We start from the raw sequence: 56142 nt of genomic DNA on the forward strand, positions 1-56142 counted from the left end.
CGCGCGGCCACGGTGCCACCGTTTCCTTCTCCGCGACCAGCCGGGCGATCTCGGCGCGGCTTTCGAACGCCGGATAGATCAGCCCCCTGGCTGCGAGCTGCGTCACCGCGTCGCGATACAGTTCGAGATGATCCGACTGCCGCCGCACCTCGCCGTCCCAGGCGACGCCGAGCCAGGACAGATCCTCGTAGGTCGCCTGTTCGAATTCCGGCCGGCAGCGGGTGCGGTCGATGTCCTCGATCCGCAGCAACAGGCGGCCGCCGCTCGCCCGCGCCAGATCGGCGTTCAGCAACGCCGAATAAGCATGGCCGAGATGCAGATAGCCGTTCGGGCTCGGGGCAAATCGGAAAACGGGTGGCGGCATTGAACCCCTGACGTCATTGCCGGACTTGATCCGGCAATCCATCGGATGAGAGACTCTTCTACGATAGCGGATGGATGCGCGGGTCAAGCCCGCGCATGACGCCGGAAAGCCAAACCACCTGATGACCATCCATCTCGACTCCCAGGCCGACCTCGAGGACGCCATCACCACGCTGGTGAAGCGGGACCCACGGCTGAAACCCGTGCTTCAGGTCGCCGGCATGCCGGCGCTGCGGCGGCGCGAGCCGGGCTTTGCTGGGCTCGCCGCGATCGTCTGCGGTCAGCAGCTTTCGACCGCCTCGGCAGCGGCGATCTGGGGCCGGGTCTCGGCGGCGTTCGCTCCGTTCGAGCACGACGCGATCAAGCGGGCGCGGAGCGACCGGCTCGCGCGGCTCGGCCTATCGACGGCGAAGATCAAGACGCTGAAGGCGCTCGCCAAGGAGCTCGCCGCCGAACGGCTCAACCTCGATGTGCTGGCCGAAGAAGACGCCGACGCCGCCCACGCCACGCTGACCGCGCTGCACGGCATCGGGCCGTGGACCGCCGACATCTATCTGTTGTTCTGCCTCGGCCACGGCGACGCCTGGCCGGCCGGCGACCTCGCGGTGCAGGAGGCGATGCGGATCGGCCTCGGCCTGAAAGCGCGCCCGACCGTGAAACAGATGGCGCCGCTCGCCGAACCCTGGCGCCCGCTGCGCGGCGCCGCCGCGCATCTGTGGTGGGCCTACTACCACGCGGTGAAGCGGCGCGAGGGCGTGATCAGTGACGACAAGGCAGCCAAAGTCGTGGCGAAGAAAGTTACGGCAAAGACGCCTCGCGCTCGGAAATCCCCATCACGCTGAAGGCTCGTCATTGCGAGGAGCGAAGCGACGAAGCAATCCAAGGGCTCGGTGCACGAAGCCCCTGGATTACTTCGCCATCGGCTCGCAATGACTTGAAGGTCTTTTCTGTCAGCGGCGGGCTTGCGGCCAGCCTCTCAGGATGATGTGTCGTGCTCGTGATGATGCTCGTGCGCCTCAGGCGGCTCGGCCGGGATCGTCACCAACCTTCCGTAGCGAACGCCGCGTTCGGCGAAGATGTGGTCGGCGAAGTGCTGCAGCTCGCTGGCATTGCCGTCGAGGATCGTCACTTCCAGGCACTGATCGTGGTCAAGATGCACGTGCATCGTGGCGCGCGACAGATCGTGGTGATGGTGGAAGCTCTGCGTCAGCTTGCGCGGCAGGTCGCGCTTGGAATGATCGTACGTATAGACCATCGCGCCGACGCAATGCCCGCTGGTGGTCTCCGCCGCGGTCTGCTGGATGCCGATCCGCGCCAGGTCGCGGATCGCCTCGGAGCGGTTCTGGTAGCCGCGCGCCGCGATGATCGCGTCGAGCTTTTCCATCAGGTCGTCGTCGAGCGTGATGGTGACGCGTTGCATCGAAAGCCTCTCGGTGGTTACCAGGTTATCAGTATGAAGTTTTATTGACTTTGTCATACTCGCCGGGCACGCTGCGGTCGTGGGCGCTCTGCCGGGACCGCCTGCGATAACAGATTTGGGGTGGGCCCGTCTTGCAGCGATGCAGGACACGAGGGGGTGTGCGTGGCGTGTCTCCGGCGAGAGGCGATGCGCGGCTGTGCGGCCGGCTGTATCGCGCTGAGTTTTGGTCTGGCGATAGCAGCGGCGCGGGCCGAGCAGGCGCTGCCGCAGGTGACGATCGATGCCCCGGCCGAGGCAAGGCCGAAGCCACCGCGGCGCCACGCGCCGGAAGCGACGGCACGGCACGGCCAGGCGATCCCGGCGCCGACACCGGGCGCATCCTCTTCGGCTGCAGCCACGAGCGCGAGCCCAACGCCCGACGCGATGAGCGCGCCGCAGAACCAGGCCGCAAGCAGCCGCGTCATCACCGGCGCCGAGATCAATGCGCTGCCGTTCATGCGGCCCGGCGAGGCGCTGGAAGCCGCCCCCGGGCTGGTGGTCACTCAACATTCCGGCGAAGGCAAAGCCAACCAGTATTTCCTGCGCGGCTTCAATCTCGACCACGGCACCGATCTCGCCATCACCATCGACGGCATGCCGGTGAACATGCCGACCCACGGCCACGGACAGGGCTATGCCGACGTCAACTTCCTGATCCCCGAACTGATCAGCACCATGACGGTGCGCAAGGGACCGTATTTTGCCGACGTCGGCGACTTCGGTTCGGCCGGCGCGCTCGGCATCGAATATCTGCGGGCGATGCCCAAGAACCTCGCCGAGGTGACGGTCGGCAGCTTCGGCTATCGCCGGCTGCTCGGCGCCGCCTCGACGCGGGTCGGCGACGGCACCTGGCTCGCCGCCTTCGAAGCCAACACCTACAACGGCCCGTGGGACGTGCCGGACAACGTCCGCAAGCTCAACGGCGTTCTGCGCTACAGCGAGGGCACTGCGACCGACGGCTTTTCGCTGACCGGCATGGCCTATTCCAACCGCTGGACCTCGACCGACCAGGTCGCGCAGCGCGCGATCGACCAGAACCTGATCAGCCGCTACGGCTCGCTCGATCCGACCGACGGCGGCATCTCCAGCCGCTACAGCCTGTCGGGCCGGTTCGCGAAATCGAGCGACCTCGGCCAGACCGACATCAACGCCTATGTGATCCGCTCGTCGCTGCAGCTCTACAACAACTTCACCTACTTCCTCGACGACCCGGTGAACGGCGACCAGTTCAACCAGCACGATCGCCGCACCGTGCTCGGCCTGAACGGCACGCAGCGCTTCGACTACCGCTTCGCGGGCCTGCCGGTGGAAACGCGGGTCGGGCTGCAGACGCGGTCCGACACCATCAATGTCGGCCTCAACAAGACCTATCAGCGCGACTGGCTGTCGACGGTGCGGGCCGACGATGTCTCCGAGCAGTCGCTCGGACTGTGGACCGACACCACGGTGCGCTGGACCGATTGGCTGCGCACCACCGCCGGCGTGCGGCAGGATTTTTTCACCGGCCGGGTGATCAGCGACACACCGGCAAATTCCGGCAACGCTTCGGCGGCGATGACCAGTCCGAAGGCCGGCATCGTGCTCGGCCCCTGGGTCGGCACTGAGTTCTATGGCAACGCCGGCACCGGGCTGCACAGCAACGATATCCGCGGCGCCACCATCACGGTCGATCCCAACACCGGCGATCCGGTGAATCGTGTGCCGCTGCTGGTGCGCTCGAAGGGTGCCGAGCTTGGTATTCGCAATAAATCGATCCCGGGGCTGACGACATCGCTCGCCGTGTTCGTGCTCGATTTCGACTCCGAGCTGTTGTTCGTCGGCGATGCCGGCACCACCGAACCGAGCCGGCCAAGCCGCCGGATGGGTGTCGAATGGACCAGCCAGTATCGGCCGCTGTCCTGGCTCGGTGTCGATCTCGACGTCGCCTACACCAGAGCGCGGTTCACCGACATCGATCCGGCCGGCGACTTCATCCCCGGCGCACCGGCGTGGGTGGCCAGCGCCGGCATCACGCTCGGCGAGCAGCGCGGCTGGTTCGGTGCGTTGAAGGGCCGCTATTTCGGACCGCGACCGCTGATCGAGGACGACAGCGTGCATTCGCTGTCGTCGCTGATCTTCAACGCCCGCGCCGGCTATCGCTTCGACAACGGCGTGCGGGTGCAGCTCGACGTGCTGAACCTGTTCAACGCGAAGACCAATCAGATCGAATACTACTACCTGTCGCGATTACCCGGCGAACCGCTCGGTGGCGTCAACGATCGCCACGTTCATCCGGTGGAACCGCTGGCAGTGCGGCTGACGCTAGCCGGCACATTCTGACATTCGGTTTCTGATTGCGACCGCGCGCGACGCGTTCGTTTTGTGAACTTCGCTTTGTGAACAAGGGAGCCCAAAACGACGAACGCGCGCCGACGTGTAAACGCCGACGCGCGCCTCGTAACTCGCTGGTTCCCAGGCGCTGCGGGGCGCCTCGGCCGAGCGGCTCACTGCTTGCGCATCGTCCACGGTGAGCGGGTCTCATGCCCACCGCAACGTGCTCAGTCAGCCAACCTCAGCGGGCGTCCCCAGCGAGGTGACAGCGTTTCGAGTGAGACACTGGATCACCTCCTTCCGTTGTTGCCGATGAAGAGAGGATACGAACGATTCTTCAGTTTGTGAAGAGGCGATGACGCAGACTCGGAGACGGAACAGGTTTTCGATCCGCTCGTTGGTTTCGCCTGATAGGGAGGCCAGCATGACCCCAGAGACCAACGAAACCCTCAAGCTGATCGGCAGCGACAAGGTGCAGGGAACCGCGGTGTACGGGCCGGACGGTGAGAAGATCGGCTCAATCGAGCGCGTGATGATCGAGAAGGTCAGTGGCCGGGTGTCTTACGCGGTGCTGTCGTTCGGCGGCTTCCTCGGCATCGGCGACGATCACTACCCGCTGCCCTGGCCGGCGCTGAAATACAACGTCGAGCTCGGCGGCTATCAGGTGATGGTCACCGTCGACCAGCTCGAACGCGCACCGAAATACGGTCCCGGCTCCGAATGGGATTGGCGCGGCGCCCGCAAGGTCGATGATTACTACGGCGTGGCGCTGACATAAGCCCACGGCAACGACACCCGGCTGCAAGCCGCGCGAAGCCAGCGTTCTAAACCACGTCCTCCGGCGCCCGGCCGACGATGATGCCTTCGTTGCCGCGCAGGTCGAGCGTGGCACCGATGCGTTCGCCGGCGCGGTCCAGCATAGTCGACAGCAGTACCTCGCCGTCGAGCCCGATCGCGTCGGACGCCGCCGAGATCGGATCCGGGCCGAGATTGAGCGCCACCAAGACCGACCGCCCTTGATGATGCCGGCGATACAGCAACAGATCACCTTCCGCGGCGAGCGGCTGGTAAGTGCCAAGCGCGAGCTGGGGCAGCGCGCGCCGAAGCCGCAGCAGAGCGCGATAGAGGTTTAGGATCGACTGCGCGTCAGCGCGCAGATTAGCGACGTTGTCCTGGGTGGCGTTCGGGGCCAGCGGCAGCCACGGCCGGGCATCCGAGAACCCGGCGTTGTCCGACGCGTCCCACTGCATCGGTGTGCGGCAGCCATCGCGGCCGACACCGATGCCGGGCACGTTCTTCTCGAACGGATCCTGCACGTCCTCGGGCGCGATCTCGACCTGCTCCATGCCGAGCTCGTCGCCGTAATACATCGTCGGGGTGCCGCGCAGCGTCAGCAACAGCAGCGCGGCGACGCGGGCCTGTGCCGGCCCGACCCGGCTCGCCACCCGCGGCCGATCGTGATTGCCCAGCACCCAGTTCGGCCACGCGCCGGCCGGCAACGCCTGCTCGTAGCGATCGATCAACGCCGCAATCTCCCGGGCGCGCCACGGCGTCGACAGCAGCGCGAAGTTGAAAGGCAGCTGCGCACCCTTCAGCTCCGCTCCGTAATACGCGACCAGCCGCTCCATCGGCAGATAGATCTCACCAATCAGCAGCCGATGATCGAATTCGTCGACGACACGGCGCAGTTCGGCAACCACTTCCAATGTCTCCGGCCGATCCGCGGAGTAAATCGGGATCAGCGCGGCGTGCGGCGGCATGCCGGGGCGGAAATCCGGATTGGGCAGGTTGTCGCGGAATTGGTCGTCCTTGATCAGGTGCCAGATCACGTCGACCCGGAAGCCATCGACGCCCTTCCGCAGCCAGAACCGCATCGCGTCATAGATCGCGGCCCGCACTTCCGGATTACGCCAGTTGAGGTCCGGCTGCTGCTTCAGAAAGGCGTGATAGTAGTATTGGCCGGTGGCGTCGTCGTACTCCCAGCCGCTGCCGCCGAATTCCGACAGCCAATTCGTCGGCGGTCCGCCGTCCGGGGCTGGGTCGCGCCAGATGTACCAATCGCGCTTGGGATTGTGCCGCGACGACCGGCTCTCGACGAACCAGGGATGCTGTTCGGATGAATGGTTCGGCACCAGATCGAGAATGACCTTGAGCCCGCGGGCATGGGCCGTGAGCACCAGCGCGTCGAAATCGTCCATCGTGCCGAAGATTGGATCGATGCCGACATAGTCGGCGACATCGTAGCCGAAGTCCGCCATCGGTGACGGAAAGATCGGAGACAGCCAGATCGCGTCGACGCCGAGATCGGACAGATAGCCGAGCCGATCGATGATCCCGCGCAGATCACCGATGCCGTCGTTGTTGCTGTCCTGAAACGAGCGCGGATAGATCTGGTACAGCACACCCGCCGCCCACCACGACACGCTCGTCACGCTTTCCATTCACGTCTCTCCCCTGTCGGTCTCAGACGCGACAGGGCCCGGCTTTGTTCCGAGCGCTGCCGATTCGGGACAGCTGTCGTTGCACAGTCGTGCGTCAGGGCGGTGAAACAGAATGCGGGGTGCGGAATATCTGGAACGGAGTGTCGAGACCTCCGTTCTCGGTTGGGGTGCAGGAGTGAGCCTTCGCCTGCAAGCCACCAGCGGCATCAAGATGCTCGGCGTCGGCGATGTCGGGGACAACGCGGCAAGCTTCAACACCCTACACCATGCTACCGGTCAACGCATTCGTGAACTGCCGATGCGGCCGGAGACGATCGAACTGTCTTGATCGCAAGTGATTATTTACTGCAAGCAAGCAGGTTCTGCTGCGGCGCGATGCCGCCGGTAACCTGATGCTTGCAGGTCTTGCCGCAGCGCGAAACTATGCCAAGTTGGGAACCGGGTGGGTTGCCAAGAATTGTCGGTCAAAGACTGAAATTCCAAACGAACGCATCACTCTAAAGGAAGGTAGTAATGACCCAGATCTTCAAGGTGTATCAGGACGCGGCCAAGGCGCAGGCGGCGGTGGCGGAGCTGAAGGCCGCTTCGTTCAGCAACGCCGCGATCGTCTCCAGCGACAAGGACGGTACCCTGGTCACGGTCGACCCGCCGTTCGGCAAGGGTGGCCAGGCCGACGCGATCCTCAACCGCCACGGCGCGATCCGCGACGTCTCCGCCCGTCATGGCAGCGGTGCCTCGCTGGCAGATTCCTCCACCCGTCTGACCGGCGCGCCGCGGCTGACCGACTCCCGCACCACTCTGGGCTCGATCTTCCCGGAGCTGACCAGCTCGAACTTCTTCCTGTCATCGATGTTCGGCCCGCTGCTGTCGGCGTCGCAGAAGCCGTGGTCGTCGCTCGCCGCAAGCCAGAAGCCGTGGTCCTCGCTGACCAAGAATCAGGATGCCTGGTCGTCGCTGGCCAGCAATCAGAAGGGTTCGGCCCAGCTGATCAACAATCCGGCGCTGTTCTCGTCGATGCTCGGCCTGCCGGTGCTGGCCGGTCGCTAATCGGCGATCGCTGATCACTTATTGAGTTGTTAGAAGCGCCGGCTTGTCCGGCGCTTCTTTTTTGCGCCGCATCAATTTGAATTAGATTAAAAACAACTTGCAGGGCCAGGTGGGTTCCGGAATCAATTGATGAGTTTCGGGATTACGCATGCGATCGCCACGCACGAGATTTAGCATCCAAGTAACAACGTCGGCGACCACGGCTGACCGGATGCATTTTTTCCGCCCGGCGGCACCCGCTCGGCGACCAGCGCATCCCGTCGGGGCGAGGTGCTCCTGATGCTGGAGCTCAGCCTGCTCGGGATCATAGGACTGGCAGCGGTGTATGGCACTGCGCTGTGGTGGATGGGTCGCCACGACGATGTGCTGTACGGCGATTTCGTCAGCCCGGAAGGAGCCGCGACACTGACGTCAGCGGAGCCGGCTTTACTGCGGCAGCAACCGACCTCGCCCGTGACCAATCATCCCCCGGAAGCTGCGGGTCGGCCGCCAGCGGCGATGCGTGCAGCAATCCCGCCGGTTCGGAGTGGCGGTCGTCCACCGTCTCGGCCATCCGCTGTGCCACAGCGCCCAGCTCCACCGGCACCGATCGTCGAGTCTCAGCCTGTTGGAAATCAGCTCACCACGGCGCAACCGCTGCGACCGTCATCACTGCCGCCGGTCACACCTTCTGCTCAGCATCAATCGCCAAGCAGGCCGATCCCGGCACCTGCGCGCGGCCAGGCGCCTGCGCGCGATGATGTGCTGAACTCACTGCTGGAGACGATCAAGCACGACCTGAGCAACGCGGTCGGCAAGCCCTGAGGCCGACCGCGAAACGCATCGTGCCGCGATCAGTCGTGACGGGACATCACGCGGGCGTTGGCGTGCTGATGCTCGCCTTCATGCCCACTCGCGATTACTACGCCGAACAAGATCAGCACCGTCGACACTGCGGCCGCAGCCAACAGCAGGATGTCGAAAGTCATCATGGTGCTCGTCATCGCCGTCCCCCCCTGCAATGAAGCAGTAACTAAGCTTCGCGCTGATCCCGGAAGGCGGCGTTGACGCCGATCAACTAATGCACACGCCGGCTGCGGGCTGCCGTGCGTGCAGCGCAGAGCAAGACGCCTCAACCGGCCGCAGCGTCCGGAATTGGCGCGCGATAGCGTACCGATCAGCTTGGGTTCCACGCTCGCCGCAGCCACATCGCGGTGCCCCGCGACAACGGTCGATCAAGATCAGAGGGAGGCGTGGGGGACGTTGGAGCGGGCGAAGGGAATCGAACCCTCGTATGCAGCTTGGGAAGCTGCCGTTCTACCATTGAACTACGCCCGCGCCGGGCACCGCTGTGAGGCGGCGACGAACTCTGATCTAGCCGAGACCGGGCGCGCCGCCAAGGGGCGATCACGCGAGCCGCCCGCGCAGGACGCCGCAGCACGGTTGCCGCACCGCACCTGTGGCTCATTAAAGTTGTTAACAACTCCTTTACTTTCCGGATGCCGTCCCGGCTTCCGCTGGTATGCTTCTGACTATGGCGGGGACTGCCTACACCATCTTCGACACCATGATGGGCCGATGCGGGATCGCATGGGGCGGCGGAGGCGTGCTGGCGGTGCAACTCGCCGAGAGCCGCGAGATCGACACCCGCCGCAGGCTGCTGCGGCTTTGCCCGGACGCCCGCGAGAGCCGCGCCGAGGCCCGGATCGAGCCCGTGATCGACGGCTTGTCTGCCGCGCTCCGCGGCGAGCCGTGGGATTTCTCCGACGTTCCGCTCGATCTCGGCGGGATCCCGGGATTCGATTGCCGCGTCTATGCGGCATTGCGAGCGATCCCGCGCGGCGAGACGCTGACCTTCGCCGAGATCGCCAAGCAGCTCCGCTCCTCGGGCGCCGTGCATGCAGTCGGTCAGGCCATCCGCCGCAATCCGTTCACCCTGATCGTGCCCTGCCACCGCGCACTCGCGGCCGCAGGCGACACCAGCGGCATCTGCGCCAATGGCGGCACGATCACCCGGCGGCGCCTGCTGTCGCTCGAAGGCGCGCTCGCCACCAGCGGTCCGAGCCTGCTCGACGTCCTGCTGCCGTTCGCCCCTCCGCGGCAGGCCGACCGCTAGCCGGCGATCGACGCGGCCGGCGGCTTCGGGCCCCAGCGCGTCACCAGCACGCTCAGCGCCGACGTCACACCGAGCAGCACCATCGAGCCTGCGGCGAGCAGATAGAAGCTGCCGGCGCTGCCGTGGTTCTTGATCAGCAGCCAGCCGCCGCCGACCACGAACAGCAGCCGCCCGGTCTGCGCCAGCACCGGCCCCAGCACCCTGGCGGCGCCCTGCGCGGAAAAATACATCGAGATCGACAGCCCGATGAAGGCGTACATCGGCGCCGCGGCGCGGAGATATTGCTCACCGGCGAGCCGTACCGCCGCATCGTCGGTGAACAGGTCGATCCAGAGGTGCGGAAAGATCGCGATCCCGGTGCCGACCACGCCGACGAACAGGAACGACACCAGCCCGGCCGTCCAGGCGATCTGCCGCGCCCGCTTCACCCGGCCGGCCCCGATCGCCATGCCGATCATCGGCACCGAGGCGATGCCGACCGCGAACGCGATCGAGGTCAGCATGAACTCCAGCCGGCCGCCGATGCCGTAGCCGGCCAGCACCGCGGTGCCGAAATGCGCCAGCATGTGGGTGAAGATCGTGATGGTCAGCACCGACTGCAGCGGCGAGAAGCACGACACGGCGCCGACCTTCAAGATGTCGATGAACATGCCGCGCTCGATCCGGAAGCCGTCCAGCCGCGGCTTCACCCCGGCCCGGCCGGAGAAGATCACCCAGGCCATCACCGAAGCGCCGATCGAAAATGCCGTCAGCGTGCCGGCGGCAACGCCGGGCATACCGAACCGCGGGATCGGCCCGAAGCCGAGGCCGAGCGCGCCGCCGAGCACGATCTGCAGCACCGCCGAGCTGAGGATCATCAGCGACGGCAGTTTCATGTTGCCGGTGCCGCGCAGGATCGCCGCGAAGGTGTTCATCAGCCACGGCACCACCGCGCCGGCGAAAAAGATGTGAACGTAGCCGGCGGCCTGGCTCAGCACCGCGCCGCGGCCGCCGAGCAGCGCCAGCGCGCGCTCGCCGAACGTCAACATCCCGACCGTGAACACCAAGCCGAAGCACAGCCCGATCAGCAGCGCGTGCATCGCCAGCACCGCTGCGCGGTCGTCGTCGCCCGAGCCGAGCGCGCGCGCGATCGCCGAGGCAACGCCACCACCCATCGCGCCGCCGGACATGGTCATGGTCAGGATCACGAACGGAAACACCAGCGCCATCGCGGCCAGCGCCTCGGTGCCGAGCCGGCCGATATAGGAGGTCTCGGCGACCGCCACGCAGGTGCCCGCCGTCAGCGCCACCACGTTGGGCCAGGACAGCCGCAGCAGCGTCCGCAGGATGCCATCGTCGAGCAGCGGATTTTTCGGAGGTGGAGGCGTCGCGGCAGGCGGGGCCGGCGCGGCTGGCGCAACCGGCGGCAACTCCGCAACGGCAATATCGGACATGCGTTTCCTCCGGCCCGATCTGATCCGCCGTGCCTCTTTGTCGTTCCTATCATTGATTTGCCGCGGCGCGATGCTCCCGCAACGCATAGGCGCACGCCGATACGTCAGAACGCCGCGGGAAGATGCCGCCGCCCCTCGAGACGGCAATACGAGCGATCGTCGTTCGCCCATCGTTGCATCCGCAGCATCTCGTCGAACGACATGCATTCTGGACGAAACGACGACCGCGACATTCGACGGCGCGATGACAGGTGCAGAACGCGCCTTCACCAATTCGGAATGAGTTGCGCAAATTCGCCGGACAATCAGCTACGCTGATCTTCGGATCGATCGCGTTTCCTAGATGCCGATACCGCAACGCGCGTTATCGAAATCAATCACTTCGCGCCGCATTAACTTCTGCTTGCTACACAAGCATCACGAAATGCCGTCCGCATCGACGTAATGCGGAACGACGAGCGCCACGGCCCGACGTCCGCACGTCGCACCGAACCTTCTGTGCAAGAGGTTCTGCTCCATGACTCATCGCAATCGATCGGAGACCCTGCTGAGCGGTCTCGACACGACCCGCCGCGCCTTCCTGCAATCGTCGGCAGCGTTCATCGGCACGCTGTCGCTCGGCGGTCCGGTCTGGGCGAGCGAACCGCGGCGCTATCCAATCGACACACCGGCGGTGACGACGCAGGAGCGGATGCTCGCTTTTCCGGCGACGGTGACGCCTGGCCTCGACAAAGCCGAACTACACCAGGTCACGCGCTACAAGGAGCTTGGTTACGGCGAGTGGTCCTACGGCTCCGGTCTGCCGATCGAGCGACGGACCGACCTGATGCCGGCTGGCTCCCGCAAGCCGGCGGATGCGGCGCGCAAACGCCTGGTCAAGTTCTTCTCGTTCTCCGACGTCCACATCACCGACAAGGAAGCGCCCAATCAGCTCCTGCTGTTTCAGCACACCGAGCCGGCCGCAGCCAGCAACACCTCGGTCTATTCGCCGGTGATGCTCTACTCGACGCAGGTGCTCGACGCCGCGATCCAAACCGTCAACGACCTCCACCGCCGCGACCGCTTCGATTTCGGCATCGCGCTCGGCGACGCCTGCAACTCGACCTCCTACAACGAGCTGCGCTGGTACATCGACGTGTTCGACGGCAAGCCGATCGTCCCGAGCTCCGGCGCGCATCGCGGCGCCGACAGCATCGACTTCCAGATGCCGTTCCAGGCCGCCGGCCTCGACAAAGACCTGCCGTGGTATCAGGTGCTCGGCAATCACGATCACTTCATGATCGGCTCGTTCCCGGTCGACGGCGATCCGTCGCTGGGTTTCCGCGAGTCCTACACCTCCGACAAAGTGTGGGCGATCGGCGACGTGTTGCGGCCGAACATCGCGACCTTCCCGGCGCTGTTCGACGATCGCAATCTGAGGGCGACGCCGGCGTTCTATCCGGGCGTGATCGACGGCACGAGCCCGTACGGCGCGATCATCCATACCGGCCCCACCGACGATCCGGCGTTCAACAACCAGCCGCCGACGGTCGCGGCCGATCCTGGGCGCCGCTCTCTCGTACGTGCCGAATGGATGGCAGAATTCCTCGACACCGCGACCGAGCCCAAGGGTCACGGCTTCGGCCTGATCGACCGTGCCGCGGCCGGTCCCGACTTCGCCTGCTACAGCTTCATGCCGAAATCCGACCTGCCGCTGAAGGTGATCGTGCTCGACGACACCCGCGACGAGCACGACGGCTCGCACGACATCCACGGCCACGGCTATCTCGACGCCAAGCGCTGGGAATGGCTGAAGGCAGAACTCGCGCGCGGACAGGCCGACAATCAGCTGATGATCATCGCCAACCATATCCCGATTGCGGTGTCACCGATCGGCTCCGAAATGGAATGGTGGCTCGGCGACACCACGGCATCGCCGGACTACAAGAACGCCGTCGATCTGGCGGGACTGGTGAAGACGCTGCACGACACGCCGAACCTGCTGATGTGGATCGCCGGCCATCGCCACCTCAACGTGGTCAAGGCATTTCCATCCCCTGATCCGAGCCGGCCCGAACGAGGCTTCTGGCAGGTCGAAACCTCGTCGCTACGCGATTTCCCACAGCAGTTCCGCACTTTTGAGATCTATCTGAATGCCGACGACACCGTCTCGGTCGAAGCCGTGAACGTCGACGTCGCGGCGGCCGAGGGCACGCCGGCGGCGCAGGCGCGCAAATACGCGATCGCGGCCCAGCAGATCGTCGGGCACGACAAACAGGTCAGCGCTCCGAACCTCGCCACCGCGGCCGGCCGCGGCACGCACCCGATCCCGAGCATGGACCCGACCCGGCCACAGAGCGACGATCCGAAGGCCACCGACCCCACCATCCGGTTCGTCGACCTCAGCACGGCACCGAGGCCGGTCGCGGTGCACGGTTCGAGCAATGTCGAACTGGTGAAGCAACTCACCCCGAAGATGGCCGAGGTGCTGAAGCGGGCGATGGCGGAGCGGAAGTAAGTGCCGCGGCGGTTTGCGGCGCAGCGGACGCTTCGTCGCGCCCTCCAAGCTGGCCGATGCATTTTAGCGGCACCCGCGCTATATTTCGCATATGGACGTCGTACTCAGCGACACCGACGAATGGACCGTGCTGCGCACAGCGGTGCAGCGGCTGACGGCGATCGCGCCGGTCGAGGCGATCATCCTGTTCGGAAGCCGAGCTCGTGGCGACCACACCCCCGACAGCGACTATGACCTGTGCGTGATCCTGAGTGACGACGTGGCACCCGGAGCTTTCACGCCGGTCTCGCTGTGGCAGCAGGTTTCAGACCTGGGCATCCCGATTCAGATCGTGCCCCTCCGGCGGAGCCGCTTCGAAGCTGCACGGAACGACCCGAACAGCGTCAGTTATCAGATCGCGCACGATGGCCGAGTCGTCTTCGAGAAGGCCGTTCCGTCGCTGGCGCCATGAGTTCGAGCGACCCACGAACCTGGCTCGATCTCGCTGCCAGTGACGTGACAGCGGCCCGCCGGTTGCTCACGCCCCCTGCTTCATTGCCACAAGCGGCCTATCTGGCACAGCAAGCGGCCGAGAAGGCGATCAAGGCGCGGCTGATTGCTCTTCACATCGCATTCCCGCGGCACGGGGGCCGAGGGCATGACCTCGTTGCGCTGACGAACTTGATGCCGGAGGACGACTTAGCCCGGTCGCTGTTCGAACAGCTCTCTTCGATCACACCCTGGGCGACGGCGTTCCGCTATCCGTCCGACGACCCCGCCACGGAGGCGCGCCTCACCGCGCAGGAGATCGAGACCAAGCTGCAGCAGGCCGAAGCTGCCATCACGCTGCTGCGTGGTGCGCTCGACCGTCAGCAGCCGTGATCGAACTTACACCTTGAAATGCTTGCTCAGCTTCAGGCCCTGGGCCTGGTAGTTCGAGCCGATGCGCTGGCCGTACATCGCGTCGGGGCGCGACAGCATCTTTTCGTAGATCAGGCGGCCGACGATCTGGCCGTGCTCGAGGATGAACGGCACTTCGCGCGAGCGCACTTCCAGCACCGCGCGGGCGCCCGAGCCGCCGGCGCCTTCGTAGCCGAAGCCGGGATCGAAGAAGCCCGCATAGTGCACACGGAATTCGCCGACCAAAGGATCGAACGGCACCATCTCGGCCGCGTAGTCCGGCGGCACTTGCACGGCTTCCTTCGAGGCCAGGATGTAGAACTCGCCGGGATCGAGGATCAGCGTGCCGTCGGGGCGGGCCGCGATCGGCTCCCAGAACTCGCCGACCGCATAGCCGCCGCGGCGGTCGATATCGACGACGCCGGTGTGGCGCTTGGCGCGATAGCCGACGAAGCCCTCGGAATTCTCGCCCGACAGATCGACGCTGAGAGCGACGCCGCCGGTGAGGTCGGCGTCATCGGCATCGACCAGCCGCTCAGCATCGTGCAGCGTATCGAGTTCGTCCTGCTCCAGCGTGGCCTGGCCGACGCGGAAGCGTACCTGTGACAGCCGCGAGCCTTCGCGCAGCAGCACCGGGAAGGTCTTCGGGCTGATCTCGGCATAGAGCGGGCCGTGATAGCCGGCGCCGATCATGTCGAAGCGGCGGGTGCCGTCCGCGATCACCCGGGTGAACACGTCGAGCCGGCCGGTCGAGCTCTTCGGATTGGCGGCCGCCACGATGTGGCGCGGCATCGCCAGGCTTTCGAGCAGCGGCACGATATAGACGCAGTTGGTCTCCAGCACGGCGCCGTCCGACAGGTCGATCTCGTGCAGCTTCAGCTCGTCGATCCGCTCGGCCACGGTGCAGTCCGGCCCCGGCAGGAAGCTGGCGCGCACCCGATAGGCGATCGGCCCCAGCCGCAGGTCGAGGCTGGCCGGCTGGATCTGGCTCTCGACGAACGGATAGTCCGGCAGGATCAGGCCCGATTCCGTCATCGCCGCGATCATGCGGTCGGGCAGAATTCCGTTGGCGTCGGGCGGCAGGGTGAACGGCACGGTGTCGGTCCTTCGGAGCGCAGCCATGCCCTCCGGGAAACTCAGATACGAGCCTTCACCGCTAGCCGAAGCCCAGCTTGACGGGAAGGGTCCGGAGGATTAACACCCCGACTTATCCCGTGGTGATTTGAGCCGGCCGGCTTGCAGCCACGTTAAACAAGTCGCTAAACAGGCCGGGGACGTTGTGGTCCCGGCCCGAGGGTTGAGCCCCAGGCCGGTTTTTTTGTGCCCGCATCGTCCGATGTGGGTGCGCTGGAGACCACATGTCCGAGTCCAAACCGACCATTCCCGTTCCCGCCACCGCGCATTTCCGCCGCGAAACCCGCCTGGTGCATTCCGGCAGCTTGCGCTCGCAGTTCGGCGAGACCTCCGAGGCGTTGTTCCTGACTCAGGGCTTCGTCTACGAAAGCGCCGAGCAGTGCGAGGCGCGCTTCACCGGCGACGACGCCGGCTTCCAATATTCGCGGTTCTCGAACCCGACCGTGTTCAGCTTCGAACAGCGGATGGCTGAGTTCGAAGGCGCAGAAGCGGCGCGCTCGACCGCCACCGGCATGGCCGCGGTGACGGCCGCGATGCTGGCGCCGCTGCGGGCAGGCGATCACGTCGTCGCCTCCAAGGCGATGTTCGGCTCGTGCCGCTACGTCGTCGAAGACCTGCTGCCGCGCTACGGCATCGAGTCGACGCTGGTCGACGGCCTCGATCTCGACCAATGGCAGCGTGCGGTCCGGCCGAACACCAAGACATTCTTCCTGGAGAGCCCGACCAACCCGACCCTCGACGTGCTCGACATCGGCGCGATCGCGGAGATCGCCCATGCGGCGGGCGCGCGCCTCGTGGTCGACAATGTGTTCGCAACGCCGATCTGGCAAAGCCCGCTGCAGCTTGGTGCCGACGTCGTGGTTTACTCCGCCACCAAGCACATCGACGGACAGGGCCGCTGTCTCGGCGGCGTGGTGCTGTCGTCGCAGGCGTTCATCGAAGAACACATCCAGATGTATCTGCGCCAGACCGGCCCGTCGCTGTCGCCGTTCAACGCCTGGGTGCTGCTGAAGGGCCTGGAAACGCTGGCGGTTCGGGTCGAGAAGCAGACCTCCAATGCGGCCGCGATCGCCGATGCGCTGGCCGGCCACCCGAAGGTGCCGCGCCTGGTATATCCGGGCCGGGCCGATCACCCGCAGGCCGCGACGGTCAAGAAGCAGATGGGCGCCGGCTCGACCCTGGTCGGCTTCGAGGTGAAGGGCGGCAAGGCCGAAGCGTTCCGCTTCCTCAATGCCCTGAAGCTGGTGAAGATCAGCAACAATCTCGGCGACGCCAAGAGCCTCGTCACCCACCCTGCCACGACGACGCATCAGCGGCTGAAGCCGGAAGCGCGCGCCGAACTCGGCATCAGCGAAGGCTTCATCCGGTTGTCGGCCGGCCTCGAACACAGAGACGATCTGATCGAGGACCTGCTCGCAGCGCTCGACAAGGTGTGAGCGGGCCGTCGTCAAGGCCGTGAGTGAGAAGTATCGGGACGACGCATCGCGTCGTCCCGGAACTGCTTCAGAGACGTCGTAACCAGCGGTTACGTGAGCTCGACGAAGTCACTTCGCGGGCGATGACCGTGGTCATCGCCGCGTTCGTTACATCGGCCGGAATGCCGTGACGTCGCTCGGACCGGCGGTGCCGAGTCGGACCTGATCGACCGAGCGGATGATGCCGTCGCCGAGCAGCTGCGCGAAGCAGGCGTAGCCCCAGTCGTTCATGTGCAGCCCGTCGGCGATGACGAACTTGTCGAACGGGATGGCCTGCTGCTCGTGCCATTCCTTCATCACTTCGAAGCGCGGGAAGATGCCGACGCGGCGCAGCTCCGCGAGCCGGCCGAGCGCCTTGATCATCTTGCCGGCGTTCTCGCCGCGCTCGTTGACCCGCGGCACATATTGCGGATCGACCAGCACGATATCGGCGCCGGCGGATTGGATCGCCTTGATGCCATCGTCGACCAGCTTGCCGGTGTCGGCCGGATCGAGGTTGCGCAGGATCGCGTTGGTGCCGACCTGCCAGATCACCAGATCCGGCTGGGCATCCAGCACCGTTGACTTCAGCCGCCGCATCATTTCGGGCGCGTCTTCGCCGCCCTTGCCGCTGTTGACAACGGTGATGTCGGAGGTCGGGTAGTGACGCCGGAGTTGTGCGGCCAGCCGGTTCGGATAGGTGAAAGCCGGCGAGGTCGAACCGTAGCCCTGGGTCGACGACGAGCCGAACGCCACGATCACCACCGGGCGGCGATCGGCCAGCTTGCGCGCCACCCGTGGCAAAGCCCCGATCGACTTGGCGCCGCCCTTCGGCGGCAGGCAGGGCACGCGGCCGAGAATGTCACCGGCCTGCTTGGCCACATCCTTGATCTTGTCGAGCGCGGCCCCGGCGACGGTTTTCTTGCGATCCAGCGTCGAAACATCGACCTCGCCCTCGCCGGGCGTCACAGTCGGCGCCGCCTCGGCGACCGGTTCCGATGGGGTCTGCGCGAAGCTGGCCGGGGAAGAGATCAGGAGCAACGCCGTCGCCAAAAAAGCCGCGACGGCGACCGGTTTCAAAGGGTCGGATACTCTCATTACCGCTGGGTCCTTGCCTCCGCAGGATCGGTCTGCGCAGCCTCGATGACGAAAGCCATCAGCGCGCGCGCCAGGCAGTTGTGCACGCGCAGCGCCAGATCGATCCCCGGTGCCGGGCTGAACAGATCGAACTCGCCGGTCTCATTCCAGTGGCGCATCATGGAGAAGCGGTCGAACAGCGGAACGTCGTGCTCCTGCGCCACCACCCGCATCGCGTCGAGATACGGCGCCGGATTGATCATGGTCTCGGTGCGGGGACTATACTGCAAATTCATCAAGATGATGTCAGAGCCGGCCTGCTTGACCGCATCGATGCCCTGCCCCAGCGCGGTGCGGAATTCGTCCGGATCGATCGAGCGGATCGCGTCGAACGTGCCGGTCTGCCAGATCACCAGCACCGGCTTGCGCTCGGCAACCAGTGCTGCCAGCCCGGTGGCGATGTCGCCGGCGGTCCGTTTCGGCCGCATCTCGACCATCACATTGACGGTGACGCCCGGGAAGCGGTCGCGCAGCAGGGCCTGCAATCGCCCCGGGTACGAGCTGTTTTCGGCCGACAGGATGGTGGACGAGCGGCTGCCGACCACCAGGATATCCAGCTTGTGGGTCGTCTTCAGCGCCGCGGCGACGCCCTTCAGCTTGGCTTCGCTGGCCAGCAGATAGGCTGGCGGAACACAGGTGGGAGCATCCTCGGCGACGGCTGTCCGAGGCGGCAAGCCGACCGCGGTGAGCAGCGCCACCGCGACCATCCATCTCAAGCCGGCCATCGCCACGGCCTTCATGCTGCATCGCCTCCCGCGAGGTCCGCATCCGGTGGTGTCCGGGACCCGGCCTTGCTCGCCACATTCTTGTACCACGAGAACAGCCACGCGGCGGCAGACATGATGCAAATCCCTGTCACGCTGACGAAGAAATGCAGCACCGCGCCGCCCGAGACTTCCGCCAGGATGAAATAGCCGGCGAAAGCGAGAAAGATGCCAATGCAGAAGATCTCCAGCGAGTGCTGGCCGCACAGGATTAACGGCCGCAACCAGGGCGAGTTCAAGGCCGGCCAGTCGCGCGGAATGAACCGCACCGTGAGAGCCGCCAGCGCCAGGAAGTGCGCGAACCGCAGCACGTCGAGGTTGGGCTTGTCGATCGGGTACATCCACTGCTCGAGCCATTTCGGCAGGGTATGGAACAACTGCGGCGTGTACCAGGTGAGCGTGACGTAGAACGCCGCCACCAGATAAGCGGCCGCAAGCCACAGCGTCACTTTCGACGCCAGCACCCGCGACAGCCGCTTCGCCCCGCCCATCGCACACCAGGCGCCGAACACGAACAGCAACTGCCAAGCGTACGGATTAAACACCCATGCGCCGCTCGGATAGGCGGTCAAATGCAGATCGAACTGCCAGGTCGCCGCATAGAGCAGCGTCGCCAGCCCCAGCGTGATGTCGGGCCAGCGCCGCATCAGCCACAGGATCGGCGGCAGGAAAAACATCAGCACGATGTACAGCGGCAGCACGTCCATATTGACCGGGCGAAACCGCAGCAGCAGCGCCTGCACGATGGTGACATCGGGCTGTTTGAGGAAGTCGAGGATGCCCATTTCCTCGGAGTACAGCGGGTTCTGGAAGCTGGTGGCGACGTAGGAGATCTCGGCCAGGAAGATCGTGAACAGGAACACATGCGCGACGTAAATCTGCCAGACCCGCTTGAGGATGCGCGCCGCCGCCACGACGAAGCCGAGCTCGGTCATCGCCTTGCCGTAGACGAAGGCGGCGGTGTAGCCGGAGATGAAGATGAAGATCTCGGTGGCGTCGGAGAAGCCGTAATTCCGCAACGTGAACCAGGTCAGCACGTTGGCCGGCAGATGGTCGATGAAGATCAGCCACAGCGCCAGGCCACGGAACAGATCGAGCCGCAGTTCCCGTTTCGGCACCACCTTGCGCGGCGGCGAGGCAGCCGGCAGCGGTGGTGGCGCAACCGGCTCCGTCGGCGGGCCGCCTGCGGGCGGCGCGCCGGTGACCGGCTCGGCAACGGTGGTGACAGGAGGAGTCATGCGGCTCCGCTATGGCGCGCGATGCGCTCGTCGTTGCTATAGCAGCCGAGCCGCCGGCGGCGAAGCGTCTGGCGAGATCGGCGGACACCCTGACACAGCCCGCAACATCGCTGCGCCCGGCGCGGCCGCTGGCTAGCGCGGAACTTTGTTGAAACCGCGGAGGCACGTGACCACAACCTGAAAGTCGTTCCGAACGACTGGTTTCAACGCTGATTTTCGCTATATTTGGGCCAAGAGCTGGAAATCGAGCATGTACCGCGCCGTCACCCGCCGGATCGAAGTGACCGTTGAGCCCAATTATCTGCCGGAGCGTTCCTCGGCGGAGAACCGCCAGTATTTCTGGTCCTACACCGTGGTGATCACCAATTCGGGCGAGGAAACCGTCAAGCTGCGCACCCGGCATTGGGTGATCACCGACGCTTCCGGCCGGACCCAGGAAGTACGCGGCGAAGGCGTGGTCGGCGAACAGCCGGTCCTCGCGCCGGGTGAGCGGTTCGAATATACCAGCGGCGTCCCCCTCCCGACCGCCTCCGGCTTCATGGCCGGCCGCTATCAGATGGAAACCGAAGCGGGCGAAAAATTCGAGATCGACGTCCCGCCGTTTTCGCTCGATAGCCCGGAAGGGAAGCGGACACTGAACTAATCGGGCGCTCGTCGTCTGGGTTGAGAATGGGTACGCAGGGATGCGCTTCGCCTGTGGCTCAACGCATCCGACGACCTACTCCACGCCCGCTTCCTGCGGCGTGAATTCGTATACCGATGAGCAGAACTCGCAGGTCACCACGACCTTGCCGTCCTTGACCATGTCGGCGCGGTCCTGCGGGGCGAAGCGGGCCAGCATGCGGGAGACGGCATCGCGCGAACACGAGCATTCCGCCTTGATCGGCAGCGACGAGAACACGCGCACGCCGCGTTCGTGAAACAAGCGATACAGCAGCCGCTCGCCGGACAGATCCGGATCGATCAGTTCGACGTCTTCGACGGTCGCGATCAGCGACTGGCCCTCGACCCAGGCGTCGTCCTCATCAACGGTGTGAACCTGGGTGCCTTCCGGCGCGTCACCGGGATGCAGATCGGCCTGGCGCGCGCGCTCCGGTGACTTCGGCAGGAACTGCAGCAGCATGCCGCCGGCGCGCCAGTGATGCCGGCCGCCCTCGCCACCGCGCCATTCCTCGCCGACCGCAAGCCGCACCTTGGTGGGGATCTGCTCGGAGCGCAGGAAGTACTCGTGCGCCGCCTCCTCCAGACCGCCGCCGTTGAGCGCCACAAGGCCCTGATAGCGTCGCATGTCCGGGCCCTGATCGATCGTCATCGCCAGATGGCCGTTGCCGAGCAGCGCGCCCGAGCTGAGACCGGGCTCGAGCTTGGCCTCTTCGTAGCGCGCATAGGCGCGCAGCCGGTCCGGCGCCTGGAAGTCGACAATCAGGAACGACACCGGACCATCGGTCTGGGTCTGCAAAATGAAGCGGCCGTCGAACTTCAGCGACGAGCCGAGCAACGTCGCCAGCACGATCGCTTCGCCGAGCAGCTTAGCGACCGGTACCGGATAGGCGTGCTTGGCGAGCAACTCGTCGAGCGCCGGGCCGAGCTTGGTCAGCCGGCCGCGCAGATCGAGCGGGCCGACTTCGAACGGCAGCACGCTGTCGTCGATCGGCACCGCGGACGGCGCGCGCACGGAGGGCATCTCGGGGGTGGTCGGATTTTGGGCTTGTGAGGTCATGGGCGCTTATCTGGGGGCGAGAGGCGGAGATCGGAAGGGCTGACGGGCGGAAGCGATGAATGGCAGCCCTGTTTTACGGCAGCCTTGCGACGCCGCTTCTTCCTTCTCCTCTTTTGGAGAAGGCGCGGACGCAGCTCACGCCGGATGAGGGGCCGACTGGAGCGCTGTGCCCCGCGGCCCTCTCACCCGGCTTCGCTACGCGAAGCCACCCTCTCCCACGAGGGGAGGGTAAAATTGGGCGCCTCAGAGGGGGGACGGCGGTGAGCGTGTGCTACGCCACCGCGCCGAGGCACCAGGCCAGGATGCCCTTTTGGGCGTGCAGGCGGTTTTCGGCTTCGTCGAACACCACCGACTGCGGGCCGTCGATCACCTCGTCGGTGACCTCTTCGCCGCGATGCGCCGGCAGGCAGTGCATGAAGATCGCGTCCTTGTGGGCGAGCGACATCAGCTTGGCGTTGACCTGATACGGCTTGAGCAAATTGTGGCGATGCTCGCCGTCCTTGTCGCCCATCGACACCCAAGTGTCGGTGACGACGCAATCGGCGCCGCGCACGGCTTCCTCCGGATCGGTGCCGATGGTGATCGCCGCGCCGCTCTGTTTGATCCAGTCGCGCAGCACCTTACTGGGCGAGAGCTGCGGCGGGGTGGCGATGTTGAGCTTGAACTCGAAGCGCTGCGCGGCGTGGGCGAACGACGCCAGCACATTGTTATCGTCGCCGGTCCAGGCGATGGTGCGCCCCTTGATCGGGCCGCGATGCTCCTCGAACGTCATCACGTCGGCCATCACCTGGCACGGATGCGACTTGCGGGTCAGGCCGTTGATCACCGGCACGGTGGCGTTGGCGGCGAGCTCCAGCAGCGCCTCGTGATTGAGGATGCGGATCATGATGATGTCGACGAAGCGCGACAGCACACGCGCGGTGTCGGCGATCGTCTCGCCGCGGCCGAGCTGCATCTCGGCGCCGGTCAGCATGATCGACTCGCCGCCGAGCTGGCGCATGCCGACGTCGAACGACACGCGCGTGCGCGTCGACGGCTTGTCGAAGATCATCGCCAGCGTCTTGCCGGCAAGCGGCTTCTCGCCATCGGCGTTCGCCTTGCGCTTCGCTTTCATGGCGACGGCGGCGGAGAGCATGTTGCGCAGTTCGGAGGTCGGCAGCTCGGTGAGATCGAGGAAGTGCCGCGGCATGTTGTTGCTCATCACACCGCCTCCTTCTGCGCAGCCTGTCCGGCAAGCGTGACGCAGGCGCGCTCCAGTCGCCCGACCGCCTCGTCGAGTTCAGCCTCGTTGACGATCAGCGGCGGCAGCAGGCGCACGACGTTATCGCCGGCGCCGACGCTGAGCAGCTTCTCGGCCCGCAGCGCCGCGATCAGTTCGGGCGACGGCACGACCGCCTTCAGGCCGAGCAGCAATCCCTCGCCGCGGATCTCGCTGACGACGCGCGGATGCCGATCGACGACGCCGGCGAGCTTCTGCTTCAGCAGCAGCGACATCTTCTTGACGTGGTCGAAGAAGCCCGGCTGCAGCATCACATCGAGCACCGCATTGGCGACCGCGACCGCCAGCGGATTGCCACCGAAGGTCGAACCGTGCGCGCCCGGCGCCATGCCCTTCGCGGCTTCGGCAGTCGACAGGCAGGCACCGATCGGAAAGCCGCCGCCGAGCGCTTTGGCCAGCGCCATGATGTCGGGCGCGACGCCGATCCGCTTATAGGCGAACAGCTCGCCGGTGCGGCCCATGCCGGTCTGCACTTCGTCGAACACCAGCAGCAGGCCGTGCGCGTCGCACAGCTCGCGCAGGCCGCGGAAGAACGCGAGCTCCGGTGAACGCACGCCGCCCTCGCCCTGCAGCGGCTCGATCAGGATCGCTGCGGTGTTCGGGCCGATCGCGGCCTTCACCGCGTCGAGGTCGCCGAGCGGAAGCTGGTCGAAACCTTCGAGCGGCTGGCCGTAGCCTTCCAGGTACTTTGCCGAGCCGGTGGCGGCGAGTGTGCCGAGCGTGCGGCCGTGGAACGCACCTTCGAAAGTAATCACCCGGGTCCGCTCGGGCTCGCCCTTGGAGAAGTGATAATGCCGCGCCATCTTCAGCGCGCACTCGACGGCTTCAGCGCCCGAATTGCAGAAGAACACCTTGTCGGCGAAGCTCTGCTCGCAAAGCCGCGCCGCCAGCCGCTCGCCTTCCGGGCTCTTGAACAGGTTGGAGACGTGCCACAGTTTGCTCGCCTGCTGCTGCAGGGCTTCGACCAGATGCGGATGGCAATGGCCGAGCGCGTTGACGGCGACGCCGCTGGTGAAATCCAGATAGCGCTCACCGTCGGTCCCGTGCAGCCAGACGCCCTCTCCGCGCTCGAACGCGACATCCGCTCTGGCGAAAACCGGGAGGAGATGGGACGTTGAAGCGCTCTGAGACATGGCCGATCCGATCGGAAAAAGCGGGCCGCCGGCCGGACGCGTCACGCGCATGACACGAACGCAGTCAGGGACAACGTACCCCGGAAACGAAACGTGCCGCCTTTCCAGGCGGCACGTGGGATTATTCTAGAAGCGTCGAACTCACTGTCAACACGGAGCTTCGGCGAAGTGCTGCCAGAAAGCACCGCTACTGCTGTTTGTTGTGGCTTCGCGGACTCACTCACAGGAGAAGGTGTGGACGCACCGGGTCGGACTCTTGCGCCCGAGTCACGGCATATTGTAGCCTTTTGCCTGTCGGGTACGACATCTCGTGCGCGGTTTGTAATCCATTTCGAGTTCTCGGATGAGGCGTAACGCCGGGGCGGCAAGGGTCGTCCGGCGAGCGCTAAGGGATTCTGACAGCAGAGATTTTGACGACCTCACAGCCGCGGTTCCGCGCCGCCCTTCGGCGCCCGCGGCAGGAAGGGATAGAACTATGACGGCATTGACCTGGACCGACGAGCGCGTCGAGCAGTTGAAGAAATTGTGGGAGGGCGGGCTGTCGGCGAGTCAAATTGCCGCCGAGCTGGGTAACGTCACCCGCAATGCCGTGATCGGCAAGGTCCACCGCCTCGGCCTGTCGGGCCGGGCCAAGAGCCCCACCTCGGCCGCGCCGCGGCCGCGCAAGGCCCGCCCGGTGCAGCAAATGATGAGGGTCACGCGCCCGGTTGCGCGCGGCAACACGGCTTTGGCGCACGCTTTCGAAGTCGAAGCCGAGCCCGATCCGATCGCGTTCGACAACGTGGTTCCGATGAACCAGCGGCTGTCGCTGCTGGAGCTTAACGAAGCTACCTGCCATTGGCCGGTCGGCGATCCGTCGAGCCCGGAATTCTTCTTCTGCGGCGGCAAGTCGCTGCCGGGGCTGCCCTACTGCGCACATCACTCGCGCATCGCCTATCAGCCGGTCGGCGATCGCCGCCGCGCCGCTCCCAAGACCACGCGGTAATCACCGCTCGCGCAGCGCCGCCGCTGCGCCGCGCCCGAAGTTGTCATCGCCCGGCAAGGACCGGGCGCCTGAGCATCCCGGAGCGCCTGTTACTCCCACCAACACTGCAAGATTGGACCCTCCGCTTTCGCGGAGGATGACGGCCAATACGTGGTCGCCCGAAAAATCAGGAGCCCGCACAGCAAGGCTGCGCGGGCTCCGAACTAATCACTGTCGTTAGCAGACGAACGCGGCCCGCGGACTACGACGGGCTGCCTTCAACCTTGGCAAAGCGGTCGTCGAGAGCGTAGCCGGCACCGCGGACGGTGCGGATCGGATCCTGCTCGCGGCCGATATTGAGCAGCTTACGCAGGCGGCCGATGTGCACGTCGACGGTGCGCTCATCGATATAGATGTCGCGCCCCCAGACGCCGTCGAGCAGCTGTTCGCGGCTGAACACCCGGCCCGGATGCTCCAGGAAGAACTCGAGCAAGCGATACTCGGTCGGGCCGAGATCGATCGGCCGGCCGGAACGCGCCACCCGCCGCTTGTCGCGGTCGAGCTCGAGATCGCCATAGGCCAGCACGGTGGCGAGCCGCTCCGGCGCCGCGCGGCGGAGCAGGCCCTTCACCCGCGCCAGCAATTCCGGCACCGAGAACGGTTTGACGATGTAATCGTCGGCACCGGTCGCGAGCCCGCGAACGCGTTCGCTCTCTTCGCCTCGCGCCGTCAGCATGATGATCGGCAGTTGCTTGGTTTCCGGCCGCGCCCGCAGCCGGCGGCACAGCTCGATGCCGGACAGGCCCGGCAACATCCAGTCCAACACCACCAGATCGGGAATGCGCTCTTTCATCCGGGTGTCGGCGTCGTCGCCGCGGGCCACCGTCTCGACCTCGTAGCCCTCGGATTCCAGATTGTATCGCAGCAGCGTCGTCAGCGCTTCCTCGTCTTCAACTACCAGAATGCGCGCAGCCATTATCGTCCTCGTCTCAGTATCGTCTCGATCCGTCCTCTGGCGGCCGGCCCGGCGGGCCGGCGACGACCAGATCGACGTCAGTTGCCGGGCGTCGCGTTGGCGAACGTCGTCATGTCGCCCTTCGGACGCTTATCCATGATCTGCTGACCCTCGATCATGTAGAACACCGTCTCGGCGATGTTGGTGGCATGATCACCGATCCGCTCGATATTCTTGGCGCAGAACATCAGGTGGATGCAGAACGAGATGTTGCGCGGATCTTCCATCATGTAGGTGAGCAGCTCGCGGAACAGCGAGGTGCAGATCGCGTCGACTTCCTCGTCGCCGTTCCACACCACCATCGCGGCCGGCAGATCGTGCGCCGTGTAGGCGTCGAGCACAGCCTTGACCTGCGACTGGACCAGGTCGGTCATGTGTTCAAGGCCACGGATCAGCTTCAGCGGGTGGAATTCGCTGTCGATCGCGTTGACGCGCTTGGCGATGTTCTTCGACAGATCGCCGATCCGCTCCAGATCGGTGGCGACGCGCATCGCGCCGACGATGTCGCGCAGGTCGACCGCCATCGGCTGGCGCCGGGCGATGGTCAGCACCGCGCGCTCTTCGATATTACGCTGCATCTGGTCGATCTCGGCGTCGGCCGCGACCACGCGCGAAGCCAGCGCAATGTCGCGCCGGATCAGCGCGTCGACCGAGTCGACGATCTGGCGCTCGGCCAGCCCGCCCATCTCCGCAACCTGCCGGGTCAGCTCCTGCAAGTCACCGTCGAACGCCTTGGTGGTGTGTTCGAATCCCATATCCGTGCTCCTCGCCCGCCGCGTCAGCCGAACCGGCCGGTGATGTAGTCCTGGGTGCGCCGATCGCTCGGCGAGGTGAAGATCTTGTTGGTCGGGCCGAACTCGATCAGCTCGCCGAGATACATGAAAGCAGTCGATTCCGACACGCGCGCCGCCTGCTGCATGTTATGGGTGACGATCGCGATCGTGTACTGTTCCTTCAGCTCGTCGATCAGCTCCTCGATCTTGGCGGTGGAGATCGGGTCAAGCGCCGAGCACGGCTCGTCGAACAGGATCACTTCGGGCCGTACCGCAATGGTGCGGGCGATGCACAGCCGCTGCTGCTGGCCGCCGGACAGGCTGAGGCCCGAGGCATTCAGCTTGTCCTTGACCTCGTTCCACAGCGCGGCGCCGCGCAGCGCCTTCTCGACCCGCCCGTCCATCTCCGACTTGGAGATCTTCTCGTAGAGGCGGACGCCGAACGCGATGTTCTCGTAGATCGTCATCGGAAACGGCGTCGGCTTCTGGAACACCATGCCGACCCGGGCCCGCAGTAGGTTGAGGTCGAGCTTGGGGTCGAGGATGTTGGCGTTGTCGAGCAGCACCTGCCCTTCGGCGCGCTGACCCGGATACAGATCATACATCCGGTTGAAGATGCGCAGCAGGGTCGACTTGCCGCAGCCCGACGGGCCGATAAAGGCGGTGACCCGGTTGGTGGCGAGCGCGAGATTGATGTGCTTCAGCGCGTGGTTCTGACCGTAGTAGAAATTGAGGTCGCGTACGGTCACCTTGGCTGGGCCGTCCGGCTGGGCGCCGATCGGCGGCATCGCGGACGGAACGCTGGTGGCGATCGAGATCTCAGTCATTTCGTGGTCCTCTCGGCGCCGATGATGCGCGCGCCAATGTTCAGGGCAAGCACGGTCAGGGTGATCAACAGCGCGCCGCTCCAGGCGAGCTGCTTCCAGTAGGCGTATGGGCTCTGGACGAAGTTGTTGATGGTCACCGGGAGGTTGGCCATCGTCTTGGTCAGATCCAGGCTGAAGAACTGGTTGCTCAGCGCGGTGAACAGCAGCGGCGCGGTCTCGCCGGCGACGCGGGCGGTCGCCAGCAGGATGCCGGTGATCAGGCCGGCGCGAGCCGCCCGGTAGGCGATGCGCCGGATCACCAGCGAGCGCGGCAGGCCGAGCGCCGAGGCGGCTTCACGCAGCGAGCTCGGCACCAGCAGCAGCATGTCCTCGGTGGTGCGCACCACCACCGGGATCACGATCACCGCCAGCGCCAGCGCGCCGGCAAGCGCCGAGAACCGGCCCATCGTCACCACCACCGCGCCATAGATGAACAGGCCGATGATGATCGACGGCGCGCTGAGCAGGATGTCGTTGATGAAACGGATCACCGAGGTCAGCTTGTCGTACTTGCCGTACTCGGCGAGGTATGTGCCGGCGAACAGCCCGAGCGGCGCGCCGATGCCGACGCCGAGGATCGTCATGAAGATCGAGCCGACGATGGCATTGAGCAGACCGCCGGTGGTCGAGCCGGGCGGCGGCGTGTTCTGGGTGAACACTTCGAAGTTGAGGCCGGCAAGGCCGTTCCAGAACAGCGTGAACAGGATCAGCGCCAGCCAGGTGACGCCGAACAGCGCCGCCGCCGAGCACAAGACCTTGATCACCAGATCGTTGCGATGACGCCGCTTGTAGATCGGATTGTCGAGATGGATCGGCGACATCTTACTTGCCCGCCTTGAGTTCGAGCCGCAGCAGCAGCAGCCGGGCGGCCGCCAGCACCAGGAAGGTCAGAATGAACAGCAACAGGCCGAGCAGGATCAGGCCGGACTGATGCAGGCCGTCGCTCTCGGCGAATTCGGAGGCGATCGCCGCCGAGATCGTGGTGCCGGGCGAGAAGATCGAGCCGGTGATCCGGAACGAGTTGCCGATGATGAAGGTGACCGCCATCGTCTCGCCGAGCGCGCGGCCGAGCGCCAGCATCACGCCGCCGATCACGCCGACACGGGTATAGGGGATCACCACGCTGCGGACGACTTCCCAGGTGGTGCAACCGACGCCGTAGGCGGCTTCCTTCAGCACAGGCGGCACGGTCTTGAACACGTCGACCGAGATCGCGGTGATGAACGGCAGCACCATGATGGCGAGGATCAGCGAGGCGTTGAACAGGCTGAGGTAGGACGGCGGCCCGGCAAAGATATCGCCCAGCACCGGCACACCTTCGAACAGCGCGATCATCGCCGGCTGGAAGTGATAGGCCAGGAACGGGCCGAGCACGAAGAAGCCCCACATGCCGTAGATGATCGACGGGATGCCGGCGAGCAGCTCGATGGCGAGGCCGATCGGACGGCGCAGCCACGTCGGGCACAGTTCGGTGAGGAAGATCGCGATGCCGAGGCCGACCGGGATCGCGATCATCATCGCGATCAGCGACGTCACCAGCGTGCCGTAGATCGGACCGAGCGCGCCGAGGATCGGCGGATCGTTGGCCGGCGCCCAGCGCGAGGTGGTGAGAAACGAGAAGCCGAACTCGCGGATCGCAGGCCAGGCGCCGACGATCAGCGAGATGATGATGCCGCCGAGGATCAGCAGCACCGAAATCGCGCAGGCGCGCGTCGTCCAGTAGAAGGTCTTATCGCCGAGCTTGAAGGCGCTCAGGGCCTTGGCCCGATCGTAAGGTCCGGCAGCCGCTTGCAACCCGGTCGTATCAACCGCCATGTCCGCCACGCTAACTCTCCTCATGCCTTCTGCAGGGCCCGAAACCGCGCCGCGCGGCTGGAGATCTGAATTGAAAACCGGATGCGCGATCGAAGGTCGCGCCAGCACCGACTGCGGTGCAAAGCCGGAGCCCGAGAGATGCGCGCCTCGGAGTCCGTCGTTCGCGTGAACGTCTTGCTGCGACCCGGACGGAGCCGGATCGCAGCTTCGACATTCAGACTATCAGCTCTTGATGTCCGCGGCCCAGGTCTTCTCGATCAGCTTGACGACCGGTTCCGGCATCGGGATGTAGTCGAGCTCTTCGGCAGCCTTGCCGCCCTTCTCGAACGCCCACTTGAAGAACTTCACGGCTTCGCTGGAAGCCGCCTTGTCGACCGGCTCCTTGTGCATCAGGATGAAGGTCGCGGCGGTGATCGGCCACGAGGCTTCGCCCGGCTGGTTGGTCAGGATCAGGTAGTAGCCCGGAGCCTTGGCCCAATCGGCATTCGCCGCGGCAGCCTGGAACGCCGCAATCGTCGGCTGAACGGTCTTGCCAGCGCTGTTCACCAGGCCGGTGTAGGTCAGCTTGTTCTGCTTGGCGTAGGCGTATTCGACGTAGCCGATCGAATTCTTGGTCTGACCGACGTTGCCGGCAACGCCTTCGTTGCCCTTGGCGCCGACGCCGACCGGCCACTCGACCGCGGTGCCCGAACCAACCTTGGTCTTCCAGTCAGCGCTGACCTTGGACAGGTAGTCGGTGAAGTTGAAGGTGGTGCCCGAACCGTCGGAGCGACGAACCACGGTGATCGCGTCGCTCGGCAGGCTGACCTTCGGGTTCAGCTTCTTGATCGCCGGGTCGTCCCACTTGGTGATCTTGCCGATGTAGATGTTGGCCAGGGTCTCACCGTCGAGCACCATCTCGCCCGGCTTCACGCCTTCGAGGTTCACGACCGGCACGATGGCGCCCATCACCATCGGCCACTGCACCAGGCCTTCCTTCTCGAGCTGCTCCGGCTTCAACGGCGCGTCGGTTGCGCCGAACGTCACGGTCTTGGCAATGATCTGCTTGATGCCGGCGCCCGAACCGATCGACTGGTAGTTCAGACCGTTGCCGGTGTCCTTCTTATAGGTGTCCGCCCACTTCGAGTAGACCGGGTACGGGAAGGTGGCGCCAGCGCCCGTGATGTCGGCGGCGAAGGCCGAGGTCGACGCCGCAACCATACCTGCCGCGACGATTGCCTTGATGAAATTCATGGGGAAGGTCTCCATCTGTAAGCGAAGCGCTCAACGCGCCCGACTGCGCTTACCCCGCCCGTCTACGAGCGGTCGGTTGACCTTTTATGAGGGTTTGATGACAGTCATGTGACTGACTCAAGCCTTTGAAATTCAAAGATTATTCAACTCAGACCTGGGGCTTTCCCTGAGGGAAGCAGACGGTGAAAGTCGCGCCCTTTTTCAGCACGCTTTCGATCAAAAGACGGCCGCGATGACGGTTAACAATATGTTTCACCAGCGATAATCCTAACCCGGTACCACCTTGAGAGCGGCTGTCGCCAACGTCCACCCGGTAGAACCGCTCGGTCAGTCGGGGCAAATGCTCGGGCGCGATGCCAGGGCCGAAATCGCGCACCAGCGCGCGATATTCCGGCACCCCGTCGCCCGACACCGCAGCCACCACCGAGACCACGACGCGGCCGCCGGAGGCGCCATATTTCAGCGCGTTCTCGATCAGGTTTTCGAACAGCCGCAGCAGCTCTTCGCGGTCGCCGGCGATGGTCGCGGCATCCTCCGGCAGCTCCAGCTCGATCACCACCTGGCGTTCCTTGGCCAGCGGCTCGAGGCCGTCGGTGACCTGCTTGATCAGCGGCTTCAGGTCGATCATCGCATCGGGACGAACATGCGCGCTGAGCTCGACCCGCGACAACGACAGCAGGTCGTCGATCAGCCGCGCCATCCGGGTCGCCTGGGCGTGCATGATGCCGAGGAAACGCTCGCGCGCCTTCGGATCATCGCGGGCCTGGCCCTGCAGCGTATCGATAAAGCCGGACAAGGCCGCGAGCGGCGTGCGAAGTTCGTGGCTGGCGTTAGCGACGAAATCGGCCCGCATCTCCTCGACCCGGCGCAGCGGTGTCAGGTCGTGGAACGTCATCAGCATGCACTGATCGGTGCCGCCGAACGCGGTCGGCACCTGCACCGGCGCGATGATCAGTTCGAGCCAGCGCTCGATCGAACCGTGGTCGAGATAGGTGACGCGGCGCGGCTCTGAGGTCGCGATCGCCTCGCGCAGCGCGGTGACGATCTCGGGGCTGCGCAGCGCGAACTGCGCCAGTTCCCGAACCCGCAGAGCCGGAGCGAGCTGTGCGGCAGCGGCATTGAGGTGAATGACGCGGCCGGCACGATCGAGCAGCACCGCCGGATCGGGCATGCCGCCGACGATGGCACGCACCACCGGCATTTCCACCGGGCTGACACCGAGCGCGTCGTCGAGCGCGTTGGAACCGTCATGCAGGCGCCACGGCACCAGCGCGGCTGCGACCAGACAGGCGAAAGCCGCGATCGCCGGCCCAATCGCCAACTGGGCGAAGAGAACCAAGGCGGAGAGCGCAAGCGCGGCGGCGATCAGGATGATTGCGGCGTGACGAAGCCGGTCGGACCAATGCGTCAGCAGCGATGTCGAGGACGGCGGGGCAGCGAGCACAAGTTCGCGGACCGGGCGGGCTTGCTCGTCGGGCGCGGGTGCGGTGGTCATGGCTCAACCTGGTGAGGGATCTCCGCGCACCGGTTTCGGCTTCAGCGCTTCGGCCAGCGGAGGAACCCGCTTCAGCCGCGCACCGAGCACGATCTCCCGGACCGCAAGCACGAGGACCGATATCACGAACGGCACGATGTAGTACAGCAGGCGGAACAGCAGCATGCCGGCAAGCAGCTCTTCCTTGTCCATCTGCCACAGCCCGACCAGCATCGCGGCGTCGAACACGCCGAGCCCGCCGGGCGAATGGCTGGCGAAGCCGAGCAGCGTCGCCGACACGAAGATCACCGCAACCACGACGAATCCGACATTGGGCTCGTCGGGTGTCAGCACGTACATCGCGAGCGCGCAGAAGCCGAGATCGACGATGCCGATCGCGATCTGAAGCAGCGTCAGCTTGCCGCCGGGCAGCGTTACCGTCCAACTGCCGCGCCCGACGCAGCGCGGCTTGAACGACACCCACGCGACATAGACCATCAGGCCGGCGAGGATCAGCAGCGCCAGCACGCGGTTGACCGCCGGCGGCAACAGGTCGACCGCGGACGCCGCCTCGGGATGATAAGCGACGCCCAGCCCGAGCACCGCCGCGTTGCCGAGCCAGAACGTCAGGCCGGCCAGGAAGCAGACCTTGGCGACGTCGATCGCGTCCAGTCCCCAGGCCGAGTAGATCCGGTAGCGCACCGCGCCGCCGGTCAGCGCGCTGGCGCCGACATTGTGGCCGATGGAATAGCTGGTGAAGGCGGCGAGTGCGTTGACCCGATAAGGCACGTCGTCGCGACCGATCGCATGAACGGCGAACAGATCGTAGAACGTCAGGGTGAAATAGCCGGCGGCGACGAATAATGCGGCGAGCGCAATCGAGGTCGGCTCGGTCTGGCCCATCGCGTCGAGCACGCGATCGTGGTCGATGCCGCGCAGGATGTGGTACAGAACGTAGCAAGCGGCCGCGATGACCGCGATGCTGACCGCAACACCGAGTTTGTGCAGGATTTGCTTCTCGCGCAGAACTTCGATCGTTCTGCGTATTGCGATCCGCATCGAGACCTCGAATCCCCTTCGCCCGCGTTCTACCCCTGATATTCCGGCCCTGTCGCCGAGCTTCGGCCGGCCGCAGGTCGTTGGTAGCGTGTTTTCCAGCCAAGTGGAATTCGGTCAACGCCGCAAGACGGTTCGCGACGCTTCAAATCCGCTTCAGCCGGCCGGCTGCGCTTCGCATTATTGGGATTTCGTTGCAGCGCGGGACCTATCGTCGCAGCGTTCGGTCGATGCCGGCCGAAAGCTGCCGTCAGGGCCGCTGCGATTGCCGCGCGACCACCCAGTAGCGGAGCCATGAACCGATGGCACACCCGATCAGATAGGCGGCCACCATGACGAGGAAAAGGTCGAGCCAGTAGCCGGCCCGGCCGGGAACCAGACGGGCGAGCGACAGCCCGACCAGCACCGCTGCGACGCCGGCGATGCCGAGCCCGGCATTGCGCGAGAAGCTCGGGCCGCGATGCACCACCGAGATCCAGCCCACCGCGAAGCCGAGCAGCAGCGAACCGACCAGCCAGCCCCAGAAGAAATCCACCAAAGCCACCATGCGTCACCTGACCACGAAATCGATCCGGCGATTCTTCGCCTTGCCAGCGTCGGTGTCGTTGCCGGCGACGGGGATCTTGCTGCCGTAGCCGAATGCCTGGAGACGCTCCGGCGACAGGCCGGCCCGCACCATATAGTCGACCACCTCGCGGGCACGCTTTTCCGACAACGACTGGTTGAACGCGGGGTCACCGTCGCTGTCGGTGTGGCCAGCGACTTCGATCTTGGCGTTCGGGCAGCGCATCGCGGTTTCGATCAGCCGATCGAGCAGCGCGGCGGAATCCTTGTCGATGCTGGCGCTGGCGGATTCGAACTGGATGGTGGCCTTGGCCAGCAGCCCGTTGAACAATTGCTGGCACACCGAGGCGTCGACCGGCGCGGCGGCTGGCTTGACCGACAGATCGGCCTTCACGGTCCAGCCTTGCGGCAGCTCCTTGTTCAGACCGCCGCGGATCTGGTTGGCGGCGACCTCGTAAAGCGCGTCGCCGGACAGATGAACCTCTCGGTCCGACAGTACCAGGGTGCCGGTCGACAGCCGCGACAACGCGCCAAGCGCCGGCGTTGCGGCTTCGAGGAAGCCCTTCGGGGCGCCGACGCTCGCCTTGAGGTTGTCGACCACCTTTTCGTTGAAGAACTTGCGGCCAGTGGCTGCGGCCAGCGCCGCATGGACATTGTTGTCCGGCACATATCCGTCGAGCGTGACCTGCCCGGCGACCGGGTCCTTGTAGGCTCGGAACACGTAAGGCGGCGCCTCGATATCGTTTTCGCCAACGGTGTAGCCGTCGGGAAGGGTGCGCAGCGCTGCGGCGATCGATTCACGGCCGCCGAGATCCTTGGCCATGCCCTTCAGGGCAACCTGGGTGCCGGTGAGGGTGATCTTGCCCTGCTTCAACTTGGCGATCTGGTCGATCAGCAGCATCGCGGCGGCGTCGAACCGTTGCGGCGCGCCGCGCGCCAGCGCCATCCGGTCGACCACTTCGGTGCCGTTCACCGCCGCCCGCGCGCCGTCGGCCAGCCGGGTGCGGCTCGCCGGCAGAGGCGCGCTGCCGGTCAGGGTCACGCGGACGACATCGCGCTCAATTGACCAGACATAAGGAGAGGCTTCCGGTACCAGCTTGGTCCGGTCGTTCACCAAACGGAGGCCCGGCACAGCCTCGACCGCGGACACCGCGGCGCGGCGCCCTTCTTCGGAGAACGCCTCGGCGGTCAGCGTGATGTCGCGGCCCGCTGCGGTGATCTTCGTTTTGTCGAGGACGGTGTCCTTGAGCACGGCCGTGGCGCGAGCGCCAAGATCGGCTTCCACGGCCGGCATCGTCGCCCAAGCGGCGATAGCCCAGAGGATAACCAACGGAATGGCGCCGGGCCACCATTTACCGCTGGAGCTGTAAAGTCCGCGCATTCCGCTTCCCGTGGATCAGAAGCAGAGAGAAATCAAACCGTTGGAGGGCTGTCAAACGCAATTCAAGGAAACAGCAACCAAAGTTGCGCTTCCCATAACCGTTTCTTCAACCGTCGGCGCCTAGCATCGTGCAGAAATTGAGCGGCCGCTATTCGATGAAGCATTTTCGCCACAATATTATCCGCGCCGGGCTCGAAGCTCTTTATTACACCGGCGCGCATCGGGTGCTGCGCCCGATCTTTTCCGGAATCGGCACGATTTTCATGCTGCACAGCGTGCGGCCGGCTCGCGACGATTCGTTTCAGCCCAATCGCCATCTCGAGGTCACGCCGGACTTCCTGCGCGCCACGCTGCGGCATTTGCGGGAGCTTGGGATCGATCTCGTCCCGATGGACGAGTTGCACCGGCGGCTGCGTGCGCGCGACTTCAGCCGGCGCTTCGCCTGCATCACGCTGGATGACGGCTATCGCGACAATCGCGATTTCGCCCTGCCGGTGTTCGAGGAATTCGGTGCACCGTTCACGGTGTTCGTCACCAGCGACTTTGCCGAGGGCACCGGCCGGCTGTGGTGGGTGACGTTGGAGCGGCTGATCGCCGCCCAGAGCCGGCTCGATGTGTCGATCGGGGGCCAGGAGTTGCGCCTCGACATTGCGACGCCCGAAGCCAAGCAGGCGGCATTTGACCGGCTGCACGATCTGCTGCGCAGCCTGCCGAACGGTGGCGATCTCGATGCGGCGATGACGGCGCTGTGCCTGCGGTATGGCGTCGATGAGACTGCCGCCGCGCGCGAATTGTGCCTGCCATGGAATGAACTGCGCAGCTTCGCCGCGCACCCGCTGGTGACGATCGGGGCGCACGGCATCACCCATTGCATGCTGCGCCGGCAGACCGAACTGGTCGCCGCGCACGAACTCACCGGCAGCCGCGCCCGGATCCAGGACGAACTGCAACGACCCGTCGACCATCTCGCCTATCCGTATGGCGACAGGGCTTCGGCAGGCCCGCGCGAATTCGCGATCGCACAGGCGGTCGGCTACAAGACCGCGGTGACGACGCGCCCCGGCATGATGTTCGCCGATTGCGCCGATCACCTCACCGCGCTGCCGCGGATCTCGCTCAACGGTCACTACCAGGACGACAGGCTGTTGCCGGTGCTGACTTCCGGGGCCGCGACCGCGATGTGGAACGGCTTCCGCCGTGTCGCTGCGGCGTGATTTCTTGACTCACCTCCCTGGCCGCCTCAAACAGACGGCCAAAGCCCCGAGGGAGATGTCATGTTCAAGGATCTGTTTTCGCTGCAAGGCCGCGTCGCTCTGGTGACCGGCGGCTCGCGCGGCATCGGCAAGATGATCGCGGCTGGCTTTCTCGCCTACGGCGCGACGCGCGTTTACATCACCGCGCGCAAAGCAGCGGCCTGTCAGGCCACCGCGGACGAACTCACCGAAATGTATCCCGGCGAGTGCGTCGCGCTGCCGATCGACATCTCGACCATGGCGGGCATCGATATGCTGGCCGCCGAGATCAAGCGCCGCGAGAGCTCGCTCGACATCCTGGTCAACAACGCCGGCGCCGCCTGGGCGGCCGACTTCGACGAATTCCCGGAGAGCGGCTGGGACAAGGTGATGGACCTCAACGTCAAGACGCCGTTCTTCCTGACCAAGGCGCTGGCGCCGCTGCTGCGCGCCGCCGCGAGCGCCGAACAGCCCGGCAAGGTGATCAACATCGCCTCGATCGACGGCATCTTCGTCAATCCGCTCGAGACCTATCCCTACGCGGCGTCGAAGGCCGGCCTGATCCACCTCACCCGCCGGCTGGCTGTGAGGCTGATCAAGGACCACATCGTCGTCACCGCGATCGCGCCGGGACCGTTCGCCTCCGACATGAACAAGGCGGCGCGTGACGAATCCGACGCGGTCGCCAAGCGCGTCCCTGCGGGCCGGATCGGCACCGACGAGGACATGGCCGGCACCGCCGTGTTCCTCGCCTCGCGCGCCGGCGACTACGTGGTCGGCTCGACCGTGACGGTCGACGGCGGCGTTGCCTTCGCCAACCCTGGCATCAAGGGCGACGGCTGGGCGTAAAGCCGCCGCGCTTCGGTCTTCCGCTCAGAGCGCGGGAAGCCACACCTCCCGGGTCATGAATTGCCTACCGCGCAGCCCGCGCTCCCAAAGCGCGCGGGCTGCGGTTTTGCGTCCCACCTGACGAAATTTGCCTTGAATTATAATGCATCGAACGGCATCCGTTCGATTGCTGGCGATTTTGGCCAGCACTATCATTCTCCAAACAGATGTGAACGGACCGAGATGGCCGAGCCAGACGATACCGACGCGAGCTTTCTGCTCGACCTCGGCCGCCATGTCCGCACCATGCGCGGGCGGCGCGGCATGTCGCGCAAGGTGCTGGCCAAGGTCTCCGGCATCTCGGAGCGCTACATCGCCCAGCTCGAAAGCGGCAAAGGCAACGTATCGATCATGCTGCTGCGCCGGATCTCCGAAGCGCTGGCGACGCCGCTCGAAGACCTGCTGCCGTCCAACGAGTCGTCGGCCGACTGGCCGGTGATCCGCGATCTGGTGCGGCGCGCCACCCCCGTGCAGATCGCGCATGCCAAGGACGTCTTGTCAGGCCTCGGCCGCTACGGCGGCAGCCTGGAGCGGGAGGCGACCTTCCACGGCATCGCGCTGATCGGCCTGCGCGGCGCCGGCAAGTCGACGCTCGGCAAGATGCTGGCCGACAGCATCGGCTGGAGCTTCGTCGAACTGAACCGCGAAATCGAACGCCAGAACGGCCTGTCGGTATCCGAGATCATCGCGCTCTACGGCCAGGAGGGCTTCCGCCGGATGGAGCAGACCGCGCTGTCGCGGCTGCTCGCCCGCAAGGAGCCGATCGTGCTGGCGACCGGCGGCGGCATCGTCTCCGAGCCGATCACCTTCGATCAGATCCTGACCTCGTTCTACACGATCTGGCTGAAGGCCGAGCCGGAGGAGCACATGGCGCGGGTCCGCGGCCAGGGAGACCTGCGGCCGATGGCCGACGACCGCGCCGCGATGCAGGAGCTGCGCACCATCCTGCAAAGCCGCGAGCCACTGTATGCCCGCGCCGCCGGCGTACTCGACACCGCCGGACTGTCGGTCGAAGCCGCCGCGCAGAAGCTGGTCGCGATGGTGTCACCAGTGCTGAGCCGCGATGCAGGCGCGTTCGGCCTGCGCGAGGCGGCGCCGTAAAAGCCGTTACGGCTTAGTGCGTTCAAACTGCCGCAGCAGCTTGTTGCCGCGCTCGACCGCCGCGTCCATCGCCTCTTTCGCCGGCTTATCGCCCCGCACCGCGTGTTCGATCTCGTCTTCGATCGCCGCCCGCACCAGCACGAACGAGCCGAGCCGCAGCCCGCGCGAATTCTCGGTCGGCGGCTTCAGCGTGATCTGTTCGATCGAGATCGCCGTGCCGGGATTGCGGTCGTAGAAGCCCTGGGCGCGGGTGAGATCGTAGGCCGCCTTGGTGATCGGCAGGTAGCCGGTGTGCTGATGCCAGGCCGCCTGAACTTCCGGCTTCGACAGGTAAGCGAAGAACTTGGCGGCGCCTTTGTATTCGCCCGCCGAATGGCCGCGGAGCACCCATAGTGTGGCACCGCCGATGATGGTGTTCTGCGGCGCGCCGGCGATGTCCGGCCAATACGGCAGCCGGCCGTAACCGACATCGAACTTGGCATTGGCAAGAATGTCGGCGCGGGTCGCCGAAGAGCCAATGAAGATGCCGCAATCGCCCTGCTGGAAGCGCGGTTCGGCCGCGGTGGCGCGGCCGCCGTAATCGAAGGTCTTGGTCTTCTGCCAATCGGCAAGCTGCGCGATATGGCGCACCACCGCCGGATTGTTGAACACCAGTTCGGCATCCAGCCCGCCCAGCCCGTTCGACTGGGTCGCCAGCGGCAGGTTGTGATAGGCGGAGAAGTTCTCGATATGCACCCAGGACGGCCACGAGGTGGTGAAGCCGCACGCTGCGCCGGCGTCAATTAGCCGCTTCGCCATCGTCCCGACTTCCGGCCAAGTCGTCGGCGGCACCTCCGGATCGAGCCCAGCGCGACGAAACAGCGTCTTGTTGTAGTACAGAATTGGTGTCGACGCGTTGAACGGAAACGACAGCATGTTGCCGCTAAGATCGGTGTAGTACCCGGTGACGGCCGGCAGATAGTCGGCCGGCGAGAACACCTCGCTCTCGTCGCGCATCAGCTCGTACACCGGATAGACCGCGCCCTTGGCCGCCATCATGGTGGCGGTGGCGATCTCGTTGACCTGCACGATCGCCGGCTGGCTGGAGGAGCGGAACGCGAAAATCGCCGCGGTGACGGTCTGGGTGTAATTGCCCTTGTAGGTCGGGACCACGCGGTAATCGGATTGCGACGCATTGAAATCCGCCGCCAGTTTCTCAAGCTGCCGGCCGAGCTCACCGGACATCGCATGCCACCAGGCAATTTCGGTGGCGGCGCCAGCGGGGGCGATACCAGCGGTGGCGCAAACCAGCACGGCGGCGGCGATCTGCGCGAGTCTTCCCAAAATTCCGGCCATCGCCTGATGCGCTCACTCCCGATAGCCATCGCCCAGGCTGATCTGCTAGCTTGGTGGGACTTCTCCGGTCCCTGCGACCGGCACCAACTGTATGGGATTGAACTTGCCGCTGTCCAGCCGAGCCGAGGTCCCTGACGCCAACCCTGCGCGCGACGCCGCAGCGGACGCACTTGGCCGTGAAATTATCCGGCGTGAGGTCGACTGAGTTGGATCCGGTCACCCCGCAGCCCGCTGATACCGAGCCACGGCCGGACCGGCGCGGCCGCACCGGTCTCGTCGGCCTGGTGCGCGCGGTGCCGATCCGCTGGCGCATTCTGTCCATCGCGGCACTGAATTCACTGGTCGTGCTGGTGCTGGTGAGCCTGATCTGGAGCGGCGCGCGGGTGCTGCGCACCGCCTGGGACGACGTCCGTCAGGTGCGCGAGTCCGACAAGATCCTGGCGCTGCTGGAAAGCGAGACCGGCCGACTGCAGAACCTGATCCATCGCTACATCAATCAGCCGAGCCCAGATCTGTTCGCCGAGATCCTGCTGCTGCGCGAAGCGGTGCTGGGAACGTTGACGAACCGCGCCTCCACCGATCCGATGCTGTCGGGCTCGGTCGAGGAGCTGGAGCGCGCCACCGAGCGCTTCCTCGGCGGCTTCGGCGACCTGCGGGCGCTGCAGACCACCATCAAGTCCACCTACGAAAACCAGGTGCAGGCGCCGGCCCGCGATATCGCTGCGCTGTTTGCGGTGATCGGCGGCGCCACCGGGCAGCGCGACGCGCTGATCCTGCCACCGCTCGGCCGCGCCCGCGAGGCCTTCACCGCGATGCTGGTGGCGGCCAATTCCTACTATCTGTCGCTGTCACAGCAGGCTGCCGAAGAGGCGCAGCAGAACACCGAGACCATCGAGCGCACCATTCCGGTGATGAGCAGTCTCGCCGACAACGATCTGCAAAAGATGGCGCTGGAGAAGCTGAAGCTGCGCACCACGGCGCTGCGCGACGGCCTGCAGGAATTGACCGACCAGCTCGCCAAGCGCAGCGATCTGTTGCGCAACTCGATCGACGCCAGCCAGGCCGCCACCATCGCGGCGATCGACGCACTATCGGTGAAGATGCGCCAGCGCGAGCAGAAGGCGCAGGAGACGTTCGATCGCACCCTCACCGGCATTTCGCGCAAGGTGCTGTCGATCGCGCTGATCTTCCTCGGAATCATCATGACGGCCGGCATCATCATCGCGCTGAGCATCCGCCTGCCGTTGCAGCAGATCCTGTCGTCGATGCACGCCATCACCTCGGGTAATTACGATCGCCGCGTCGCCGGCACCGAGGCCAAGGACGAGATCGGCGCGATGGCCCGCGCGGTCGAAGTCTTCCGCGAAAACGCGATCGACAAACGCAAGGCCGAGAACGATCTGCGGGAGTCGAAGGAGAAAGCCGAGAGCGCGCTGCTCGAACTGAAGACCGCGCAGCAGAATTTGATCGACGCCGAACGGCTGGCGGCGCTCGGCAGTCTGGTGGCCGGCGTTGCCCACGAGGTCAACAATCCGATCGGCATCAGCCTGACGGTGGCGTCGAGCTTCACCCGCCGCGCCACCACCTTCGAAGCCGAGCTGAAGGGCGATACGCCGCTGCGCCGTTCGCAGCTCGACGAATTCGTCCGCAGTACGCGTGACGCCGCCCAGCAGCTCGTCGGCAATCTGCAACGCGCCGCCGAACTGATCCAATCCTTCAAGCAGGTAGCGGTCGACCGCTCGCATGCCGAACGCCGGCAATTCAACCTGCACGAGGCGACCGACCAGATCGTCGCCAGCCTGAAGCCGGTGCTGAAACGCGCGCCGATCCAGCTCGACATCGACGTGCCGGAGAGCTTGGTGATCGACGGCTACCCCGGCGCCTACGGGCAGATCCTGACCAACCTTTTTCTGAACGCCGCCAACCACGCCTTCACCGACGGGCGAGCCGGAACGATCACCATCACGGCGCGGCCGCGCGGCAACGATGACGTCGAGATCATCTTCGCCGACGACGGCGCCGGCATGACGCCGGACGTGCAGCGCCAGGCCTTCGACCCGTTCTTCACCACCCGCCGCAATGAGGGCGGCACCGGGCTCGGCCTGCACATCGTTTACAATCTGGTGACCCAGCAGCTCGGCGGCCGCATGATGCTGGAATCAAGACTAGGACAAGGCACGACTTTTCGCATTATCATGCCGAAAACCGCCACCGGTGGAACGGCATCCGCCGCCCCACCCATCGACGGAAACCTGCAATGGCCGACCAGGACGATATCCTCGAGCTGATCGAAGACACGGATTCGACGCCGGAGGTATCGGGCGCACGGAAATGGAAGATCGCGGTGATCGACGACGACACCGCGGTCCACGACGGCACCCGCTTTGCGCTGAGCGACTACAGCCTCAACAATCAGGGGTTGGAGATCCTGTCGGCCTATTCGGGCGCCGAAGGCCGCGAACTGATGCGGGCCCACCCCGATATCGCCGCGGTGCTGCTCGACGTCATCATGGAGACCGACGCCGCCGGCCTCGACCTGGTGGAGTTCATCCGCAACGATCTGAAGAACGAGACCGTACGGATCATCCTGCGCACCGGCCAGCCAGGCCAGGCGCCCGAGCGCCGCGTCATCGTCGACTACGACATCAACGACTACAAGGCCAAGACCGAGCTCACCGCCGACAAGCTGTTCACCTCGCTGACCGCGGCGCTGCGCAGCTATCAGCAGCTCGAACGGATGGTGCAGACCCGGCGCGGCCTCGAAATCATCATCGACGCCGCCTCGACGCTGTACGACTTCAAATCGATGCAGCGACTCGCCGAAGGCGTGCTGACCCAGCTCGCCTCGCTGCTCAATGTCGATTGCGCCGGTATCTTGGTCTTACGCGACGCCGGCGACGAACTGGCGGTTCTAGCCGGCTCGGGCTGCTACAGCCGCTTCATCGGCACCACAGGCCACAGCAATTCGCTCGACCCGGACCTTCGTCAGATGGTCGAGGAAGCGTTCCGGCGGCGGAAGCACGAGTTCGCCGACCATCGCACTGTGCTGTATATCCGGACCGGAAGCGGCCGCGAGGTGGTGGTACTGCTGCAGGCCGAGCGCGAACTGTCGGACACCGACCGTTCGCTGGTCGAGATCTTCGGCAGCCGGCTGTCGATCGCCTTCGACAATGTCATCCTGTATCGGCAGCTGCACGAGGCCAACACCCAGCTCGAAGAGCGGGTGGCTCAGCGCACCCGGGCGCTGACCCAGGCCAACCGCCGGCTGTCGACGCAGTGGCTGCGGCTGCAGCGCGCCAATGCGTTCAAGAACGAGATCCTCGGTACCGTCGCCCACGACCTGAAGAACCCGCTCGGCGTCATCCTCGGCCGCACCGAGATGCTGACCGAGCTGATCGGCGCCGAATCCTCCAAGGACCATGTCATCGCTCAGGTCGATCATATCCGCGACGCCACACGGCGGCTGACGCTGATGGTCGATCATCTGATTTCCGACGCGATGGCGGATGCGTTCGACATCTCGATCCGGCGCGAGGCGGTCGACATCGCCGCGCTGGTCGGCGAGGTCGCCGAGGCCAACCGGCCGATGGCGCAGAACAAGCAGCAGGTGATTTCGGTGTCCACGCCGGAGGCCTGCTCGACGATGTGCGATTCCGACCGGATGCGCGAGGCGATCGACAATCTGGTCAGCAACGCCATCAAATACAGCCCGATCGGCGGCAACATCGCGCTGCAGGTCGACGGTGATGGCGACAGCACCATGATCCGCGTTACCGATGAGGGCGCCGGGCTGTCGCCGGAAGACCTGAGCCGACTGTTCGGGCGCTTCCAGCGGCTGTCCGCCAAGCCGACCGCGGGCGAAAGCTCGACCGGCCTCGGGCTGTCGATCGTCAAGAAGATCGTCGACATGCACGGCGGCGAGATCATCGCCGAGAGCCCCGGCCCCGGTCAGGGCGCGACCTTCACCATCATTCTGCCCGCAGCGCCGGTGTCATGAGCCAGAACCCGCACATCATCGTCGTCGACGACGAAGCCCCGGCCCGCGAGATGGTCGGCGACTATCTCAAGATGCACGGCTTCGCCGTCACCCTGTGCGATGGCGGCAAGAGCCTGCGCGCCGAGATTGCCACCAAGCTTCCGGACCTGGTGGTGCTGGACCTCAACATGCCGGAAGAGGACGGGCTGTCGATCATCCGCGACCTCAAGGCCAAGTCCAACGTCCCGGTGATCATGCTGACCGCGACCGCCAGCCCGATCGACCGCGTGGTCGGCCTCGAACTCGGCGCCGACGATTACGTCGCCAAACCCTGCGAGCTGCGCGAATTGATGGCGCGCATTCGTTCGGTGCTGCGCCGCGCGGCGCCGCCGAAGCCCGTTGCCGCAGAGCCTGCAAGCGCTGCCAAGGCCGACAACGCCCAGCTGGTGCGGTTCGGCACCAAATGGCTCGACCTCGAAGCCCAGGCGCTGCGCGACGACGACGGCAATGAGCATCCGTTGACGGCATCTGAATTCGGCCTGCTGAAGGTGTTCGCGGCCAATCCGAAACGGGTGCTGTCGCGCGAGCGGCTGCTGGAGCTGGCGAACGCACGCGACGCTGAGGCCTTCGACCGCGCGGTCGATCTCCGCATCATGCGGATCCGCCGCAAGATCGAGCCGGACCCGACAAAGCCGGCCGTAATTCGGACAATTCGCGGCGGCGGCTATTTGTTCTCGCCGGCCAGCGACCGCGCCTGAGCTGCCGGGCCGCCGGTATCGCTGGCTGCCGCCCCTGATTTCCTTCGCTTTTTCGGCCGAGTGTTTCATCGCGGCTCTGGCGACGAAACACTTCGATTTCGCCACGAAACCATTTTCCCCTCCGGCGCAGACCTCCTGAAACGGTAGCTGGCTAGTAGTTCTCCCAACACGCCGCGGGGGAGCGCGGCACAAAGGGAGCTCGTCATGCAGAACGTCATTGCGCTCAACGACGCCGGCCGCCTGGGCATCCTCGCCGCCAGAGCCACGAGCGATGAAATGCTGCTCGCCAGCATTGCCAACGGTGACCGGACTGCGATGCACACTTTGTACGCCCGGCACAATGTGCGGGTGTATCGCTTCATCCTGCGGATGGTGCGCGACGCCGCGACCGCCGAAGACTTGGTCAGCCAGGTCTTCCTCGACGTGTGGCGGACCGCCCGACAGTTCGAGGGCCGCGCTCAGGTGTCGACCTGGCTGCTGTCGATCGCCCGGTTCAAGGCGCTGACCGCGCTGCGCCAGCGCCAGCACGAAGACATCGACCAGGATGACGTGCTGGAGATCGCCGACGGTTCCGACTCGCCGGAGACGGCACTCGACCGCAGCCGCACCAGCGACATCCTGCGCGCCTGCATCGCCAAACTGTCGCCGGCGCATCGCGAGATCATCAACCTCGTCTACTATCATGAGAAGTCGGTCGAAGAGGTCGGGCGCATCGTCGGCATTCCGCAGAGCACGGTGAAGACCCGGATGTTCTACGCCCGCAAACAGCTTGCCGAATTGCTGAAGCGTCACGGTGTCGAAAGCCTCGCGGCCTGAAGTCGCACGCGAGGCACTCCGCGCCGCTTGGTCGCACGCCGGCAGTTTGGAGAGGTTCTGGTCCGCCGCCCTCGTGCCACGATGTGGTGGTCACTATAGTCAACATTAGAGATGCCGGACCGTCGAACGAAACAATTGAAACGATCGACGACATCGAACGGAAAGATCAGCCTGCTAGGGTGATCTTCATCGACGCAGCGGCCACCAAACGCGGGTCGCGCGACAGCGAAATTCCAAAGCCTCCGACACCCCATCGTAGGCCTCCAAGGGACCCGGACGAGATGCCCCCTCGTCCGGGTTTTCGCTTGTTCGAGGTACGTCGATGCGTTGTGTTGACGCAGCGCGATGCGGGCACCGCAAATTAGGAACAAACGGAACGATTTTCGATTGAGTGCAGCGCCGTCGCGGAATTGTTAACGCCTGCCGTCTAGGCATCGATGCAGTGCGGCGATACATAGTCGGTCGATGATGTGCGCGTCATCTTCCGTCACGTCTACGGATCGGTGCGATGTTCGAAAGTCTTGATCCGGTGGTGCTGGCGCGCCTCCAGTTCGCCTTCACGGTTTCGTTTCACATCATCTTCCCAGCCTTTTCGATCGGCCTTGCGAGCTATCTCGCTGTGCTCGAAGCGCTGTGGCTGTGGACCAAGCGCGAAGTCTTCATCAACCTGTTCAATTACTGGATGAAGATCTTCGCCATCGCGTTCGGCATGGGCGTGGTGTCGGGCATCGTGATGTCCTACCAGTTCGGCACCAACTGGGCGGTGTTCTCCGACAAGACCGGTCCGGTGCTCGGCCCGCTGATGGCCTATGAGGTGCTGACCGCCTTCTTCCTCGAGGCGGGATTCCTCGGCGTCATGCTGTTCGGCCTCAAGCTGGTGGGACCGCGGCTGCACTTCCTCGCCACGCTGATGGTCGCGATCGGCACGCTGACCTCGGCGTTCTGGATTCTGTCGGCCAATTCCTGGATGCAGACCCCGACCGGTTACGCCGTCAACGACGTCGGGCAATTCATCGCGGTCGACTGGTTCAAGCTGATCTTCAATCCGTCGTTTCCGTATCGCCTCACGCATATGGTTCTGGCCGCCTATCTCACCACTGCGCTCGTGGTGGGCTCGGTCGGCGCCTATCATCTGCTGAGCAACACCCGGCAGCCCGGCGCGCGGATGATGTTCTCGATGGCGATGTGGATGATCGCCGTGGTGGCACCGATCCAGATCTTCGCCGGCGACGCGCACGGCCTCAATACGCTGGAGCACCAGCCCGCCAAGGTGATGGCGATGGAAGGCCACTACCAGAGCCATCCAGACGGCGCGCCGCTGATCCTGTTCGGCCTGCCTGATCAGGACGCCGCGGTGGTGCGCTACGCGCTGCAGATTCCGAAACTGTCGTCGTTGATCTTGAAGCACTCACTCGATGCGCCGCTCGCCGGCCTCGACACTGTGCCGCGTGAAAACTGGCCGCCGGTGCCGATCACCTTCTGGTCGTTCCGTGTGATGGTCGCGCTCGGCTTCCTGATGCTCGGCCTCGGCGTGTTCAGCCTGTGGCTGCGCTGGCGCGGCCAGCTGTTCGAATCCCGGCCATTGCACCGCTTCGCGCTGGCGATGGGCCCGGCCGGCTTCATCGCCGTGCTGGCCGGCTGGGTGACCACCGAAACCGGACGGCAGCCGTTCACCGTGTTCGGCCTGCTGCGCACCGTCGACTCTGTGTCGCCACTGGCCGCACCGGCGGTGGCCACGTCGCTGATCGCCTTCATCCTGGTGTATTTCGCCATCTTCATCGCAGGGGTGGTCTACATCCTGCGGCTGATGGCGCATCCGCCGCACCCTGGCGAGGAAGGCCCGCGCGGCGATACGCCCGAACGTGCCGCCGGCATCACGCCGGCGCCGGCGATCGCCACCCGCAGATTCAGTTGAGCAGGATTCGGTTGTGGCTATGGCTTATGACATCGCGACGATCTGGGCTTTCATCATCGCCTTTGCGGTGTTCGTCTATGTGGTGATGGACGGCTTCGACCTCGGGCTCGGCATTCTGTTTCCGCTGTTTCGGGCCAAGCGCGATCGCGACGTGATCATGAACAGCGTCGCCCCGGTGTGGGACGGCAACGAGACCTGGCTGGTGCTCGGCGGTGGTGGCCTGTTCGCGGCATTCCCGCTGGCCTATGCGGTGCTGATGCCGGCGCTGTACACGCCGATCATCGCGATGTTGCTCGGGCTGGCGTTTCGCGGCGTCGCGTTTGAATTCCGCTGGCGGACCCAGCGCGAGCGCAATCGCTGGGACGTCGCGTTCTTCCTCGGCTCGCTGGTGGCCACGCTGGCGCAGGGCGTCGCGCTCGGCGCGCTGCTGCAGGGCGTTCACGTCGAAGGCCGCGCCTATGCGGGCGGCTGGTGGGATTGGCTGACGCCGTTCAGCCTGCTCACCGGCGTCGCGCTGGTGATCGGCTACGCTTTGCTCGGCGCAAACTGGTTGGTGATGAAAACCACCGGTGAGCTGCGCGACACCGCGTATCAGCTGAGCCGCTGGCTACTGCTCGCCCTGCTCGTGGCGATTGTCGCCGTCAGCGCCGCGACGCCGTTCCTGAGTTACGATTACTCGCAGCGCTGGTTCGCCTGGCCGAACGTTCTCGCCACTGCGCAGGTGCCGCTCGCCGTCGCCATCGTCACCGCGCTGCTGCTGCGCGCGCTGGCGCAGCGGCGCGACTACCAGCCGTTCCTGCTGACGCTGTGCCTGTTCGCGCTGTCCTATGCGGGCCTCGGCATCAGCCTGTGGCCCTATGTGGTGCCACGGAGCATCACCATCTGGCAGGCGGCTGCGCCGGAGAACAGCCAACTGTTCATGCTGGTCGGCGTCGCCATCCTGGTGCCGATCATCCTCACCTACACCGCGTGGGCCTATTGGGTGTTTCGCGGCAAGGTCGATCCGGAGAGCGGCTATCATTGAGCGCACCGATTGAACCTCGAACGCCCTTGCCGCGACGACTGCTGTGGTTCGTGGCGCTGTGGCTCGCCGGTGTCGGCGCGGTGACGCTAGTCTCGCTGCTGCTGCGGTTGTGGATCGGTAAGGGCTGACGTGATACATAGCCCCGCCAGTGGTTTGCGATGGGGGTATCATGAGATTTCCGCGCTTGTTGAGCCGGGTGGTTGCCGCGGCAGCCCTGGTCATGCTCGCTTCCGTGCCCAGCTACGCGCAGCAGCAGGATGCCGGTGACGAGCCCGGGCTGATCGCTGACGACGGCTACGTGCTGCCGCCGGAGTGGCAGAAGCAGATGGTGTATTTCCGCACCACCGAGGCGCCCGGCACCATTATCGTCCAGACCTCCGAACGCTATCTGTATCTGGTTCAGGGCAACAACCGCGCGCTGCGCTACGGCATCGGCGTCGGCCGCGAAGGCTTCACCTGGCAGGGCCTCTTGAAGATCTCGCGGAAGGCCGAATGGCCGGATTGGGTGCCGCCGCCGGAGATGATCCAGCGTCAGCCCTATCTGCCGCGCTTCATGGCCGGCGGCCCCGGCAATCCGCTCGGCGCGCGGGCGATGTATCTCGGCTCGACGGTGTATCGCATCCACGGCACCAACCGGCCCGACACCATCGGCACCGCGATTTCGTCAGGCTGCTTCCGTCTGGTCAATGCCGACGTGATGGACCTGTATGCCCGCGTCCCGGTCGGCACCAAGGTGGTGGTCCGGCAAAGGCCCGAGCTGTAACGCCCTCCCGCCTGCCTTCCCTTCTCTTTTTTTGCGAAAGACTCAGCATGTTCAAACGGACGTTTCGAACCGGGCTTGCAATCGGGCTCGTGGTCGCGGCGGGCATCGCGGCGGCGGCGATCACCTATGAGCGCTACGACACCAAGACGCTGAAGCGCACCATTCGCCGCGATGCCGTACTGTGCGGCGTCAATAAGGGCCTGCCCGGGTTCTCGACGCCGGACGACAAGGGCAACTGGACCGGCTTCGACGTCGATTTCTGCCGCGCAGTAGCGGCTGCGATCTTCGACGACCCGAACAAGGTGCAGTTCGTGCCGCTCGATGCCAACGAGCGCTTCAAGGAACTGCAGAGCCGCAAGGTCGACATCCTGTCGCGCAACTCGACCTGGAGCATGTCGCGCGAAACCAATTACGATCTGTATTTCCCGGCGGTCGCCTATTACGACGGCCAGGGCTTCATGGTGCCGGCCTCGCGCAAGATCGACAGCGCTGTCGAACTCGACGGCAGCAAGGTCTGCGTCCAGAACGGCACCACCACCCAGCTCAACCTCGCCGATTACTTCCGTGCCAACAACATGAAGTATCAGGAGGTGAAGTCGGAGAAATTCGACGACGTGGTGAAGTCCTACAAGGACGGCCAGTGCGACACCTTCACGGCCGACGTGTCGCAGCTCTACGCGCTGCGCAAGACCTTCGAGAAGTCCGGCGACCACATCATCCTGCCCGACGTTATTTCCAAGGAGCCGCTCGCACCGGTGGTGCGCCAGCGCGACGACGACTGGATGATGATCGTGAAGTGGACGCTGTACGCGATGATCAACGCCGAAGAGCTGGGCATCACCTCGCAGAACATCGGCGAAGCGCTGAAGTCGAAGAAACCGGATGTGATGCGCCTGGTCGGCACCGAAGGCGCGTTCGGCGAGGATCTCGGCCTGTCGAAGGACTGGGCCGCCCGCGTCATCCGCCATGTCGGCAATTACGGCGAGGTCTACGACCGCAACGTCGGCAAACTCGGCATCCCGCGCGGCCTGAACCAGCTCTGGAGCAACGGCGGCATCCAATACGCCCCGCCGATCAGGTAGGGACGGCGTCAGCCCGTTCGTTGGCGCTGCTACACCCTCCACCGTCATCGCCCGCGAAGGCGGGCGACCCAGTATTGCAGAGCGACGGCGATCGGCACGAGAGTCCCCTGGAATACTGGATCCCCGCCTACGCGGGGATGACGGCAATGGGCGGGGATGACGGGTTAGAGTGTTGATGGGCCTGCGCTCTCAAACAACCTCTCGTTCGTCATTCCGGGGCGCGCGCAGCGCGAACCCGGAATCCGTACCCCCCCGTGCATGCTGCTGGGCACGGCATCGCTGGCGCTTAACCGAGAACTCAGAGGCTATGAATTCCGGGCCTGCGCCGCTGCGCGGCGCATCCCGGAATGACGGTAGAGAGGTCGGACGACAGAAGACGAACGACGTTCTGGTCGGGCCTCAGTACTTCTTCCACTCCGCCAACGCTTCGGCGTGATAGGCGCTGTCGCCGAGCAGTTCCTGCAGAACGCGCGCGCGTTTCATGAACAGACCGATGTCGAACTGGTCGGTCATGCCCATGCCGCCGTGCATCTGCACGCCTTCCTGCACCGCCAGCGTCGCCACCGTTCCGGCCTTGGCCTTGGCGACCGAAACCGCGACGCGCGCCTGCACGGCGTCCGCATCGACTGCCTGCAGCGCCTTGAGCACGGCGGCGCGAAGGATTTCGATCTCGGTGTAGAGATGCGCGGCGCGGTGCTGCAGCGCCTGGAATTCGCCGATCAGCTTGCCGAACTGCTTGCGCTCTTTCAGATAGCTCACTGTCCGCCCGAACGCCTCATCCGCGACGCCGAGCATTTCGGCAGCAACCGCCGCGCGGCCGACGTTTAGCACCGCCTCGAGCAGCGCGCCGCCGCGATCGACCTCGCCGAGCACCTGATCGGCATTCACCTCGACGTCGTCGAAACTGATCCGCGCTGCGTTGTGGGCGTCGACCATCACGGTGCGCTCGATCGCAACGCCCTTCGCCTTCGAGTCGACCAGGAACAGCGTCAGCCCATCCGCATCGCCCGGCTGACCGGCGCTGCGCGCCGCGACGATCAGAAGGTCGGCGACATGGCCGTCGACCACCAGCGCCTTGTCGCCTTTCAGCTTGAAGCCGTTGCCGGCGCGCGTCGCGGTCATCGCGATCTTCGCGGGCCGGTGCTTGGCGCCCTCGTCGACCGCAAGCGCTGCGATCAGCGAGCCGTCGGCGAGCTTCGGCAGATAAGCCTTCTTCTGGGCTTCCGAGCCGCCGCGCGCCAACGCGGAGGCGGCCAGGATCGCGGTCGACAGCTGCGGCGACGGCGTCAGGTTGCGGCCGATCTCCTCCATCACCACGCCGGCCTCGACGCAGCCGAGCCCCGAGCCGCCGAACTCCTCCGGCACCAGCAGACCGGCAAAGCCCATCTCGGCGAAGCTCTTCCACAGTTCGCGGGAGAAGCCGGTGGCGTCACGCTCGTCGCGGAGCCGGCGCAAGTGAGCGACCGGCGCCTTGTCGCCGATCAGTCCGCGCGCCGAGTCGCGCAACATGGTTTGTTCTTCGGTGAGGACGAGAGCCATGGTGATTGTCTTTCGATGAAAGCCAAGAGCGATAAGGTTTGAGTCGGTCGTTCCGCGATGCGCCGCTTGGGGCGCAGGCCGGAATCCATACTCCCTGCGGTGGTTATGGATTCCGGGTTCGCGCTACGCGCGCCCCGGAATGACTCGGGGAGAGGGTGTGCCGCGCAACTACGCCCCCGGTAGATCAAGAATGCGCTTGGCGACGATGCCGAGCATCACTTCGCTGGTGCCGCCTTCGATCGAGTTGGCCTTGGTGCGCAGCCAGGCACGGGCGCGGGCGCCTTCCTGGCTGCGCTCACTCTCCCACTCCAGCGCATCGATGCCGCCGGCCGACATCAGGATCTCGTGGCGGCGCTTGTTCAGCTCGGTGCCGTAGTACTTCATCGCCGACGAGAACGCCGGGTGCAGTTGACCGGCCTTGGCGAGATCGACCGCCCGCTCCGCCGCGCAGGCCAGCGCCGCCTCGTCGACATCGAAGGTGGCGATCTGGCCGCGCAGGATCGGATCGTCGAGCCGGCCCTGATCGTCGGAGCCGAGCGAATCCGCCGCGACCTGACCGAGCGGCCGGCCGCCGTCGCGGCCGCCCATGCCGGAAATCATCGCGCGCTCGTGCTGCAGCAGATACTTCGCCACATCCCAGCCGCGGTTGATGGTGCCGACGACGTGCGACTTCGGTACCCGGACGTTGTCGAAGAAGGTCTCGCAGAACGGCGACTTGCCGGAGATCAGCAGGATCGGCTTGGTCGTCACGCCCTTCGAAGTCATGTCGAACAGGATGAAGCTGATGCCGTCATGCTTCTTGGCGCTCGGATCGGTCCGCACCAGGCAGAAGATCCAGTCCGCGTAGTTGGCGTAAGACGTCCAGATCTTCGAGCCGTTGATGATGAAATCGTTGCCATCGCTCTCGGCGCGGGTCTGCAGCGAGGCAAGGTCGGAGCCGGCGTTCGGCTCGGAATAACCCTGGCACCAGCGGATTTCGCCGCGCGCGATCTTCGGCAGATGCTCAGCCTTCTGCTGCTCGTTGCCGTATTTCAGAAGCGCCGGCCCGAGCATCCAGATGCCGAACGACGACAGCGGCGAGCGTGCCCCGATCGCCGCCATCTCTTCACGCAGGATCTTGTGGCGAGCGCCGTCGAGCCCGCCGCCGCCATATTGCGTCGGCCAGTCCGGCACGGTCCAACCCTTGTCGCGCATCCGCTCGAACCAGACCTTCTGCGCCTCGGAGGTGAATTTGGCGTTGCGGCCGCCCCAGAAATTGTCCTCGTCGCCTTGCATCGGCGTGCGCATCTCGGCAGGGCAATTCGCCTCCAGCCAGGCGCGGGTCTCGGCGCGGAATGTATCGAGATCGGTCATGCGGTTTCCATCCACATTTGCGCCGGCGCGTTGCACGCCGACGGTGCATTTATTGGCGGCGACCTTGGCGCGTCGCGCGGTGGAATTCAATATCCGTCTCGGGCGGCGGTCTTGCGGCGATGTGCTAGGGAACACCCGCCCGACAGCCAAAGAGGACAACGAGGATGCGCCTGAATCTGCTTTCGCCTGGCGAAATGAGCGCCGAGCAACGCGCCATCTATGACGAGTCGATCGCCAGCAAGCGCGGCAGCCCGCCGCCGCCGATGATGGCGTGGCTGGCGAGCCCGGAGATGGCCCGGCACGCCACGCGGCTCGGCGCCTTCCTGCGCTACGACACCTCGCTGACGCCGGCGCTGTCGGAGCTGGCGATCCTGGTCACGGCGCGGCACTGGACCGCGCAATTCGAATGGTACGCGCACAAGAAGATGGCGCTCGACGGCGGCCTCGATCCGAAGATCATCGACGCGATCCGCGACCGCCGCACGCCATCGTTCGACGATCCGAAGGCGCAGGTGATCTACGACGTCGCCCGCGCCTTGCATGAAGCCAAGGGGCTGCCGCAGCCGCTGTATGACGAGGCGATGCAGCTACTGGGCGAGCGCGGTCTGGTCGAAGTGATCGGGCTGTGCGGCTACTACACCATGGTGTCGATGACGCTCAACGCCCACCAATTCCCGCTGCCGGAGGGCGAGACGCCGGAGTTGGCGTAAAGCAGTCATCTGGGGCGCTTCGAAAGCGAGCGTCCCTGAATGACGGCAGAAAGATCATCTTCGCCCTCGCCGCACCATGATCAGCGCTGCAGCGGCGAGCTGCAGCGCGATGCAGCCGGTGAACGGCAGCGTATAACTGCCCGATGCGTCGCGCAGCAGGCCGATGACGCCGGGGCCAAACGCGTAGGTGACCTGGTTGATCGCGGTGTTGAGCGCCACCAGGACACCAAACGACGACGCCGGGAATTCGCGCTGGATGATCAGCGCCGGCAAGGTGATCAGATTACCGACCGAGAAGCCGAACAGCGCGCAGGCGACCAGCAGCATCGTCGCATCGCGGGTGGAGATGAGCACGCCCAGCGCCACCGCCTGACTGGCGAACAACAGCGCCGAGACCAGACGCTGATTGAGGCGATCGATCACCACCGACAGCGACACCCGGCCAACCACCGCCATCGCGGTCAGCAGCGACATCGCCACCGCGGCACGCTCCCGTCCGATCAGCGGATCCAGATAGGCGATCAGGTGGACGATGAACCCGACCTGCGCGAACAGAACGAGCGAGAACGCAATGGTGGCGGTCAGAAAACCGAGGTCGCGTAGCGCGCCGCTGCGGATCGCGCCGGAGGACAGCGCCCGCGGTGCAGTGGCCGCCGGTGCAGCACTGGCGAGATGCGGTGGCGGCGCGACCACGATCGCGACCAGCGGCATCAACACCGCCACCGCGGCGATCGCCGCGGCCGTAGTTGCCCCGGTGAAGCCGAGCGCACCGATCAACGCCACCAGCAGCGGCACGCCCACAATGCCGCCGAAGCTGGCGCCGTTCAGCGCCAGGCTGATTGCCATGCCGCGGCGCTGGTCGAACCACAGGCCAAGCGTGTTGGTGATCGCGCCGAGACTGGTGCCGGCCCATCCGACCGCGAGGATCGCATCCACCGCATAGAGCTGCCACGGCGCGTCGATGCGGCCGAGCAGCACCGTGCCGACTGCCATCGCCGCAATGCCGCCGAGCAGGCAGGCGCGCGCGCCGATAGCGCGGATCACATCGCCGACGAACGCCACCAGTAGCGCACCGGCGAGATAGAAGAAGGTCGTGGCGGTTGCGATCTGCGACGATGGCCAGCCATGAAGTCGGGCTAGTTCGGCGAGGTACACGCTCTGGCCGTAGAAGCCGAGCCCCCAGCCGAACGTGGCGACGATGAAGCACACCGCCACGATCCGCCACCCGTGATAGCGGAACGAGGTCTCGCCGGGAACGGGAGCGGTCACCATCGGCGGCGGCGAGCGCGGCCGGTCGCACGCGACGGCATTGCTTCACTCCCTGTAGTCCCGGCTTGGGGCCGGCCGTGTTGTTGCGCGGTCAGACGCCGCGATCGGATAGTTCGGTGGCGGCCTCGGCCACTCGTTTCCGGACTTTCGACCAGCCGGTGATCGCCAGCACGATCAGGCCGAGCAGCACTGGCGGGAACACCGCGAGGTTCACGGTGGTCCAACCGTAGTTCGCCAGCAGCTGGCCCGACGAGAACGAGCCCAGCGCCATCAGGCCGAAGATGATGAAGTCGTTGAACGCCTGGACCTTGTTCTTCTCGTTCGGCTGGTGCGTTTCCAGCACCAGCGCCGAGGCGCCGACGAACGCCAGATTCCATCCGACGCCGATCACGAACAGCGTCGCCCAGAAGTGCGGGGCGGTGACGCCGAGCAGGCCGATCGACGCGCCGAGCGCTTCCAGGACCAGGCCGGCCGCGACCACGCGCGGCGCGCCGAACTTGGCGATCAGCGAGCCGGTAACGAAACTCGGCGCGTACATCGCCACGATGTGCCATTGCAGGCCGAAATTGGAATCGCCGACGCTCAGCCCGCACATCTGCATCGCCAGCGGCGCCGAGGTCATCACCAAATTCATCATCGGATAGGCGATCGCGCCGCACAGCGCCGCGGCGATGAAGCGCGGCTGTCGCACGATCTCCATCAGCGGACGACCGCCAGCCCGCTCCGCCGGCTTCGGCTTCGGTGCATCGACGCTCCACAGCACCGCCATGGCGATCAGCGCAATCGCCGCCTGCACCACATAGGAGAACGCGAACAGATAAGGCTGCCAGACGTCCATGGTCCACTGCACGAGCTGC

At 65.4% G+C, this 56142-nt stretch carries 53 protein-coding genes, 1 tRNA gene and 1 riboswitch (2 of these 55 running past the window's edge); of the genes, 26 read left to right on the forward strand and 28 right to left on the reverse strand.

Going from position 1 to position 56142, the window contains the following annotated elements:
• A protein-coding gene (gene gluQRS / locus HZF03_RS23935; RefSeq protein WP_119019886.1) for a tRNA glutamyl-Q(34) synthetase GluQRS crosses the window boundary here: on the reverse strand, window positions 1-364 show its 5' portion. The gene continues 518 nt to the left of window position 1, outside the view; 364 of the gene's 882 nt are visible here — the first part of the coding sequence; the start codon lies at window positions 362-364; its stop codon lies beyond the left edge, outside the window.
• A 121-nt stretch (window positions 365-485) separates the two neighbouring features.
• Here gluQRS and HZF03_RS23940 point away from each other — a divergent pair, with 121 nt between their 5' ends.
• Window positions 486-1205, forward strand: coding sequence for a DNA-3-methyladenine glycosylase family protein (locus HZF03_RS23940; RefSeq protein ID WP_119019895.1), 720 nt, complete (start codon window positions 486-488; stop codon window positions 1203-1205).
• Window positions 1206-1339: 134 nt separating this feature from the next.
• Here HZF03_RS23940 and nikR read toward each other — a convergent pair whose 3' ends face one another.
• Entirely contained in the window at window positions 1340-1783 is a 444-nt protein-coding gene (gene nikR, locus HZF03_RS23945; protein WP_119019887.1) for a nickel-responsive transcriptional regulator NikR, read from the reverse strand.
• Between the two features lie 186 nt (window positions 1784-1969).
• Here nikR and HZF03_RS23950 point away from each other — a divergent pair, with 186 nt between their 5' ends.
• A complete protein-coding gene (locus HZF03_RS23950; RefSeq protein WP_119019888.1) occupies window positions 1970-4141 on the forward strand; it encodes a TonB-dependent receptor in 2172 nt (723 codons plus the stop codon).
• A 415-nt stretch (window positions 4142-4556) separates the two neighbouring features.
• Window positions 4557-4910 (forward strand): PRC-barrel domain-containing protein, encoded by a 354-nt coding sequence (locus HZF03_RS23955; RefSeq protein ID WP_011160290.1) that lies wholly within the window; start codon window positions 4557-4559, stop codon window positions 4908-4910.
• 46 nt (window positions 4911-4956) lie between these two features.
• Here the strand turns inward: HZF03_RS23955 and HZF03_RS23960 are convergent, their stop codons facing one another.
• Window positions 4957-6573 (reverse strand): alpha-amylase family glycosyl hydrolase, encoded by a 1617-nt coding sequence (locus tag HZF03_RS23960; RefSeq protein ID WP_119019889.1) that lies wholly within the window; start codon window positions 6571-6573, stop codon window positions 4957-4959.
• Between the two features lie 175 nt (window positions 6574-6748).
• Between HZF03_RS23960 and HZF03_RS23965 the strand changes: the two genes are divergently transcribed.
• The 3 genes from HZF03_RS23965 to HZF03_RS23975 all read left to right on the forward strand — a co-directional run bounded on the left by HZF03_RS23965 (window position 6749) and on the right by HZF03_RS23975 (window position 8424).
• Window positions 6749-6901, forward strand: coding sequence for a hypothetical protein (locus tag HZF03_RS23965; RefSeq protein WP_165858177.1), 153 nt, complete (start codon window positions 6749-6751; stop codon window positions 6899-6901).
• A 185-nt stretch (window positions 6902-7086) separates the two neighbouring features.
• Window positions 7087-7620, forward strand: a complete 534-nt coding sequence (locus HZF03_RS23970; RefSeq protein ID WP_011160292.1) for a hypothetical protein — start codon at window positions 7087-7089, stop codon at window positions 7618-7620.
• A gap of 279 nt (window positions 7621-7899) precedes the next feature.
• A complete protein-coding gene (locus HZF03_RS23975) occupies window positions 7900-8424 on the forward strand; it encodes a hypothetical protein (protein ID WP_119019896.1) in 525 nt (174 codons plus the stop codon).
• Between the two features lie 29 nt (window positions 8425-8453).
• Here HZF03_RS23975 and HZF03_RS24575 read toward each other — a convergent pair whose 3' ends face one another.
• Together HZF03_RS24575 and HZF03_RS23980 are read right to left on the reverse strand one after the other, a co-directional pair.
• Window positions 8454-8588: a hypothetical protein gene (locus tag HZF03_RS24575; protein ID WP_267793652.1), complete on the reverse strand. Its 135-nt coding sequence runs from the start codon at window positions 8586-8588 to the stop codon at window positions 8454-8456.
• 275 nt (window positions 8589-8863) lie between these two features.
• Window positions 8864-8937 (reverse strand) — tRNA-Gly (locus tag HZF03_RS23980).
• A gap of 196 nt (window positions 8938-9133) precedes the next feature.
• Here HZF03_RS23980 and HZF03_RS23985 point away from each other — a divergent pair.
• The gene (locus HZF03_RS23985; RefSeq protein WP_179906228.1) at window positions 9134-9715 is read left to right on the forward strand and encodes a methylated-DNA--[protein]-cysteine S-methyltransferase; all 582 of its coding nucleotides are present in this window, start codon (window positions 9134-9136) and stop codon (window positions 9713-9715) included.
• Here the strand turns inward: HZF03_RS23985 and HZF03_RS23990 are convergent.
• A complete protein-coding gene (locus HZF03_RS23990; RefSeq protein ID WP_011160295.1) occupies window positions 9712-11148 on the reverse strand; it encodes an MATE family efflux transporter in 1437 nt (478 codons plus the stop codon). The two genes, HZF03_RS23985 and HZF03_RS23990, sit on opposite strands and share 4 nt — an antisense overlap.
• 517 nt (window positions 11149-11665) lie before the next feature.
• Here HZF03_RS23990 and HZF03_RS23995 point away from each other — a divergent pair.
• From HZF03_RS23995 to HZF03_RS24005, 3 genes are all read left to right on the forward strand, one after another.
• Window positions 11666-13645 (forward strand): TIGR03768 family metallophosphoesterase, encoded by a 1980-nt coding sequence (locus HZF03_RS23995; protein ID WP_119019891.1) that lies wholly within the window; start codon window positions 11666-11668, stop codon window positions 13643-13645.
• Window positions 13646-13736: 91 nt separating this feature from the next.
• Window positions 13737-14096: a nucleotidyltransferase domain-containing protein gene (locus HZF03_RS24000; RefSeq protein WP_119019892.1), complete on the forward strand. Its 360-nt coding sequence runs from the start codon at window positions 13737-13739 to the stop codon at window positions 14094-14096.
• On the forward strand, window positions 14093-14506 hold the full coding sequence (locus HZF03_RS24005) for a HEPN domain-containing protein (RefSeq protein ID WP_119019893.1): 414 nt from the start codon (window positions 14093-14095) through the stop codon (window positions 14504-14506). The genes HZF03_RS24000 and HZF03_RS24005 overlap by 4 nt, the downstream gene beginning before the upstream one ends.
• A 6-nt stretch (window positions 14507-14512) precedes the next feature.
• On the opposite strand, the gene HZF03_RS24010 is transcribed toward HZF03_RS24005, so the two are convergent.
• A complete protein-coding gene (locus tag HZF03_RS24010) occupies window positions 14513-15619 on the reverse strand; it encodes a 2'-deoxycytidine 5'-triphosphate deaminase (RefSeq protein WP_012497877.1) in 1107 nt (368 codons plus the stop codon).
• A gap of 109 nt (window positions 15620-15728) precedes the next feature.
• A riboswitch (SAM riboswitch) is annotated at window positions 15729-15808 on the forward strand.
• 74 nt (window positions 15809-15882) lie between these two features.
• Between HZF03_RS24010 and HZF03_RS24015 the strand changes: the two genes are divergently transcribed.
• A complete protein-coding gene (locus HZF03_RS24015) occupies window positions 15883-17094 on the forward strand; it encodes an O-succinylhomoserine sulfhydrylase (RefSeq protein WP_012497878.1) in 1212 nt (403 codons plus the stop codon).
• Window positions 17095-17241: 147 nt separating this feature from the next.
• Here HZF03_RS24015 and HZF03_RS24020 read toward each other — a convergent pair whose 3' ends face one another.
• From HZF03_RS24020 to HZF03_RS24030, 3 genes are read right to left on the reverse strand one after another with little or no spacing between them, the layout of a single operon-like run.
• The gene (locus tag HZF03_RS24020) at window positions 17242-18210 is read right to left on the reverse strand and encodes an SGNH/GDSL hydrolase family protein (RefSeq protein WP_119019801.1); all 969 of its coding nucleotides are present in this window, start codon (window positions 18208-18210) and stop codon (window positions 17242-17244) included.
• Window positions 18210-18989, reverse strand: coding sequence for an SGNH/GDSL hydrolase family protein (locus HZF03_RS24025; RefSeq protein ID WP_119019802.1), 780 nt, complete (start codon window positions 18987-18989; stop codon window positions 18210-18212). The genes HZF03_RS24020 and HZF03_RS24025 overlap by 1 nt, the downstream gene beginning before the upstream one ends.
• The gene (locus HZF03_RS24030; protein WP_119019803.1) at window positions 18986-20251 is read right to left on the reverse strand and encodes an OpgC domain-containing protein; all 1266 of its coding nucleotides are present in this window, start codon (window positions 20249-20251) and stop codon (window positions 18986-18988) included. Before HZF03_RS24030 ends, HZF03_RS24025 begins: the two co-directional genes overlap by 4 nt.
• A 250-nt stretch (window positions 20252-20501) precedes the next feature.
• On the opposite strand from HZF03_RS24030, the gene apaG reads away from it, so the two are divergent.
• Window positions 20502-20894 carry a Co2+/Mg2+ efflux protein ApaG gene (gene apaG / locus HZF03_RS24035; RefSeq protein WP_011160302.1) on the forward strand — a complete coding sequence of 131 codons (393 nt, stop codon included), beginning with the start codon at window positions 20502-20504 and terminating at the stop codon, window positions 20892-20894.
• A gap of 75 nt (window positions 20895-20969) precedes the next feature.
• On the opposite strand, the gene HZF03_RS24040 is transcribed toward apaG, so the two are convergent.
• The 3 genes from HZF03_RS24040 to HZF03_RS24050 all read right to left on the reverse strand — a co-directional run bounded on the left by HZF03_RS24040 (window position 20970) and on the right by HZF03_RS24050 (window position 24383).
• Complete coding sequence (locus HZF03_RS24040) at window positions 20970-21971, reverse strand: Hsp33 family molecular chaperone (protein WP_119019804.1); 1002 nt, start codon at window positions 21969-21971, stop codon at window positions 20970-20972.
• 271 nt (window positions 21972-22242) lie between these two features.
• On the reverse strand, window positions 22243-23172 hold the full coding sequence (gene argF, locus HZF03_RS24045; protein WP_119019805.1) for an ornithine carbamoyltransferase: 930 nt from the start codon (window positions 23170-23172) through the stop codon (window positions 22243-22245).
• A complete protein-coding gene (locus HZF03_RS24050) occupies window positions 23172-24383 on the reverse strand; it encodes an aspartate aminotransferase family protein (RefSeq protein ID WP_011160305.1) in 1212 nt (403 codons plus the stop codon). Before HZF03_RS24050 ends, argF begins: the two co-directional genes overlap by 1 nt.
• 475 nt (window positions 24384-24858) lie before the next feature.
• On the opposite strand from HZF03_RS24050, the gene HZF03_RS24055 reads away from it, so the two are divergent.
• Window positions 24859-25368 (forward strand): GcrA family cell cycle regulator, encoded by a 510-nt coding sequence (locus HZF03_RS24055; RefSeq protein WP_012497883.1) that lies wholly within the window; start codon window positions 24859-24861, stop codon window positions 25366-25368.
• A 241-nt stretch (window positions 25369-25609) separates the two neighbouring features.
• Here the strand turns inward: HZF03_RS24055 and phoB are convergent, their stop codons facing one another.
• The 10 genes from phoB to HZF03_RS24105 form a co-directional block, all read right to left on the reverse strand.
• Window positions 25610-26323, reverse strand: coding sequence for a phosphate regulon transcriptional regulator PhoB (gene phoB / locus HZF03_RS24060; RefSeq protein WP_011160307.1), 714 nt, complete (start codon window positions 26321-26323; stop codon window positions 25610-25612).
• A 77-nt stretch (window positions 26324-26400) separates the two neighbouring features.
• A complete protein-coding gene (gene phoU / locus HZF03_RS24065) occupies window positions 26401-27117 on the reverse strand; it encodes a phosphate signaling complex protein PhoU (protein WP_011160308.1) in 717 nt (238 codons plus the stop codon).
• A gap of 23 nt (window positions 27118-27140) precedes the next feature.
• A complete protein-coding gene (gene pstB, locus HZF03_RS24070) occupies window positions 27141-27962 on the reverse strand; it encodes a phosphate ABC transporter ATP-binding protein PstB (protein WP_011160309.1) in 822 nt (273 codons plus the stop codon).
• Window positions 27959-28822, reverse strand: coding sequence for a phosphate ABC transporter permease PstA (pstA, locus tag HZF03_RS24075; RefSeq protein ID WP_012497884.1), 864 nt, complete (start codon window positions 28820-28822; stop codon window positions 27959-27961). Before pstA ends, pstB begins: the two co-directional genes overlap by 4 nt.
• A gap of 1 nt (window position 28823) precedes the next feature.
• Window positions 28824-29825, reverse strand: a complete 1002-nt coding sequence (gene pstC, locus HZF03_RS24080) for a phosphate ABC transporter permease subunit PstC (RefSeq protein ID WP_011160311.1) — start codon at window positions 29823-29825, stop codon at window positions 28824-28826.
• A gap of 213 nt (window positions 29826-30038) precedes the next feature.
• Complete coding sequence (gene pstS, locus HZF03_RS24085; protein ID WP_104512974.1) at window positions 30039-31049, reverse strand: phosphate ABC transporter substrate-binding protein PstS; 1011 nt, start codon at window positions 31047-31049, stop codon at window positions 30039-30041.
• Between the two features lie 148 nt (window positions 31050-31197).
• The gene (locus HZF03_RS24090; RefSeq protein ID WP_165858175.1) at window positions 31198-32544 is read right to left on the reverse strand and encodes an ATP-binding protein; all 1347 of its coding nucleotides are present in this window, start codon (window positions 32542-32544) and stop codon (window positions 31198-31200) included.
• A gap of 3 nt (window positions 32545-32547) precedes the next feature.
• Window positions 32548-33582, reverse strand: coding sequence for a putative bifunctional lysylphosphatidylglycerol flippase/synthetase (locus tag HZF03_RS24095; RefSeq protein ID WP_011160314.1), 1035 nt, complete (start codon window positions 33580-33582; stop codon window positions 32548-32550).
• A 247-nt stretch (window positions 33583-33829) separates the two neighbouring features.
• On the reverse strand, window positions 33830-34126 hold the full coding sequence (locus HZF03_RS24100; RefSeq protein ID WP_011160315.1) for a hypothetical protein: 297 nt from the start codon (window positions 34124-34126) through the stop codon (window positions 33830-33832).
• A 3-nt stretch (window positions 34127-34129) separates the two neighbouring features.
• Window positions 34130-35524 carry an OmpA family protein gene (locus tag HZF03_RS24105; protein WP_119019806.1) on the reverse strand — a complete coding sequence of 465 codons (1395 nt, stop codon included), beginning with the start codon at window positions 35522-35524 and terminating at the stop codon, window positions 34130-34132.
• Between the two features lie 155 nt (window positions 35525-35679).
• Between HZF03_RS24105 and HZF03_RS24110 the strand changes: the two genes are divergently transcribed.
• The 3 genes from HZF03_RS24110 to HZF03_RS24120 all read left to right on the forward strand — a co-directional run bounded on the left by HZF03_RS24110 (window position 35680) and on the right by HZF03_RS24120 (window position 38745).
• Window positions 35680-36738 carry a polysaccharide deacetylase family protein gene (locus HZF03_RS24110; RefSeq protein WP_119019815.1) on the forward strand — a complete coding sequence of 353 codons (1059 nt, stop codon included), beginning with the start codon at window positions 35680-35682 and terminating at the stop codon, window positions 36736-36738.
• 60 nt (window positions 36739-36798) lie between these two features.
• Window positions 36799-37605: an SDR family oxidoreductase gene (locus HZF03_RS24115; protein WP_011160318.1), complete on the forward strand. Its 807-nt coding sequence runs from the start codon at window positions 36799-36801 to the stop codon at window positions 37603-37605.
• 165 nt (window positions 37606-37770) lie between these two features.
• Window positions 37771-38745, forward strand: a complete 975-nt coding sequence (locus HZF03_RS24120) for a helix-turn-helix transcriptional regulator (protein WP_276510787.1) — start codon at window positions 37771-37773, stop codon at window positions 38743-38745.
• A gap of 6 nt (window positions 38746-38751) precedes the next feature.
• Here HZF03_RS24120 and ugpB read toward each other — a convergent pair whose 3' ends face one another.
• Window positions 38752-40080 carry a sn-glycerol-3-phosphate ABC transporter substrate-binding protein UgpB gene (ugpB, locus tag HZF03_RS24125; RefSeq protein ID WP_119019808.1) on the reverse strand — a complete coding sequence of 443 codons (1329 nt, stop codon included), beginning with the start codon at window positions 40078-40080 and terminating at the stop codon, window positions 38752-38754.
• A gap of 206 nt (window positions 40081-40286) precedes the next feature.
• Here ugpB and HZF03_RS24130 point away from each other — a divergent pair, with 206 nt between their 5' ends.
• The 9 genes from HZF03_RS24130 (at window position 40287) to HZF03_RS24170 (ending at window position 50414) form a co-directional block, all read left to right on the forward strand.
• A complete protein-coding gene (locus HZF03_RS24130) occupies window positions 40287-42368 on the forward strand; it encodes a sensor histidine kinase (protein ID WP_119019809.1) in 2082 nt (693 codons plus the stop codon).
• Window positions 42338-44077, forward strand: coding sequence for an ATP-binding response regulator (locus tag HZF03_RS24135; RefSeq protein WP_119019810.1), 1740 nt, complete (start codon window positions 42338-42340; stop codon window positions 44075-44077). Before HZF03_RS24130 ends, HZF03_RS24135 begins: the two co-directional genes overlap by 31 nt.
• Window positions 44074-44814 (forward strand): response regulator, encoded by a 741-nt coding sequence (locus HZF03_RS24140; protein ID WP_011160323.1) that lies wholly within the window; start codon window positions 44074-44076, stop codon window positions 44812-44814. Before HZF03_RS24135 ends, HZF03_RS24140 begins: the two co-directional genes overlap by 4 nt.
• 204 nt (window positions 44815-45018) lie before the next feature.
• Window positions 45019-45630, forward strand: a complete 612-nt coding sequence (locus HZF03_RS24145) for a sigma-70 family RNA polymerase sigma factor (protein ID WP_011160324.1) — start codon at window positions 45019-45021, stop codon at window positions 45628-45630.
• Between the two features lie 508 nt (window positions 45631-46138).
• The gene (locus HZF03_RS24150) at window positions 46139-47545 is read left to right on the forward strand and encodes a cytochrome ubiquinol oxidase subunit I (RefSeq protein WP_119019811.1); all 1407 of its coding nucleotides are present in this window, start codon (window positions 46139-46141) and stop codon (window positions 47543-47545) included.
• Between the two features lie 19 nt (window positions 47546-47564).
• Window positions 47565-48569, forward strand: a complete 1005-nt coding sequence (gene cydB / locus HZF03_RS24155; protein ID WP_119019812.1) for a cytochrome d ubiquinol oxidase subunit II — start codon at window positions 47565-47567, stop codon at window positions 48567-48569.
• On the forward strand, window positions 48566-48697 hold the full coding sequence (locus HZF03_RS24160; RefSeq protein WP_011160327.1) for a hypothetical protein: 132 nt from the start codon (window positions 48566-48568) through the stop codon (window positions 48695-48697). The genes cydB and HZF03_RS24160 overlap by 4 nt, the downstream gene beginning before the upstream one ends.
• A 92-nt stretch (window positions 48698-48789) precedes the next feature.
• Window positions 48790-49332, forward strand: a complete 543-nt coding sequence (locus tag HZF03_RS24165) for a L,D-transpeptidase (protein WP_375164870.1) — start codon at window positions 48790-48792, stop codon at window positions 49330-49332.
• Between the two features lie 47 nt (window positions 49333-49379).
• Window positions 49380-50414 (forward strand): amino acid ABC transporter substrate-binding protein, encoded by a 1035-nt coding sequence (locus HZF03_RS24170; protein WP_119019813.1) that lies wholly within the window; start codon window positions 49380-49382, stop codon window positions 50412-50414.
• Window positions 50415-50813: 399 nt separating this feature from the next.
• Here HZF03_RS24170 and HZF03_RS24175 read toward each other — a convergent pair whose 3' ends face one another.
• Window positions 50814-51953 carry an acyl-CoA dehydrogenase family protein gene (locus HZF03_RS24175; RefSeq protein ID WP_119017992.1) on the reverse strand — a complete coding sequence of 380 codons (1140 nt, stop codon included), beginning with the start codon at window positions 51951-51953 and terminating at the stop codon, window positions 50814-50816.
• A gap of 168 nt (window positions 51954-52121) precedes the next feature.
• Window positions 52122-53306 carry an acyl-CoA dehydrogenase family protein gene (locus HZF03_RS24180; protein WP_119018003.1) on the reverse strand — a complete coding sequence of 395 codons (1185 nt, stop codon included), beginning with the start codon at window positions 53304-53306 and terminating at the stop codon, window positions 52122-52124.
• 164 nt (window positions 53307-53470) lie between these two features.
• Between HZF03_RS24180 and HZF03_RS24185 the strand changes: the two genes are divergently transcribed.
• The gene (locus tag HZF03_RS24185) at window positions 53471-54016 is read left to right on the forward strand and encodes a carboxymuconolactone decarboxylase family protein (protein WP_119017993.1); all 546 of its coding nucleotides are present in this window, start codon (window positions 53471-53473) and stop codon (window positions 54014-54016) included.
• A gap of 54 nt (window positions 54017-54070) precedes the next feature.
• Here the strand turns inward: HZF03_RS24185 and HZF03_RS24190 are convergent, their stop codons facing one another.
• Both HZF03_RS24190 and HZF03_RS24195 read right to left on the reverse strand, forming a co-directional pair.
• Window positions 54071-55288, reverse strand: coding sequence for an MFS transporter (locus HZF03_RS24190; protein ID WP_119017994.1), 1218 nt, complete (start codon window positions 55286-55288; stop codon window positions 54071-54073).
• Window positions 55289-55376: 88 nt separating this feature from the next.
• Window positions 55377-56142, reverse strand: the 3' portion of a protein-coding gene (locus tag HZF03_RS24195; protein WP_119017995.1) for an MFS transporter. It continues 482 nt past the right edge of the window; only the last 766 of its 1248 coding nucleotides appear in the window; the start codon falls outside the window, past its right edge; it ends in the stop codon at window positions 55377-55379.

It is taken from the genome of Rhodopseudomonas palustris, from assembly GCF_013415845.1.
GTDB lineage: Bacteria > Pseudomonadota > Alphaproteobacteria > Rhizobiales > Xanthobacteraceae > Rhodopseudomonas > Rhodopseudomonas palustris_F.

Excerpts from the sequence above, each read along its gene's own strand:
- HZF03_RS23940 (WP_119019895.1), top strand. The coding sequence starts at position 486 with ATGACCATCCATCTCGACTCCCAGGCCGACCTCGAGGACGCCATCACC.
- nikR (WP_119019887.1), bottom strand. The coding sequence starts at position 1,783 with ATGCAACGCGTCACCATCACGCTCGACGACGACCTGATGGAAAAGCTC.
- HZF03_RS23950 (WP_119019888.1), top strand. The coding sequence starts at position 1,970 with ATGCGCGGCTGTGCGGCCGGCTGTATCGCGCTGAGTTTTGGTCTGGCG.
- HZF03_RS23955 (WP_011160290.1), top strand. The coding sequence starts at position 4,557 with ATGACCCCAGAGACCAACGAAACCCTCAAGCTGATCGGCAGCGACAAG.
- HZF03_RS23960 (WP_119019889.1), bottom strand. The coding sequence starts at position 6,573 with ATGGAAAGCGTGACGAGCGTGTCGTGGTGGGCGGCGGGTGTGCTGTAC.
- HZF03_RS23970 (WP_011160292.1), top strand. The coding sequence starts at position 7,087 with ATGACCCAGATCTTCAAGGTGTATCAGGACGCGGCCAAGGCGCAGGCG.
- HZF03_RS23975 (WP_119019896.1), top strand. The coding sequence starts at position 7,900 with ATGCTGGAGCTCAGCCTGCTCGGGATCATAGGACTGGCAGCGGTGTAT.
- HZF03_RS24575 (WP_267793652.1), bottom strand. The coding sequence starts at position 8,588 with ATGACTTTCGACATCCTGCTGTTGGCTGCGGCCGCAGTGTCGACGGTG.
- HZF03_RS23985 (WP_179906228.1), top strand. The coding sequence starts at position 9,134 with ATGGCGGGGACTGCCTACACCATCTTCGACACCATGATGGGCCGATGC.
- HZF03_RS23990 (WP_011160295.1), bottom strand. The coding sequence starts at position 11,148 with ATGTCCGATATTGCCGTTGCGGAGTTGCCGCCGGTTGCGCCAGCCGCG.
- HZF03_RS23995 (WP_119019891.1), top strand. The coding sequence starts at position 11,666 with ATGACTCATCGCAATCGATCGGAGACCCTGCTGAGCGGTCTCGACACG.
- HZF03_RS24000 (WP_119019892.1), top strand. The coding sequence starts at position 13,737 with ATGGACGTCGTACTCAGCGACACCGACGAATGGACCGTGCTGCGCACA.
- HZF03_RS24005 (WP_119019893.1), top strand. The coding sequence starts at position 14,093 with ATGAGTTCGAGCGACCCACGAACCTGGCTCGATCTCGCTGCCAGTGAC.
- HZF03_RS24015 (WP_012497878.1), top strand. The coding sequence starts at position 15,883 with ATGTCCGAGTCCAAACCGACCATTCCCGTTCCCGCCACCGCGCATTTC.
- HZF03_RS24020 (WP_119019801.1), bottom strand. The coding sequence starts at position 18,210 with ATGAGAGTATCCGACCCTTTGAAACCGGTCGCCGTCGCGGCTTTTTTG.
- HZF03_RS24025 (WP_119019802.1), bottom strand. The coding sequence starts at position 18,989 with ATGAAGGCCGTGGCGATGGCCGGCTTGAGATGGATGGTCGCGGTGGCG.
- HZF03_RS24030 (WP_119019803.1), bottom strand. The coding sequence starts at position 20,251 with ATGACTCCTCCTGTCACCACCGTTGCCGAGCCGGTCACCGGCGCGCCG.
- apaG (WP_011160302.1), top strand. The coding sequence starts at position 20,502 with ATGTACCGCGCCGTCACCCGCCGGATCGAAGTGACCGTTGAGCCCAAT.
- HZF03_RS24040 (WP_119019804.1), bottom strand. The coding sequence starts at position 21,971 with ATGACCTCACAAGCCCAAAATCCGACCACCCCCGAGATGCCCTCCGTG.
- argF (WP_119019805.1), bottom strand. The coding sequence starts at position 23,172 with ATGAGCAACAACATGCCGCGGCACTTCCTCGATCTCACCGAGCTGCCG.
- HZF03_RS24050 (WP_011160305.1), bottom strand. The coding sequence starts at position 24,383 with ATGTCTCAGAGCGCTTCAACGTCCCATCTCCTCCCGGTTTTCGCCAGA.
- HZF03_RS24055 (WP_012497883.1), top strand. The coding sequence starts at position 24,859 with ATGACGGCATTGACCTGGACCGACGAGCGCGTCGAGCAGTTGAAGAAA.
- phoB (WP_011160307.1), bottom strand. The coding sequence starts at position 26,323 with ATGGCTGCGCGCATTCTGGTAGTTGAAGACGAGGAAGCGCTGACGACG.
- phoU (WP_011160308.1), bottom strand. The coding sequence starts at position 27,117 with ATGGGATTCGAACACACCACCAAGGCGTTCGACGGTGACTTGCAGGAG.
- pstB (WP_011160309.1), bottom strand. The coding sequence starts at position 27,962 with ATGACTGAGATCTCGATCGCCACCAGCGTTCCGTCCGCGATGCCGCCG.
- pstA (WP_012497884.1), bottom strand. The coding sequence starts at position 28,822 with ATGTCGCCGATCCATCTCGACAATCCGATCTACAAGCGGCGTCATCGC.
- pstS (WP_104512974.1), bottom strand. The coding sequence starts at position 31,049 with ATGAATTTCATCAAGGCAATCGTCGCGGCAGGTATGGTTGCGGCGTCG.
- HZF03_RS24090 (WP_165858175.1), bottom strand. The coding sequence starts at position 32,544 with ATGACCACCGCACCCGCGCCCGACGAGCAAGCCCGCCCGGTCCGCGAA.
- HZF03_RS24095 (WP_011160314.1), bottom strand. The coding sequence starts at position 33,582 with ATGCGGATCGCAATACGCAGAACGATCGAAGTTCTGCGCGAGAAGCAA.
- HZF03_RS24100 (WP_011160315.1), bottom strand. The coding sequence starts at position 34,126 with ATGGTGGCTTTGGTGGATTTCTTCTGGGGCTGGCTGGTCGGTTCGCTG.
- HZF03_RS24105 (WP_119019806.1), bottom strand. The coding sequence starts at position 35,524 with ATGCGCGGACTTTACAGCTCCAGCGGTAAATGGTGGCCCGGCGCCATT.
- HZF03_RS24110 (WP_119019815.1), top strand. The coding sequence starts at position 35,680 with ATGAAGCATTTTCGCCACAATATTATCCGCGCCGGGCTCGAAGCTCTT.
- HZF03_RS24115 (WP_011160318.1), top strand. The coding sequence starts at position 36,799 with ATGTTCAAGGATCTGTTTTCGCTGCAAGGCCGCGTCGCTCTGGTGACC.
- ugpB (WP_119019808.1), bottom strand. The coding sequence starts at position 40,080 with ATGGCCGGAATTTTGGGAAGACTCGCGCAGATCGCCGCCGCCGTGCTG.
- HZF03_RS24135 (WP_119019810.1), top strand. The coding sequence starts at position 42,338 with ATGGCCGACCAGGACGATATCCTCGAGCTGATCGAAGACACGGATTCG.
- HZF03_RS24140 (WP_011160323.1), top strand. The coding sequence starts at position 44,074 with ATGAGCCAGAACCCGCACATCATCGTCGTCGACGACGAAGCCCCGGCC.
- HZF03_RS24145 (WP_011160324.1), top strand. The coding sequence starts at position 45,019 with ATGCAGAACGTCATTGCGCTCAACGACGCCGGCCGCCTGGGCATCCTC.
- HZF03_RS24150 (WP_119019811.1), top strand. The coding sequence starts at position 46,139 with ATGTTCGAAAGTCTTGATCCGGTGGTGCTGGCGCGCCTCCAGTTCGCC.
- cydB (WP_119019812.1), top strand. The coding sequence starts at position 47,565 with ATGGCTTATGACATCGCGACGATCTGGGCTTTCATCATCGCCTTTGCG.
- HZF03_RS24165 (WP_375164870.1), top strand. The coding sequence starts at position 48,790 with ATGCTCGCTTCCGTGCCCAGCTACGCGCAGCAGCAGGATGCCGGTGAC.
- HZF03_RS24170 (WP_119019813.1), top strand. The coding sequence starts at position 49,380 with ATGTTCAAACGGACGTTTCGAACCGGGCTTGCAATCGGGCTCGTGGTC.
- HZF03_RS24175 (WP_119017992.1), bottom strand. The coding sequence starts at position 51,953 with ATGGCTCTCGTCCTCACCGAAGAACAAACCATGTTGCGCGACTCGGCG.
- HZF03_RS24180 (WP_119018003.1), bottom strand. The coding sequence starts at position 53,306 with ATGACCGATCTCGATACATTCCGCGCCGAGACCCGCGCCTGGCTGGAG.
- HZF03_RS24185 (WP_119017993.1), top strand. The coding sequence starts at position 53,471 with ATGCGCCTGAATCTGCTTTCGCCTGGCGAAATGAGCGCCGAGCAACGC.
- HZF03_RS24190 (WP_119017994.1), bottom strand. The coding sequence starts at position 55,288 with ATGGTGACCGCTCCCGTTCCCGGCGAGACCTCGTTCCGCTATCACGGG.